Origin of the sequence: Cryptosporangium phraense, from assembly GCF_006912135.1 — a bacterium.
In the GTDB taxonomy this organism is placed as follows: domain Bacteria; phylum Actinomycetota; class Actinomycetes; order Mycobacteriales; family Cryptosporangiaceae; genus Cryptosporangium; species Cryptosporangium phraense.
Genome location: NZ_VIRS01000051.1, coordinates 1 through 41,759, shown reverse-complemented (window position 1 = coordinate 41,759; position 41,759 = coordinate 1). Strand labels below are relative to the sequence as shown.

Sequence of the window (41,759 nt, the reverse complement as noted above, 5' to 3'; positions counted from 1 at the left end):
CGGCCTGCTCGGTCAGGAAGTGCCCACGCGCTTTGACCGCCCGCCGGTAGCGGGCGTTCAAGCTCTCGATCGCGTGGTGGATTGATCCGCGAGTCTCTGGTCGGCCAACACCATGTCGGGCCGAGCGCAACCGGGCGCGAGACAGATACGCGGCGGGCGGACCCACGCCCGACAGGGCCGCGTCAACTCGCAAACTCCCGTTTCGTCCTGTAGAAGATTTTTATGGCATTGATCAGTATTTGCCGGAACCCGGAACCCGTCGAGTGACACCCGAACAGGCTCCATCAGACTCTGAATACCTGAAGTGACACGGATGAGGACGCTGGGCTTCGGAGCCCTGACGGGAGTATCTGCCGCCGTCGCTGCCCTTGGGGTAGCTGAGCCGGTGGCCGCCGGGATCGGGCGTGGTTCGTCGCCGGTGGTCGCCGTCGGTCTGGCGTTCATCGATCTGGTGCCGCGGCCAGTCAAGGACTTCGGTATCGAGACGTTCGGGCAGAACGACAAGGTCGCGCTGCTGTCCGGGGTGTTCGTCATCCTGGCGATCTTCGCGGTGGTGTGTGGCGTGGTCTCGCTGCGTCGCCGGTTGCTGGGCGCGGCCGGGGTCGCCCTGTTCGGTGTCGTGGGAGTCGTCGCGGCGGTCACCCGGCCCGATGCCGGCCCGTTGGCGTCACTGCCTGCGGTCGTTGGGGCCGCGGCCGGCGTCGGAGTGTTGCTGTTCCTCGCCCCTCGAGCGGCCGCGGCAGCCTCGGCCCGCCCGCCGATCAGATCGTCGAAACTCGAAAGTCCGACCGAGCCGACGCCGGTTGGAGAGAGCCGGCTGCGCGCCGAGTCAGCCACCGGCGGCGCCGACGCCATGCGGACCAAGACCCCGGACGGCGTTCGCCGGGGCACGACGGCGACTTCACGCCGCGGCTTTCTCCTGGTGTCGGGCTCGGTTTTGGCGGTCTCGGCCGGTCTCGGTGCCGCCGGACGCTACCTGACCAGCCTGCGCGATGTCACTGCTGAGCGGCTCAATCTGACGCTGCCAGCAGCCGCCGACCCGACCCCGCCGTTGCCGACCGACGTCGATTTGAAGCTGCCCGACCTCACGCCGTTCTTGACTCCGGATAAGGACTTTTACCGGGTCGACACCGCGCTGGCAGTGCCGCAGCTGTCTACCGACGACTACCGCCTGAAGATCCACGGGCGGGTGCGCAACCCGATGACGATCACTTACCAGGACCTTCTTGACCGGCCACTCGTCGAACGGGTGATCACGCTGTCCTGCGTCTCCAACGAGGTCGGTGGCACGTTGGCCGGCACGGCACGCTGGCTCGGCGTCCCCCTAAAAGCGCTTCTGGACGAGGTGCAGCCCGAGAACGGCGCCGACCAGATCGTCACCAAATCGGTCGACGGGTGGACCTGCGGCACCCCGACGTCCGTGGTCCGCGACGGGCGGGACGCGCTGATCGTCGTCGGGATGAACGGCAAACCGCTCCCGATCGAACGCGGCTACCCCGTCCGGATGCTCGTACCCGGCCTCTACGGGTACGTGTCGGCCACCAAATGGCTGGTCGATCTCGAGCTGACCTCCTTCGCTGACTTCGACCCGTACTGGGTCAAGCGCGGCTGGAAGGCCCAGGCCCCGATCAAGACCTTCTCCCGCATCGACACCCCCCGTCCGCTGGCCAGCTCGAAGGCCGGTCCGATCGCGGTGGCCGGGGTGGCCTGGGCGCAGCACCGAGGCATCGAGCGGGTAGAAGTCCGCGTCGACGGCGGCGCGTGGAACACCGCGACGCTGGCGCCGGTCCCCTCCGAGGACACCTGGCGGCAATGGCGGTGGGACTGGGACGCCACGAAGGCCACGCCCGGCCAGCACACCCTCGAAGTCCGCGCGACCGACCGAACCGCCGCCACCCAACCCGAACGACGCGCCAAACCATTCCCTGACGGCGCCACCGGCTGGCACTCGGTGGTCGTCACCGTCGAGTGACGACCCGCCCGAGGCTTTTTTCGCAAACCACTGTTGATCCAACGAAGGGCCTTAGTCATGACTCGCGTTCGTACTCGCCTGCTCGGTGTCACCACCGCGGCTCTCCTCGCCCTCTCGATGGCGGCCTGTAGCAGCGACGACTCCTCCGACACCGCCACCACATCCAGCGACAGCACCAGTGCCACCGCGATGGCCTCCCCGTCGGAGTCGGCGATGTCCGCTGACACGCCTTTCGGCTCCGCCTGTTCTGCCGTTCCTGCCTCCGGCTCCGGCTCCTTCTCCGGCATGGCCCAGGACCCGGTCGCCACCGCAGCCAGCAACAACCCCGTGCTCTCCACGCTCGTCAAAGCCGTGACCGCCGCCGGCCTGGTCGACACGCTCAACAGCGCGAAAGACATCACCGTATTCGCACCCACCAATGACGCGTTCGCCAAGATCCCCGCCGCAGATCTCCAGAAGGTGCTGGCCGACAAAGCCACCCTCACCAAGATCCTGACCTATCACGTGATCGGCCAGAAGATCACGCCCGATCAGCTCGGCACCGCCGGCCCGTTCAAGTCCTTGCAAGGCCAGGAAGTCACCGCCACCGGTAGCGGCGAAGACTTCACCGTCAACACGAACGCCAAGGTCGTCTGCGGCAATGTCCAGACCGCGAACGCCACCGTCTACCTAATCGACACGGTGCTAATGCCGAAGTAACTCGTCTACGGCCCTACGGTGGTGGCCCCCAATGGGCCACCACCGTTGGACATATGTCTGTGCGAGTCGCAGACGAATTCGATCACGAGCGCTTCCCCTCAGAGCGGGGCCCGTCTGAGGAACACTGCCCCACTCGTCACCGAACCGGCCCGCGTGCAACTCAACCGGGCGACACCCACACGTGGGTAAGAACGTTTTCTGCAATAGCGCGAAGACCGATTCGAAGGTGGCGTTGTCGACGCAGGCGCCGACCCGATTCATTGCGCCGCGCAACCCAGCAGCGCAGAGCTCTCGGACGTAGACGTGGAAGCGAAACACCCCCCAGTCCGAGTGCACCACACGGTGGCGACCGGCCCGCTCCGCATGTTGACCGCCAGCTGAAAGCCGTCAAACGCGGGGATCGATGCGGGCGGCCATACCGGCACCCGTTCCAAGGCCGCCGGGCATCCCGCCAATGTCTACGACCATGAAAGGCAAATCCCCGAATGGGTCGCGACGGACCCGGTGTCGCTGGCAGAACTGTCGGCCTACGCCTTCTTGACCGGCTCGGCCACACGGCAGACCTGCGGCCGGAGCCAGAGCTGATTTCACCTGCAGGGATACTACTTGTGGCGGCATAGTCCGAGGGCCGAGCCGAGCCCACGATGGATCCGGGACGTCATCGTCTTCCGCTGCCGTAACGCGCTTGAGCCGGAGGCATCGACCGCCACGGAGCGCGACACTCTCAAGGCTTCATCCCCGGCAAAGTACCGCCTTCGGGTAGCGATGCGTACCCCAGCGAGCGAGGTGGCTGAGCAACCAACGCCCGCGAGCGGGACGACGCGACCGGCCGTACCGGGGACGGTCGCGGAAAGTACCGACCGCGGCCGGGCAGGCGTAAGACCTCATTCCTTTCTCGGCGTGGGTTCGTCGTCGAGGATCGCTTTCTGGATGAGGTGACGCGGGTGCATCGACTTCAGGTCGAGCTCGGCCAGGTCGGGCCCGAGATCGGCTTTGACGTCGTTGATGGTCGAGGTGGCCATCGACCGCAGCTGCCGGATCACCCGGACGGCGTCGCCGGCGGCCTTGGGCAGCCTTTCCGGACCGAAGATGAGCAACGCGAGGAAGCCGATGACGAGGATCTCGCCGAGGCCGAAGTTGGAGAACATGACGCGCGTCCTAACTGAGCTGTTGGGCGAGGAGAAAGAGGTTGAGGCCGGTGAGCACGACCACGATCGCGGTCATGCACGACACCATGGGCCGAGAGTTGACCTGGTCGCCCATGAGGCTGCGCCGGCTGGTCAGGACGAGTAGCGCGACCAACGCGAACGGGATGCCGAAGGACAGGACGACCTGGCTCAGTACCAGCGCACGGGTGGGGTCGATGCCGGAACAGAGCAGCACGACGGCCGGCGCCATCGTGATCAGCCGCCGCACGACCAGCGGTAGCCGCGCGCCGAGGAAGCCGTCCATCACGACCTGACCGGCCGCCGTCCCGACACTGGACGACGAGATCCCCGACGCGAGCAGAGCCGCGGCGAAGGCCAGCGCGGCACCTCCGCCCACCAGCCGGCCGAGTCCGGCGTGGACGGTGCCGAGCGTGATCGCGTCGCTGGAGCCGTGGTGGAACAGTGTGGCCGCCACCGTCAGCATGCTGAGGTTCACCAGACCGGCCAAGGTCATCGCCAGGGCGATGTCTGCCCGTGCGAAGCGCAGCACGCGTCGCTGATCGCCGGGTGTGGAGCGGCCGCGCATCAGCCCCGAGTGCAGGTAGATGGCGTGTGGCATGACGGTGGCGCCGATGATGCCGACCGCCAGCAGGAGGGTGTCGCCGCCGCCGAAGCTCGGCACGAGCCCGGTGAGGGTCCCGGACGCCGATGGTGGGCTCTGCACGGTGAGGTAGAGGAAGCCGAGGCAGATCAGGGCCAGCAGCGAGCCGATGGCGATCTCGAACGGACGGTGTCCGCGGCGTTGCAGCGTGAGCACGGCGAACGCCAGGATCGCGGTCAGGCCCGCGGCGATCGGCATCGGTACGGCGAAGAGCAGGTTCAACCCGATCGCGGCACCGACGAACTCCGCCAGATCGGTCGCCATCGCCACGATCTCGGCTTGCGCCCACATCACCCGCGACGCGACGCCGGGGAAGACGTCTCGGAAAGCCTGCGGGAGGCTGCGCCCCGTGACCACGCCGAGTTTCGCGGACAGGTACTGGATCGGCATCGCGACGAGATTGGCCAGCACCACCACCCACACCAGCCGGTAGCCGGTGCTCGCCCCACCGGCGAAGTTGGTCGCGAAGTTGCCCGGGTCGACATAGGCGATCGCGGCCACGAACGCCGGGCCGAAGGCGGTGACCGCTCGCAACCGGGTGCGGCGAGGAACCCGGAGCGCGACCGGCTCAGCCGGGTAGGCGAGAGGAGTCTGGGTCATGGTTCGTCCTTCCCCGCGGGGTCCGGGCCCGCCGTGGGCGGGCCCGGACCGCCGTCCCTCAGGAACTGGTGTTGAGGGTTCCGTTCACGCCGGCCGGGTAGAAGCCGCCCTTGTTCACCTTCGCGGGGTTCAGGTAGACGATGTTCAGGACCTTGTCGTAGGACCGGCTGAACGTGATCCCGTTGCTGTCGGTCGGAACGATGTTGGCGACACCGCCGAGGGTGATGCCCTGGTCGTCGTCGCTCGCGCCGTCGAGGGAGTCACGGGCCGCGGACAGCTTCGCCACCGTGGACGACAGCCCCTTCTCGTAGAGCGCGGAGCGGATCGTCGCGGCGTGGTACGCCTCCACCGAGAGGATGCCGGCGGCCGCTTCGAGATACGTCTTGTTGGTGATCAGCGGGGCGGCGCCCTTGTACGCCGTCACGCCGACGTCCTCGAACAGGAACGCGGCGAGCAGGAAGTTGTTCTCGTTCGCGTACGGGTCGAACGTGTCGTGCGACCCGATCACCTTGGCCGCGCGGGCAGCGGCGGTGAAGCTGCTGCGGAGATCGATGGACGGCCGGGAGACAGCAGCCGAGCCGAGTGCCGTGCGCAGGAACTTCACGTGGTGAAGTTCGTCCCCGGCGATCTCCTGCGCGTACTGGCGGATGCGCCTGGTCTTGAACGGCACCTTCCGACCACCCGTGACGCCACCCTTACGCCCGGTGCCGCCGGTCAGACTGTCGGTCAGGCCGTACCCGTGTACGGCGTGCGAGTAGAACTCGGCTTCGAGGTACTCGAGGTTGAGGGCGAAATTGAGCACCGCCCCGTCGCTCGGGCCGCTGGTGGTCTCGGCGGACGCCACGCCGGCGGGTAGCACGCTGGCGCCGACGACGCCGAGCCCGAGAGCCCCGGCGCTCAGCAGGAAGCGACGCCGGTCCTCGGCGTTCTCCGCGCTGCGCTGGATCATGTTGGTGACGAGCTGCTTTCCGAACACTTCATACTCCCCTGCTAGTTCCTACGCCTGCGCTGCGCAGGCGTCGACGTGCGACCGCTCCTTCCTGATTTCGGGCATGGCGATGCCCGATGACCATTCGGGTCGGGTGGTCAGAGAACGGACGGTTGGTCGTCCGGGATTTCGGCGACGGCGTTCCGCGCTTTTCTCCGGTCGTGATAGATCGCGAAGATCAGCGATCCGCCGTAGAGCAGAGCAAGCGGTGCGGCCAGAGCGAGCATCGTGAGTGGATCGGGGCTCGGCGTAGCGCCGCCGGCGAAAACGACGATCCCGAAGAGAATGAATCGGCTCCATTTCCGCAGCCGTACCGCGGAAAGCACTCCGACCAAGTTGAGCGACACGATCAGCAATGGGAATTCGAAGGAGACGCCGAAGATCAGCACCATCGCGGTGACGAACGAGAGGTAGCTGTCAAAACTCAACAGCGAAGCCACGCCGCCGGTCGCGAATCCCAGCAGGAACTGGAGGCCGCGCGTCAGGGTTTCCCAGGCGAAAGCGACGCCCACGCCGAAGAGCAGCACCGAGATGCCGACGAACCAGCTGGCGTACCGGCGTTCGTGCTGGTGCAGTCCCGGCGTGATGAATCGCCACAACTGGTAGAGCCACACGGGCGACGACAGCAGGATCCCGGCGAAGAGGCACAGCTTGATCGTGAGCCGGAACGCGTCCAGAACGCCGGTGACGATCAGCGTGCACTGCCCCTGCAGAAGCCGGTCGTGGGAGGGGAGCGCGCAGTACGGCTGAGTCAGCGCGTGCAGAATCGTGGCGTGGAACAGGAACGCGACGATGGTTCCGGCCACCACCGCCAACGCGGAGATGATCGCTCGGCGGCGCAGTTCTTTCAGATGACGAACCCACATGTTCGGCCGGGTGGGCGGCGCGTCCGCCGGAGCGGGCGGCTCGGCGGGCCGGTCTGCCGGCGGAGCCTCAGCGCGTGCCATCAGCGCGGGCGGTGACGGGAACGTCCTCTGACACCACGACGCGCGGCTCGACTACGACGGCCTCGATCGGCTCCGCGGGAACGTCCGTCACGTGAGAGGCTTCAGCCTTCGGCTCGTCGTGCATTCCCTTCAATTCGGCTTTCATGATGCGCGCGGACCGGCCGAGCGACCGAGCCGCATCAGGCAGTCGCTTCGCGCCGAAGAGCATGACGAAACAGGCCGCGATGATCAGGAGATGCCACGGGCTGAGCGCATCCATAAGAGAACTCCAGTCGGCTAGCGGTGATCAACACCCGTGATTCGTTGCAGCCGGACCGAAGGATTGGTGCTCGGGGAAAAAAGTTTCGTGGAGAAACTTGTGCATGGATGGCGCGGTCGACGGTACTCCGCCCGGTTGGCACCGCATCGGTCCGTGATCGACTGGTCAAGGTCGCTTCGGGTTCCGCAGGATCGAGTGTGCGGCTGACTGTGGGTCGTGCCGCAACGACCGGATCGCCAGCCTGCAGACCCGGACAGTCCTCGTTGTACCCGGAGGGACGGCACCGTCCGGCGCGGCCGTAAGTGGCAAGCTGATCGGCTCGGCGCCCGCACCGCATGACAGCAACCGACCGGATCGGTGGCCTCCAACGTGTCCTCTACTGAATCGAATCCCACCCACCTTTCGCAGGCGCGCCGCCATCGACCGGCGGGCTGCCCGGCCGGACCCGGCGATTACAACCACCTGCCGCCCCGATCCGCACCTGCCCAGCGGCCTTCCGCACGTCCGCGGCCGTTGATGACCTCGTCGTCGAGATACATCGCCGTAGAAGGGTTTGATCAGGTGTTCCGTAGTCGTCACAGCGCACGAACGGAGCGCAGGCCGATGCGCGGGCAGGATCTCTCGCGGTAATCGCGGACGTTGCGCACCCAGGTCGTGGCGGCAGCGTGCACCGCCGACCGAGCGCTTGTGGCGTGGTGACCCTCCGGCCACCGCGACAGCACCCAGCGCCTCCTGGAAATGGGATCGATCCCATAGGGCGAGGACTGGGAAGCTCGGCCCGTGATGAGGCTGCTGGACGACAGCATCGAGTTCTCAGCGGAGCCGGGCCGCGGCCGCGTGCGTCTCCACATCCCCTGAAAGACCAGAAAGCGATGAGGTTCTCAACTTTCCCTGCGAGATCGACGACGTCGGAGCGAGTACGACCACGATGGTCGGCACGCTGGACGGCGACAGGCTCAACATCTGGGCAGCCGAGCTGGCCGAGTCCTACGTCGGCTGGGAAGGCGTCCGCAGCTGGAAGTCGCTCGACCACAACCTGCGCACCGACGCGACGCACGACTGGCGCGATCACGTATCGCTGCGTTTCATCCTGCGCGGGCCCCGCGGCTACGAGCCGGACGCCTGGGAAGCGTCGACCTACGTCGAAATCGATGCCAGCGAGGACACCCGACACCTCGCCGGGAAGATCGCCGCCTTCCTCGCCTAGCGAGCTCTCAAGATGGCCACCGACTCGGTCGGCAGCAGTGGCGACACCGGCCGCCACGAGTATCATCGCCCGAGCTCGGCTAGACGGCCGCCCAGGCCACCGGGCTACCGTGCAGACCATGGAAAGCGTCGAATTCCGCATTGTGGAACAGGAACTCGGTGTCGGTGTTCTCTCGACCGTCGTTCCTCACCTCAACGGGGTCCCGCTGCCAGACCTGATCCGCACGGTCGAGCTTCCCTCCGCGCGGCGCGAGGGGCAGCCCGACCTCGCCGGAAGCTACGCGGGCCTGCCGCAGGATGAGGTGCGGTGGCCCAGCCGGCATTACCTCGGCGATCCCGTCTTGAGCTGGTTCGGCGACGGCGACACCGTGCTCCTCGGCTGCAGATGCGGCGACTGGGGCTGCTGGCCCTTCACCGCTACGGTCACCGTCGTCCAAGACACCGTCGTCTGGTCCAACTACCGCACCGGACACCGCCCGTGGGACTACCGCGATCTCCGAGACTTCGCCTTCCAACGCGGCCAGTACGAACACGCCCTGCGGGTCACCGCACGCTAAACAAACCCGGCCGCGGGGATCAGCACAGAACGGGCCAGGGCGGCTCTACTACCGAACAATCGGCAAGGATGTGGGTAAGCCGGTCGAGTCCTTGGCCGACTGCTCGCGTCGCGCAAGCGGTATGTGGAGATATTCAAGCGTGAACAGTCGGCGTCGCGGCGTGCTCCAGGACAGGTTCGGAACGCTTGAGGCCGTATAGGTCCCGGGCAGAGATTCTCCTCACCTGCCAGCCGGCGAACCATCCGGAAATCGAAACCAGGATCTGTGCCACCCGGCGCAGCGACGGCCCCAACTAGCGGCCCACTGAGTGCCTAAGGCCGTCTGACGTTCAGCTCGGTCGATGAATCAAGTTTTATATCGATCGAATTCTTCACGAGGTTTCCGTAGAACCGAGGCGGCGTAAGGGAGCCGTCACGTAAGTGCCGGAGTCAGATACTCGGTGCAGCAGAGAAGTTAACCGTTCGTTGCCTGGGGCGCCCGCTGGGCAGCGGTTGAGGTGCGCTCGAAGGCATCGAGCGAGGGCCGCACCGACATGGTTAGCGGTAATTGCGTTGTTATTTAGGTAAACCTCGACCAGGTCGGCAACGGCGTCGGGGTGGACGGTGTCGTCTGCGGCTAGAGCCGCGATAGCGGCTTCCGCGAAGCGACGCGGATTGTCGTATCCGTGCTGAATTTGATAGATCGCGTTCACGATGTCCGCACAGATTTCATGGGCGGCATGCGGTTCCTCGGTCGGAGGGCGCGCACCGGGAAGCCACGCGCGAACGAGGGCATGGGCGGCTGTCGGCGCGGCCGTTTCCGAAAATCCGTAGAAATGGGTGAGCGCGGCGTCGTCTAGGGCTGTAGTCATCGGTTCCGCGAGGTGCAGGAGGATGTCGTCGTGCTGGCCGCATTGGAATTGAGTACGACGGCGGACTGATTCGGCGAGGGTGAAGTTCCAGGAAATGGCGCCGCGCCGATGGCTTTCGACGGCGTAGGTCCAGTAGGTATCGACGGGAGGCACCGCGTCATTGGTGGTCCGGAGAAAGAGACGCACGTCCCGCGGCATGTCCGACGGCCACAACCGGTCCAGGGCGACGATGTCGACGAGGCTGCTGTAGTCGTTGTGGCTGAGCTGCGAGTGCCACAACAGTGTGAGGTTGTGCCACTGGCTCACGACATCGTCGTCGGCCGGGTCGAACAAGTCGCTCGCGCGCACATCGCCGCCGATACAGATGGCAAGGAGGACGAGGTTGGCGCTGTAGGCAGCGTGCCGTGCCGTCTGGGTCAATCTCCGTGGCTGATAGACGGTGAGGTTCCCCTGCGCTCGGGGGTACCCAGCCACCCGGTGCAAGCGGACCAGAAGGTCGAGCAGTCGTGGGCGGGTCTCGGCAGGAATCTCGTCGGTGATGTCGTCGAGGAACTGGACCACCGGACCGCGCCCGGCCAGGGCGGCGTACGAGAGCAACGCATAGAGCAGGTCGTCGTCGGCGACCGGTGCGCCGAAGAGGCCCGGTGCAGCGCGGGCGGCGGTGTCCGCGAAGAGCTGCCACGTCAGGCGCGCGACCAGGTACTCGCCGAACGTCGCGTGGAGGAACTCATAGGTGCCTAGAGGTACGTCGTGGCGGAGAGCCCGCGCGCGGTGAATAAAGAAAAACCGTCCTAGTACGATCTCGGCGGGACGTCTCACTGCACGTATGCCGCCGCCCTCTGCGCCGTCCCCGCCACCGAGCACGGCGGTGAGGTCGCCTTCGAGGTCGGATTCGGTCACCCATTGGCTCGCGCGGTTGAACGCGGCAAAAGCGACTAGCGCGAGACGCCGAAGTTCGTCCTCGACGGCGTCGCTGACCTCGCTCGCGGAAAGATATGGCCGCTGTCTGACGACCTCGCGGCGGGCGAAGCTTCCGAGTAATCGCTCGTAGAGCTCGCGGGGGCGGAGCGCCGTGTCCCGCTGGCTCAGAGCGTTGGCGTCGGCGTCATGCAGTGCGAGCATCAGCAGCAGCAGGGGTTGCTCAGCCAGGTCAGGATAGGCCAGCACCGCGTCGGGATCTAACGGCCTTGTGCCGGACACCGCGAAATTCTCGCTGTTGACGTCATTCCAGATGCCCGCCCAGGCACGAACTCGTGACTCGTCGAACGGCTCAAGCCGCAAAAGCAAAGTACCCGCGGGCGTACGGGCCTGGTCTGCGACGCCGAGCCGCGACGTCACGATGATCGCGAGTGGCCTTCCCTGTTCGGCCTCGCGTAGCTGGAACGCGTTCACCCTGGCCAGGTAGTCAGTATGGCGCACACCCGTGGCCTGCAGCAATTCATCGAAACCGTCCATTAGGAGCACCGGCAGGACTCCGCTGGCGGAGCGAACCAGCGACGGCCAGCTCATGCGATCACCAGTGGCGCCGAGCAAAGCCTGTTCTACCTGCTCCTGAATGCCGGCCTCGGCCGCAACATCGCGCAGCACGACGCGTACTGGCAGATAGTCCGACGCGGGAAGCCGCGCAGCCAGAACCTTCGTCAGCACCGATTTCCCAGCGCCGGGCTGGCCGAGCAGCACGATCGGCGAGTCGATAGCTGTCGGAGACGTCAAATACCGCAGGAAGAATCCGCCTAGATCCTCATGGATCTCCTGTCGGATCCACCAGTCTTCGTCGTTTACGCTCACGTTCGGATCAGACGGCGCTACCCGAAAGCGTGGCGGCACATATCCGGCCTCCAAGGTCGGTACAGTCAGCCCGATCGGCAGTTCACCGGACTCGACGATCGAGCGGCCGAGCGCGCCTCGGTGTGCGCGGCTCAGCGCATCGCGGTGAATACTTGCGGCGTGGCTGCCGGACAGTTCTTCGAGCGCGGTTTGAAGCGATGCGAGCGCCGGCTCCAGCCGCCGCACCTCTTCCTGCGTCGTATGGTGCTCTCGCTGATCGGCCCAGAACCGTAACTCAGGAAAGTCCGCAGCGAGCTCCCCTAGCAGTGCGCGGTATTGGCGCAGCGCGGACGTCGGCAGATCCGCCAACCCTGCTGACCATCGCGCGCGGTCGGTCTCGGACAGTCGATCCCAAACCTCTAGGCCGGACATGAACGTCACCACGCGATTTGAGAGCTCTTGGTAGTAGTCGCCCAACCGCTTCTCGAATTGGGCACCTGTCGTGTGTGGACTGGGCAGAACCTCACCGACGGCGAGAACAGCCGTCACAAACCCATCGACCTGCTCGCCACCTGAGCTACCAGCCAAGGCGAGCTGCTCGCTGCGCGTCAATTCCAAATCGGAGAATCGCGCTGGCAATGGCGCGCCAGCCATCGCCTCGAAGTACGCGGCGACCACAATGACGGTGTGGGCTGCGCTCACGCGTTCGGTCCGACCGACCCGACCGATGCTTCCGCGCGTCTTGGCCGCGCTGCGCAGCAGCCGCCGCCCCAACCGCGCGAACTCCGCGCCCACGTCCAGCCAGCCGAGCAGCGCTGGCGCACCGCCGACCGCTCCTAACAACAACCCGCCGGTCAACGCGTCAATCGCCCGAGCCGCCGTGCTGTCACCGCCCAGCAACCGCACCGCATCGCCGACGGAGATCGTTCTGCCCATGACACCTCCCCCTCGGCATCCACTGTCGCGCGCGGCGTCCAATCGGCAACAGGCCCGCATCAGTCACGAGGGAGGCCGATCTGGACCATGAACCGGACCTCGCCCATAACTGACTGAAAGCTCACCTGCTAGCTCCGTACTGCCGAAGCGATGCCCGCGCGATACTGTTCGCCACAAGCCGGCATCTCGGATGCTGAGTCCGTGTCTCGCTATACCGCGTGGAGGTCGTCTGATGGCACGCAGAGTTGAAGTCCGTCTCGTTGACGATCTGGACGGCGGTGACGCGGAGGAGACCGTCGCATTCGCTGTCGACGGCACGGTGTACGAGATTGATCTTTCGAGCGCCAACGCCGGCCTGCTGCGTAACGGACTGGCGAAGTACGTCGCCGCCGCTCGGCGTACCGCCCGCACTACTGCCGCCGCCAAATCCTCCCGCAGGAACTCGAGCAGGAGTGCGCCGAAGACGGTTGCGGATCGCTTGCAGAACCAGGCGATCCGGGAGTGGGCCAAGGTCCGTGGCCTTCAGGTCAACGAGCGGGGACGCATCCCCACCGAGATCGCGGAGAAGTACCACGCAGCCCAGTAGAGGGCGGCGCAGCACCTGCAGACGGCCCGTCACTAACTACCCGGGAAGGACAACGCGCGGCGGAGCAGGACACGGGGGGCTCCTTCCATCATCTGTTTCGCGAACCCCGCCGCGCTCAGCGACGACCCGATCCCGGCGGCCAGGGCGCCAACGTCGATGACCTGGCGAGTCGAGCCCGCCCGCCAGCGGACCGGGACGCTACGGCCGGCCTTGTGGGTGCCGCCAGCGTCGCGGAGGAGCTTCGTGTAGCCGGTCGGGACGGTCGCGTCGCGGTCAACCCCGAGATGCAGGATCTCCGGCGGCAGGTGGATGTGGAATGTGCTGACGTCCCCGGCGAACAGCCACAACTGCACGGTGTCGCTGAGACGCGCCGTGCGTACGGATGTCAGTGGCGTGAGCCCGGTGAGATCACCATCGGCCGGTGGGACCGCGTCGTAGGCGTCGATTCGCATCCGCGGCCATCCCGGGATCAGCGCTGAGCGAAGCAGGCAACCGCTGATCACCGGGTACCGGGGGGTGCGCAGAAAGGCCAGGTGGGCCGACTCGTAGTCCTCGTCGCCCTGGGTGATCCGCCCGAGGCTGAGGGCGCCGTCGAGAAGGCACTGCGTCCACAGCCCGTCCAGCGTGAATGCCCGGAAGGACTCGGCCGGCAGCATCCGGTCGTCGGGAACCAGGTAGTTGAACGGGACGTCGACCAGCGAACCGAGATCGGTCAGCCAGTCCCGCACCACAGTGGGCACGTCGGGAGCGCTGGTGTCCATCGCGGTCTGCACCGGGACCGGCGTCTCCCGGAGAGGATCGACGAGCCGGCTTGCCCGCCGGTGGGCGCGCCGCCAGACGCCGTACGCAGTGGAGAAGCGCCGGCTCTGCAGCGCCAGCAGACGCCCGACCTGCCAGGCCGCAGCGTACGAGACGTCGAGCATTCCGGTAGCGCCGTCGATGCGGAGCAGCGCGTCGGCGGTCCGGACCGGAAGCATTCCGTCGCCGGTCGCGGCGGTGCGCTGCGGCCCGAGCGGACCGTGATACCAGGACACGGCCCGGTCTGCTTGCCGAAGCCGGTGCGGCAGGGCCACGAACCCACGGACGAGGTAGGGGTCGGCGGTGGGTTTCCCGACGGCCGGCAGGCTCACCGTGGCCGGCGTCCGGTTCAGCGCGGTGACCAGGGTCTCGAAGCTCGCTCCGGCCGGGATTGACGCGAAGCGCCAGCTCTTCAGCGAAACGACGTGGACCAGCCCGCCCGTCGTCACCGTGGTGTCGAACGCACCGCCCCGGTAGCGGCCGAAGACCGAAACGAGGTGCGCGGTACTGGCCCGACCGCCGCGGGGAAGCCGGTTGCCGACCACCACCGCGAGGTCCTCGTCGGCGGGTCTCCCGGTTTCCCCCTGCTGGCGGACGTGGGCCAGCAGGGCCAGCTCCGCGGCCGTCGGGAGCAGTTCGGTCAGCCGGTCGGGAGCGACGCCCAGCACGGTGTAACGGTCCTCGTCGGACTGTCCCGGCACCGGGGTGAGGTGAGCGAACTCGGCCAGCCCTTTGAGCTCGGTCAGCGACTTTACCGTCGACTCGGCCGTGTCCTCCTCGTCGAGAAGTAGTACGGCCAGCCAAGGCAGGCCGGAGTCGTCCTGTCCGCCGGCCCGCTCCCAGGGAAGCGTGCTGCGGCGCAGCACGATGTGCGGAAGCGTCGTGGCGTGGTCACCGAGGCTGCCCTCCGGTGGATAGACCGCGACGACGTCGGCCGGCGTAAGCGTCCGGTGCTCCCCAGCGATCGCGAAGCGCTTGGTCACCGGCCGCAGCGAAACCCGCTGCCCGGACAGGACGAGGCTCTGCGAGACGGTCACGGTATACACGCCGTCGGCCAGCTCGGGGTCTGGGCGGTGGGCGGAGAGAAAGCGGAGTTCCCTCATCCGGTGGCCTCCAGGTGTCCGAGGAGGTCGCCCACCTGCGGAGGGAGTGGAAATGCGGTGGCAGTGCCCGGCCCGGACGTGAGGCCGTCGGTCCCTAATCCGAGCTCGGCCAGGAGCGCGGCGCGGGCGGCCGTGGAACCGAGCGCGGCGGCCACGGCGGCGTCGCCCTGCCTGTTCGCGGCCGCGAACGTGCGCCCGGCCGTCCAGCCGAACGCGCCGGTGACCTGGCTCAGGCCGTACTGCGCGTCGGCCACGAGGAGGATTTCGGGTGTCTCGGCCGCCGGTATCACCGGGGCCAGCGGAGCGATCGCGAAACCAGCCAGCGTGTCGGCGATCAACGCGTCGCCGTCCGTGCGGGCCCGGACCGACTGACCCCACATCGCCGCCGGGACCTTCTTGCGGATCGGCGAGAAGGTGAACAGCCGGGTCACGTCGACGTTGTCACGGGTGATGCGTACGACGTGGGCCGAATCGACCTTCCCGGCCGCGAGGTCCATCGGCGCCACCCCGAACGCCGTGTTGAGCGTGGCCGCACCGACCGCACCGGCGGCGACATCGTAGTGCTTGGCCGGCACCGCCGAGTCCGACACCAGCGTGAACGACTTGGGATCGAGGACCCAGTCGATGGTCCCGTCACCGGAGCGGGTCAGGCCGGTGCGGACGGTCAGACTGCAGATCGGGGCCCGGTCGGTGTCGTCGGGCAGGAAAGCCTTCTGAAACTGGGCCCACCCGAGCGGCCCCGGGGTCGCGGAGACCCCGGCGCCGAAGCTGATCTCGAAGCTGACGATCGAGAGCTTCACCTTGGCGCGGCCGGAGAAGTCCGGCCCCCAGATCGAGAGATTCGCGCCGACGTCGACCGAGAGGGTGTGGGTTCCGAAGAAGTGATAGGTGTACCGGACTCCGATTCCGATGTGGAAGTTCGCCTCGTAGTGGTAGGGCTGCCAGGCGACGAGGACGTCGAATCCGGCCGTGAACCAGGCGCTGAGGTTGCCGCTGTTCCAGGTGGCCTGCAGCTGTCCGCCCGCCATCAGGGCGGTGGGCAGCAGCGCGAAGTAGACCTCGCCCTTCACCATGAGCTGCGAGGTGACCTGCCAGTTGAATCCGACCCGCGGAACGCGCGGATAGTGGGCGGGCGGGTTGTACCCGGACCGGTAGCCACCGACCGTCACCACGAAGTCGCCGCCGTGCGGCCCGCTGAACCAGCTGAAGAACGCGAACCCGCCGGTCAGATGGCAGTCCCGGGAGAACAGATAGGACGCCGAGGTGAGCTGCGCCTGGACGCCCAGGAAGCCTTCGTCGGGGATGACGCTCGCCTTGACCGCCATCTGCACCTCGGCCAGCGGGGTGGCGCCGGGCGCGGTCGGTAGCTTCATCGTCGACAGGCCGAGTACGTCGACCTCGAAACGCGCCCCGAACAGGACCGTGAGCAGGGCGAACGAGTCGATCTGGCGGAACGAGGTGAACCGGATCCCGACGGCGAGAAAATCCTCACCGGCGGCGGGCACGATCGTGGACCGGAGCTTCTTCAACTCGTCCAGCGGGGGCGCCGGCGGCCCGGTCGGCGGGTTGACCGCCTCGCTGACGAGGGGAAACTGGGCTACCCCGTCGATCGCCGGAATCCGGAGCCGCCGGTTGTACCCGAACCCGGCCGCGAGCCCGGTCACGAAGAAGAACGACGGGCCCCCGAGCGGGTAGTCGAGCACCGCGTAGACGAACAGCGAAGGGTAGCCGCCGGCGTACGCGTATGAGCCGATCGCGCGGATCGTCAGCTCACGCACCGTGAGCTGCGCCGCACCCTCGTACTCGTCGTAGGGCTGACCGTCATCGCCGACGAGGCGTTCCCGCAGCAGCGCGCCGCTGAGCGCCAACGGCCCGCTCGTGAAGGCCAGGCCCAGGCCGCGCAGGTCGAACTCCGGGGAGAACCCGACGATCGACGAACCGACGGCCAGGCCGTCGAGCGAGAAGGTGAGCCCGCCCAGCGAGATCCCGGCGTCCAGCAGGAACCAGATCTTCTGCTGGGCGTATTGGAAGCCGACCCGGTTGAGTTGCAGCGGCCCGAAGGTCTTCTGCAGCGTGATCCACTTGGTCGAGTCGGCCTGGACGACCGGCTGGCCCCCGACGGTCTGGCCGGTGGGCGCGGGCGTCCCGCTCGGCGTCGCGGGCAGGGTGAGCGGGGCCGGGACGCCACCGAGCACCAGTTTCGCGCCGAACGTCACGCCCTGCGGCAGGTCGGCAGCGGGCAGGCGGGTCACACCGGCGGGCATCAAGCTGTTCACGGTGCCCACGTCCGTGACCCCGAACGCCTGTGAGGCGACGAGGATCTGCAAGTCCTCCACCGAGGCGCTCTGCGCGGCCGGCAACTCCTTCCCGACCAGCGGCAACTGGGCGAGGTCGATCGACGCCCCCAGATCGAGGCCGAACAGGAACCGCGTCGGACCGGTGCCGGCTGGCCGTTGGACGTAGAGCAGGACGTCCTTGAGCTCGATCCGGAGGCTGTCGGGGACGAGCGCGGCCAACCCGGGCTTGGCGTTGAGCACCGGCGCGAGCAGATCGCTGACCTTCCGCGCCGTGGCGCCCGGCTTGGCCGCATAGGCGGCGAGCAGGCTCAGGCCGGTCTGCGTCCGGGCGAAGTCGATCTCGAAGTGCAGATCACCGACCATCATCTTCGCGCTCAGCACAACGTCGGACGGGCTGTTGTCCCGCAGCACGACGTCGACCGAGACGGTCAGGTCGACGGAGGTCGTCGCGTTGAGCGGGAACCGCGTGCCGAGTTCGACGGAGACGTTGCCCGCGGTGTCGAAGCCGACGCGTACGGCGGTGATCACCAGGTCCTCGATGACCGTCGGCAGCGCGAAGGCACCGAACTGCGCGGACAGCGCCGCGTGCATGTCCTTGATCGCGATCGTCTGCTCGGAGCTGGTCGCGCCGGCGAATACCCAGGGTCCGTCCTCCTCCGGGTGCGAGGCCTCGATCACCAGATCCACGCCGCCGATCACGACGTCGGCGGCGACGGCTCCGGTCACCCCGGCCGAGCTCTTCTCGACCACGATGCTGACGCTGCGCAGGCCGATCGGGCCGATCGCCAGGTCATCGTCGTCCGCGACGATCTCGAGCCCGTAGCTGCCGGTCGACGGTTGTCCGTGGAACGCGAACTCGGTCACCACGACGTCGGGGAACCCGGACGCGGTGCCGAAGAAGTGCTCGAACAGCGCCTTGAGGTGAATGGTCTCGCCGAACGCCAGGCCACCGGCGAGCGCGAAGTCGGGCAGCGCGGTGACCAGGTCGACGCGGACATCGGCCAGCACGACGTGGCCGGCAATCAGGATCCGCTGGAGCGTCCCGCCGAACGGGTCGAAGCTGATCCGGACATCGTCGATCCCGATCTCGCCCAGGCCGACCGCGGTCGTCCCTGATTGCACGGAGCTCTGCAGCGATGCCCCACCAATCAGCCCGGCGAGGTCGGCGAGGCTCGGCAGGACGCCGCTGGCCGGCTTGAGGTCCAGTGTCCAGACCGGGCCACCGAGTTGCAGCGACAGGTCGAACTGGCGGCCGATGACGACTGAAGCATCGAGCTCGGCGCCGACGGAGAGGGTGCTGGTAGCCGCCCGGTGCGCCGCCGTCAGCGTCGCTCTGATGGACTTCAACACAAAATCCGGGTCGACGATCGGCCAGTCCAGGCTCGCGTCCAGTCCGACGAGCAGCGACGTCTGCGTGGCAGTGCCGAATCCGACTAGCAGGTCCAGCTCGCGCAGCTTCAGGCTCTGGAGGAACGGCAGCCCGGACGGGAGCGTGATCGGGAGCGCCCCGTTGCTCACCAGATTGACCAGCTCGGGCAGACCGGGGAGGGCGTGGGTCCCGGTGCCGAGTGAGCAGCGCAGTAATGCGTCCGCGCCCAGTACGCCGGTGACGCTCAGCCGGAGCGTGTCCACCTGCACCGTGCCGTCGACCGAGAACGCCACGGTCGCGGCGGCACCGACGTGGTCCCGGGTGATCGTCACGGTGCTCGTCTGCACGGTGAGCGCGTCCGGGGCGAGCGCGCTGACCGGCCAGACGGCGGTGACCGGGCCGGTCACGGTCAGCGTCTGGGGCCAGCTCGTCGCAGCGACGTCGAACCGCGGTTGCCGCAGCACGATCTGCCCGCCGGGGACGGTCGGGAGGAACTGGTTGAGCGGGCCGCCGGTGCCGAGCACGCCGGCCGTGAGCGGGAGGTCGCCGCTGCCGTTCAGCTGGGCTTTGAGCTGGGTCGCGACGTCGGCGAGTGAACGGCTGTCGAGGTCCATCGGGTGTCCCCCGTCAGCGGTAGATGTTGGTTCGGGGCCCACCCGGCGCGGGGAGCATTTCGTGGTACGTGACCGAGAACAGTCCGGTGGCGTGGACCGCTTGGTTCACCAGCGGTTGCACCCCGAACGGAAGTACCGCGGCGGCGTCCACCACCGCCCGGTCTGCCGCCAACGCCCGGTCGGTCACGAGGGCCATGCCGTGCGCCTCGACGACATACTTGCCCGCCGCGGCCACGACCGAGGCCGGCGCGTGGGGCACGCCGGCGTTGGTGGCCGCCTGACGCACCAGCTGGACGAGCGTGCCCAGCGGGCCGCCCGCGGTCACCGCTGCGACGGTGACCGCAATCGCGCCCGCGTATCCCAGCTGGGTCAGCAGGAATCTGACGACCGCGTCCGCCGCGGCGGCCCGGTCGGGGGCCGTGTCCAGGGCTAGCACGGCGCCGTCGAGCAGGGCCGGGGCCGGGGCCCCGAGTCCCAGCGGGGTGGCCGTACCCCGGATCGTCTCGACCAGCCCGACGCCCAGGCTCCCCAGGGGGTTGCTGACCGATTGGTCGGCGGTGACTCGGATCGTGACGTCGTGTGGCAGCAGAATGTTCAACGGATCGCCGGAGTTGAGGCCACCGATGGTGCCGGTAGCCATGGAGGTGGACGTCGCCGGGTCCTGGAACCCGGTCAGGTAGTGCGCGACCGACCGGCGGGCCCGAGCGGCCGGAAGTGCCGGCGGCGGAGCGAGGGTCCAGGCCAGCTTCTGCGCCGCAGTCGTCCCCCGGCCGGGCTTGGGCGGCGTCGCTGGGGGCAGTGCGGCCACGGCCACGCCGTCCAGCGACCAGACGGTCTCAGGACGCGGATGCCGGAACTGATTGCGCGCACCGCAGGAGCTGACCGCGACCAGCGGACGCATCCGGTCGACGAACGCGCGGGAGGTCGCCGTCTCCGCGCCGTGGTGGCTGGTCTTGGTGACGTGCACGCGCCCGGCCACCGAGTCATTCGGGTTGAGGTAGACCGGGATCGTGTTTTCCTGCGGCGACTCGATGTCGCCGCCGATGTAGTAGCGGAAGTTCCCGAACCGGACTTCGAAGGCCAGGCTCTTCTCGTTCTTGACCTGATCGCCCTGCGCCAGCAGCGTGGCCGGCAGGTAGGTCGCCCGGGCCGGGCCGCCGACCGCGTCGTTGCGCACGTACCGGTTCGCGGCGACGCAGGTAATGGTCGGCGCCAGCGCGGCGGCGGCGAGGGCACCGGCGGGGGCGATCGGGTCGCCGGCCGCGTCCGTCCATAGGATCTCGCGCCCTACCAGCCAGTACGCGTGCCACCACTGGTTCGCGGCCACGAGCGGGCCGGCCGGGACGGCCAGCGGGGCCGGTAACGCACCGAGCAGCGGGTTGTTCGGGATCCCCGCGACCCCCACCAACGGCCACATCGCCGGGACGGTTCGGACCTGGATGTTCGACGGCTGCAGGGGCAGGCCGTAGCGACCCTTGTTCACCCGCGCCTGGTCGGCGGCGACGTTGCGCGTGACGCGGGTGCAGCCGGGCCGGCCCCGGATCGCGTTCACCCAGCCGAGATAGGTGTTCTCGTCGAATCCCAGCGCGGACGGCTCGCCCTGGTCGTAGATCAGCGTTGTGCCGTAAAACGGAGCGTTGGCGGTCTTCGACAGCAGGTCCCGGAGGCCGGTCATGTGGTCGGCGTCGTAGTGGGTCAGCACCATGACGTCGAGCTGAGTGATGTTGCCGCCGCCACCGCCCCGAGGGAGGCCCCTCAGCACGCCGTCGATCTGGCCCTTGGCCGGGCCCTTGCCGCCGTCGATCAGGCAGGTTCGCGTCTGGGCCACGTGACCGGCCCCGACACCGTCGTCCCGCGCCACGATCACGGTCGAGTCGCCGGTGCCAGCGATCGCGATGTGACGAATTTCCAGGCTCCAAGCCATCTCTGCGCTCCCGACGCCAAATCAGGATGGTCCGAGCAGGTACTGCCCGAGGACCTTGTAGACGGTGTTGGTGGCGAACCCGGACTGCGAGACCCGGACCTGGACGTCGTTGCCACCGGCGATCAGATCCGCGGCGTACACGGTCTGTCCGTAGGCCTTGCGGTAGACCTGCGCGAGCTGGTCGATCTTCGGCGCGTTGGTCCACTCCCGGTACACCACGTACTCGGCCTTGAAAAGCAGCCGGTTCGTATTCGAGTTCAGGTCGTGCATCAGCACCGTGACCACCACCTGCGCGCTCGCGTGGTCAGCCAGCGTGAACAGCGTGTGGGTCTTGCTCTGGCCGGTGTCGATCCGGCCGTGGAACAGCAGGGTCATCAGGCCGACCGGCGCGCCGTCCGTGCTGAGGTTCGTCGTGCGGTGGACGGTCAGTTGCGACCGCGGGTCGGTGTTGCCGACGCTCACCGAGCCCGACGGCGCCAGGTGCACCGAGTCGGTCACCGCCCCCGCGTTCTGGGTGCGCAGCCGCAGGCCCAGGGACGTGCTCCCCGACATGTCGCGGGCCTGCACGTACGCGGTGCCGATGGCCCCGTCGCCCTCGTAGGCGTGCAGCCAGACATGGCCGCGTCCGTAGTAGTCCCCGGCGACGTGCAGCTTCCCCTTCGGGGCCGAGGTGCCTACGCCGACGTTCCCGGCCGGTTGCAGCACCACGTGGTCGTCCGGGTCGTTGCTGGTGCCGATGATCAGGCGAGCGCTCTCCCCGGTGCCGGCCACGGCCGCGGTGTCCTGGTACTGGATGTACCCGTAGTCGCTCCCCCGGTTCACCGCGCTGCGGAAGACGATGCTGCTGGCTCCGCCGCCGTCGTCGTGGTCGATAAGCAGCGAGCCGGCGTTGGCGTCCGCCGCCGTGCCGGTCGTCTCTCGGACGTGGAGCGCCGCGCCCGGATCACTGATTCCGACGCCGACGCGTGCGCCGGTTGTCACCAGCGGGCCCTTCACGACCGTGCAGATGAACTGGCCGTCCTGGTAGCCGGGGATGTTCTCGTAGCGCAGGTAGAGGTTCGCCGGCCCAGACGGGAGCGACGACCGGATCCGGGCCAGCGGAATCGCGACCAGCTCGCGCAGGTCCAGGCTGGTCTTGCTGATCGGGGTCAGGACCAGCTCGGTCGATTCGCCCTCCACCGAGGTGCGCGCGACCCGCCAGTCGGCCCGGACTGCGGCGTTCGCCGGGACGTCGACGTCCTTGAGATCACTCGCGGTGCCCAGCGCCCACGGACGTTCGAGCGAATCCCGGGTCGTGGGCTCGTGGTCGAACGTGATCCGCAGTCGGCTCGGGGCCGAGCTGACGTTCGCCGGCGTGAGCGGGATCGGCCCGTCGACGTCGAGGTTGGCCACGTGCAGGGTCAGCATCGACTCCGACCGGCCGTTGTCGTTCAGGATCGTGTCCCCGCCGGTGAAGCCGGCGTGCAGCGGGATGTTGGGGCGCCCCCGCTGGTTGACGATCGTCAGCATGCTGGTGCGGCTGCCGACCAGCGGAGTGGTCTGGCCGAGATACGTCAGGCCGCGGTAGTGCAGCTTGACCCGCACGGCCCGGGTGCCCGCGGCGGCGTCGGCGATCGCGTGTTCCACGGTCAGGTGCCACGTGCGGCCGGGCTCCAGGGTGCGGGCCTTGCTGCTGGCGAGGTAGAAGACGACGCTCTGGTCGTCGACGACGGGCGCGCTGATCCGCCAGGAGTCCGCGGCGATCCGCACTAGCTTCTCCGGTTTGCCGGTGTCCAGGCAGGCCGCGGCCAGCGTGCCGGCCCGGAACCGGAGCGCGAGGTGATGGTCGTTCGCGGAAGGAGCGGCGATCGCGGCGAGCGACACCGTCGTGTCGGCGCTGTTGGTTACCTCGAGGAACAGCTGCCGGCCGGTCGGGTCGTCGTCGATGGGAAGGACCGGTTCGTCGTCGGCGTCGAGGAGCTCGAACTCGAGCGGGTGGCCTGCCCGCACCGCCGCGACCGCGGCCTGGTCCTGGGCCATCTCGGCGGCTACTACGTCGGCAGGCAACGCACCGCGGTAGACCCGGACGTTGGCCAGGCTGCCCCTGAAGCGCTGCTGGTTCTGCCCGTCGAGATCGGTGGCCAGCAGCAGCGCGGTGGGGTTTGCGACCGGGGTGCCACCGGTGGGTCCGGTCGCCGCGAGGACGCCGTTGACGTACGTCGTCGCGGTCCGGCCGTCGTTGGTGATCGCGACGTGGTTCCACGCGTCCCAGGTGATGCTGCCGTCGGGGGTGTCCGGCGCGCCGCTATTGGTGTTGCCGGCGACGCTGAAGCGGTGGTGGATGTAGCCGTCCCGGTTCAGCCAGATGTGGTAATCCCGGCCCGGCTTGCCGACTATTCCGGACCAGGCGTTCACCGGCCGGCCGTCCGGCTTCAACCAGACCGAGACGGTGTACGTCGTGAGCCGCAGGGACGGGTCGTCCGGCACGGTCATCGACTCGGCGCTGCCGTCGAATCGCGTCGACTGGCCGAACAACTCGTCGAGGACGATGTCCGGGGCGCCGGTCGCGCGGGCGGTCAGAGCTGATCCGGCGGCGTCCGGGCTGAGACCGTCCTTCAGCTCGGCCAGCGGCAAGTGCAGGACGAGCCGCGCCAGGTCGATCTGGATGTTCTGCCGGGCTTCCCCGGCGCTCAGCACCCGGCGGTAGATCCGCAGGCTTCCGAGACGGAACAGGGCGGCCGGCTGACCGGTCGAGTTGCCGATCCGGCAGGCCCCCAGCTCGACCTCGGACGTCGTGTTCAGGGTGCGGACCTGCGGCGGGGCGCCGTCGACGGACAGGGCCAGCTGCCGGTCGCGCTGGCTGTAGGTGACCGTCAGGTGGTACCAGCGGCCGGCGGCGAACACGACGTCGAAGGCCGATTGCGCCCGATCCGCGTCGGGGAGGGTCACCTGGAGCCGCCCGCCGTCCACGATCAGACGCGGCGTCTGCGCGTCCGACCCGCCGCCATAGAGCGTCAGCTGCCCGGTGACGGCGGTCGCGTTGAACCAGATCTGGACGGTGAACGCGTCGGCCGGCCCGAGCGACGGCACCGCGACCACGTTGTCGCCGCCGACCAGGACACAGCCACCGAGGGTGGGATCGGCCGCCGGGGCGGCCTTTCCTTCCAGGGACGCGTCGTTGCCGTTTCCGGAGCTGTCGGTCAGCAGCCCGTTCTCGGCCCGGGTGAGTTCGAGGTGGAGCGCCAGTCCGCGGTCCAGAGCGGTCATCATGTCCTCGATTCGTCCGACGATCGGCGCACCGGCCGCAGCATCAGCCAGCCCTCCCGTACTTCCTGTGGTCCGGTGGAGTGGGCGTCGGCGCGCATCGGCGCGATCCCGGTCTGACAGTCATCGAAGAGCAGGCCAAGACGGCCCTCCAGCCCGGCAAGTGCTCCACTCAGGACCGGCCCGGTGAGCTGATCGGCCGTCTCCGCGCCGGGCCGCTGATCGACCGGCACGATCGCGGCCCGGTCCGGCTGACCGTCCAGTGGGGTCAGCCAGCCGGTGGCCGGATCGACGAGCGCGGTCCAGACCGCCTCCGCGGTGGGCAGCGCACCGAGATCGGCAACGGTGACGAGGGCCGCCGGCGCCGCGCCGGTGGCCGCGTTGAGGCCCAGCGCCCGGTCGGTCCAGGCCTCCAACCCGGCGAAGTCGCCGAGCAGCACGGCGCTACGGCGCTCAGGCGCCGACAGCACGGTGGCGCTCAACCCGACCGGTACCAGCCAGCGGATCTCCGGGTCGAGGAGGTGCGCCCAGAGGGCGTCGGCCGCCGGGAAGTGCGCCTCGAACACGGACCGGCTCAGCGTGGCGTCCGCGTGCGTCTCGATCCAGGTCGGTCCGGGGGCGGGAGCGAGCCACGACCAGCGATAGCCGGGCTCGGTCGGCAGCGCGACGCGCAGTTGGTCCCGCGCGGTGAGCAGTGGTGCGGTCAAGAAGCTCACCTCCATCGCGGCCAGCGCGTCGGTGAACTGCTCCGCCGGGACCGTGATCACCTTCGTCGGCAGCACGCCGCTGGTCGCGTGCACGCTGCCCCGCGCGTCGAGCAGCATCGTGAGCTCCTGCGGCGGGTCGGACACAGCCTGCTGGACGCAGGCCTCGGCGCGGTCCAGCGACACGATCCGCGGATGGTCCGACGGTTCGGCCGCGTAGAACGTCCCGGCGAGGCCGCCGTCGCTCTCCTTCCAGTAGCCGACGACGCCGTCGTCGAACTGCTCCGGTGCGCCGATCCGGATCGGAAACCGGACCTGGGGAAAACCGCGGGTGTCGCGGGTGGCGCGGCGCAGATCCAGGCCGAACGCCGGCCAGCTCTGATTGACCGCGGGCGACTCCTTCAGTTCGACGTCGACCAGCGCACGGACGACGGCCATCGGCCGCCCGAAGAGAAATGCGAGCTCGTGCTGGGCATCGGCGCCGTCCGGCTCGATCGCGTCGAGGGTCGCCTCGATCGTCTCCAGAAAAGACGCCAGGAACACGGACTCACCGGAATCCGGGACGCCCGGCGCGCGGGTCAGGCGGGCGACGAGCCGGCGCAGGTGAGCGTTTATCCCGGTGAACGCTGGGTCGTGGAGTTGCGCGAGCGTGACCGGGGCGAGGGCACCCGGCGACGGTTTCCACCCCGCGAACTGGTCGATCTCCCCCAGCGCGACGCCGTCTCGGTCGTAAACCGCCAGGCTGTCGTCGAGGTGGTTCGGGAGGATCCAGCCGCAGATCGGGGTAGTGGCCGCGTGCGCCCCGGCCTCGGTGTGCGCCGCGTCGGCGGCGAGCCAGCGCAGGTTGACCCGGGCCGGCTGCACGATCCGGGGTGGTAGACCGACCCACCGGCTGTTGCCCGGCTCGCGCAGGGAGTCCGCGATGACCAGCCGGTCCCAGGCCAGGTCGCGGATCTGCCCGAAGCTGTCGATCAGCCGGAGCCGGCTGACCTCCAGCGCGCCCGCCCGGATCGGGTTGAAGTCGGCCAGCGGCATCGGCGCGGTGTCGTTGCCGCGCCCGACCGCCTCGCGGACCGCCGCGATGAAACCTTGGTCGTCCGCGAATCCGAACGGGTCGGCGATCGGCATCTGTGTGGTCTGTTTCCGGGACAGCAGGGCTGCATTGAAACCGCTCAGCGCCTGGGCCAGCGCGGGAAACGAGTCGCCCAGGCGCCGGTAGGCCTCGACGACCGTACGGACCGGGTCACCGGCGGGTGCGGTGGCGTACCAGTCGATCACCAGGCCGGCGTTCTGGGTCAGGTACTCGGTCGTCCGATCGGCAACGGCGACCGGCACCGCCGCGAAGAACGCCTTGTTGTCCCGGCCGAGGGCCAGTCCCACCAGATAGCGGACGAGCAGCGATCGGAGCCGGTCGACCGCCGACGGGGTGAGGATGCTGCTCCCGCTGTAGAACTCGGTGCCGGGCTCGACCGCGCCCCGGCCTGCCCGCAGCGCCAGATCTCCGGCGCCCGCGTCGAGCAGGTAGGAGCCGGTGAGGAAGTCGCGGTCGTACGTGCCGGGAACGCCGCGATCATCCACCCGGGGGGAGTAGCTCACCTCCCACTCCAACAGGACCGGGTGCCAAGGCGCGCGACGCCAGACCTTGAACCCGAGTTGCTCCCGCCCGGCGTCAGCGGCCTGCGCCAGCTCGGCCCAGACCGGCTCGGCCGCCGTCCACATCGCGACCGGGTCGGACAGGTCCACGTCGATGATGCGCGTGTCCAGGACGGCGTCCGGACGGAACGTGTGGTCCTGTCCGTAGCGCGGCGACGGGCGGACGAGATCGCCGACGAGCAGCACCACCGGCTCGGTCGGCTCGTAGTAACGGGGTGCGCCGACCTCGCGCAGACTGTAGGCCCCGCCGTCGGGGAGACCGCGTTCGATCCGCGCGGCGAGCGCGTTGCGGCGCTCGTCGAGCCGCCCCGCCGCGACGACCGCTTCGTTCACCGGCGTCAGCCCGCGCTCGACAAAAGCCTTCACCGTGTCGACGTCCGGGTAGTCGCGCAACTCGTCGTAGGGCGGGTAGGCGCACAACAGGTACCGGTACCAGTCGGCGAACAACTCGCGGCGCGCCGCGGCCAGCTGTTGTCGCGTGCGCTCGCCGGCCTGCTGGACGCGGTTCAACTCGCCCAGCGCCGCCGAGACGTCCGGCGGCAGGTCGGGCAAATCGTCGGAGGCCTCCGCGTCCGGGGCGGTGCCGGGCTTCTGCTGGGAGCTGATCGTCCAGCGGGTGCCGCCGTCGACCGGGCGGAACGTCCGTTCGTGCCGGGCCTCGGCCAGTTGCGCGTTGACGTCCGGCGACGGCGTGCCGGCCCCGGTCAGCTCCAGGACCGCGCCCAGCAGCCGCTCGACCTCAGGTGCGCGGTCCGGGGCGATCTCGGCCGCGAGATACCCGGCCACCGCCTCCAGCCCGGTGTTGCCGACGGCCAGGGTCAGCCGGGTGTCGTCCGCGGCGGGCTGGGGCGCGAACCGCAGCCGGCCAAAACACATCATTTTCTCCGGCGAGCCGAGCGTCACCGTGGCCGCCTGGTCGAGCACCGCACCGGCCTGCTCGGCCACCGCCTGAAAGGCGTCGCTCAGCGGACGCTGCGCCCGGTACGCCGCGGTCATCACCAGCGATCGCTGGTCATCTACGACTGTCAGCCAGCCACGGTCGTGCAGCTCCCTCCAGAGCGCGTCGGGGTCGGCACCGGTGATCCGGAGTTCCGAGCGGGTGACGATCGTCCGGGGCGCCCAGCCCAGATCGGCCGCGAGCCGGTCGAGCGGATCGCCGGCGCCTGCGCGCAGCCAGGTGCCGAGAAAATCGTCCGCCGACCGTCCGTACCAGCCGATGACGTCATACAACAATCCGCCGCTCGGATCGACCTGGACCGCATCATGAAAGCCGAAGACGCTGTGACAGTTCGGGTAAATGGCGGCGAAGGACGGATGGCCGTATCCGGCCGACGTGAGGCGGTCGAGATAATCCCGCGGCCGACCACCATCTTTGCCCGGATCGAGCCATTGTGCCAGCGTCATGGATCGGCCGACGTAGCGGAACGGCGGGCCGGCCGAATCGTCGATAAGGCCGGTGAAAGGAAAGGCGACGCCGCTGGATCCGGTGACGCCGAGGGGTGCGAGATAGTCGCTCTCCACCACCCAGCGCTGCTCGGGTGTGGTCGTTCCGTCCGCCGCGAGCCGACTGCGGGTCACCAGCCAACGGGTCGGCACGGCCGGGAACTCCGTCCCGTCCGGAGTGTGGACTCCCTGCGTGAGCGCGTCGGGTAACGCCCAGTGCAGGTGAACGCCGGTCTTGAGTAGGCCGGGCTCGTCGTGGAACGGGGGGTCGACGATCGACTCGCTCAGATAGGCGGACGCGACGTTCTGGTCACCGGCGCCATCGACGTAGGGCAGCCGGGAATAGTCGATCGCGGCACCGATGGTCGGGCATTCACTGCTGAGCGGCAGTGCATCAAGGTGAATAGGGACCAACAGTGCAGAGGTCACACGTCCCCTCCGGCGAGTTACATACCTTTGTTACAGAGCAATCGCGGCGAGGTAACGGCCGCAAGTGACGGTAGAGAGCCGCCGGACGGTTGGCAATAGCCCGATCCCGGATTCCGCTACGGCCGTATCAGATGATTTTCCGGATGTAAAGTCGCAGTTCGCCGTCCGGTCGCGCGACTGGAAATTCAAGCCGTTTGTCAGGGCCTGGAGGTGGCACAATCGGCTGAGCCCCCACAGGAACAGGCGATGACTGTAGAGGTCGAGACACACGGGGTCGAGGCGGGCTGGGGAAGTTGCTGACCGGGCCGCCCTCCTGGCCAAAGGCCAGCGCGGCGCCCCATCGGCGCAGCCGGGCACCAGGACCAGCAATGTCGGTCAACGCGGACCGGTGGCCAGCCAACGTCAGTCGGCGATCCGCCGCGGCGGCTGATCCGGCGAAGTGGATCGGATGAAAGGCGCAGCGCGGGATGAACTCGGCCCTGCGGTGCCGGCACGGATCGGCCGCCTTGCACTGGCCGATCGTTAGCTCGGAGGCGCAAACACCCCTCAGCGCGGCAGGCTCTCCGTCTGATCGGGCTGGCCACTTCGAAGTCCGTCGCTGATACGAGGATACGTGGCTAAACTCGCTCCGATCGACTCAACAAGGGTCGTCTGCTTTAGGGCCGTACAGCGTGCCATCACTTCTAATGCGGCATTAGCTCGCGGCCACACGGGAGTGACAGCCCTGTCCTCCAAAATCGATATGAGGTAGATGCGACGCCACTTGCCCGCGGAGGCGCTACGCGGGCCGCCTCCTAGCACGACGGGAAATCATGGTCGGAAGTATCAGTAAGGGCAATTTAGTCGCAGCATCTGCGGAACAGAGCGTCTTGATGAGCTTCGCTACACTCTCTTCGAGATCGTGCTCGGAGTTCGATCTATAGCGGCCGACGTCGAGCGGCCAGCGGGCCAAATGATTGAGCTTGGGTCTGCTAGCGCCACCAACCAAAGTATTCCTGCCGCTGGCGCAACGGGCCGCCAAGGGAGTTTTCGCTCACTCGCGGAGACGCTGGGTCAGAAAAAGATTGAAAAAGACTTCATCGACCAGGTTGGCCGAGGAGAGGGCGGTACACCGCCCGCACTCCCCGAGTCGATTGTCGCGTATCTAGGATCGCCAATCTGTTTATCAAATGTCGAATACCTTGCTCAGTCAAGAATAGCTGAACCTGAGCACAAACCGCGGATTGTGGGCGCCGTCCCGAAAAAGCAAAGTACCGGCCCGGAATCAGCCCGGCCTAAAGCTCCGCTTAAAGTGCAGCTTACTCCGAAAGAAAGGCGAGACTCTACCCAACAGGAGCGGGAGGCTTTTCTGAACAGGATTCGACGGGTGTTCGAAAAGACATCGCTCACGTTCTTGGACTGTCGGAGGATAGATCTCAGGCGCAAATGCAGTATCTGTGGGGCCACCTTCTCCGCGCAGTCGATCTAGAGGTCGGCGCCCGAGAGGGTGGAATGTCCCAGAGGGATAAATATATCGCAGACGAAGTGTTTGCTAGCAATCGAAAGCTTTGAGTCAAGGGATGGGGATTCGCGAGGCCGATTTTACCCGTCAGTTCGGCGAGTTGGGCCTACACCCGCTTGTATGGCAAGCCCTATCTATGTGAGCGAATGGGTTCGCTACGTTTCGTTAGCCGTCCATCTGGCGGTAGATCCGTTCGCTGGCTCCCAAGGGGGACACGCACTCTCGTCAGCATAAGCGAGCGGAGCCGCTGGAAAGTAGGCGTGGGGTGGGCCCGGATCAGCTACGGGCTGGTCCGGACTGACTCCACCCAGGTTGGGGGAGTCATGGCATAGGTCCAATGAGGCCCACGATGATGCGTGCGCCGTTGGCCGTGATGTCCGAGCCCCCTCGAACGCCCGACTCCCCGTTAGCAATGAAGATCAAGGCCATCAGAGCCCTTCCTACATCAGAACAGGCATCCCCCTTCAAAGCAGGGCGTCGACGCAATCGATTCGGCGATCACGAGACCGCGCCGCCCTACTCGTTTCGGCGGCTGCCGGTTGCTGTTCTATGCCTAGTGTCCTGAGTCTTGGTTTCGGTTCGTAAGTGGTGCTTCGGGTACTCGCCGGTAATGGCCAGGACAGGACGACCGAAAGCGGAGTTGATTCTCAGCGAGGACGAGCGGGAGACGTTGGCGCGGTGGGCGCGGCGGCCGAGGTCGTCACAGGCGTTGGCGTTGCGGTGCCGGATCGTGCTGGCGTGTGCGACCGGAGCGACGAACAAGGACGTCGCGGCGCAGGTCGGGGTCGAGCCTCACATGGTTGCGCGGTGGCGGGCCCGGTTCGTGGCCAACCGGCTCGACGGACTCGCCGACGATCCCCGTCCGGGTGGACCCCGAACCGTGACCGACGCGCAGGTCGAAGACGTCGTGGTCTGCACACTGGAGACGACCCCGGCGAACGCGACGCACTGGTCGAGCAGGGCGATGGCGGCCCGGACCGGTCTGTCACAGTCGACAATCTCCCGGATCTGGCGGACCTTCGGACTCAAACCGCATCTGACCGAGACGTTCAAACTCTCGGCCGATCCGTTGTTTGTGGACAAGGTCCGCGACATCGTCGGTCTGTATCTGGCCCCGCCGGAGAAGGCCTTGGTGCTCTGTGTGGACGAGAAGTCCCAGATCCAGGCCCTCGATCGATCCGCGCCGGTCTTGCCGATGATGCCCGGCATGCCCGAGCGCCGCAGCCACGACTACGTCCGCGGCGGAGTCACCACCCTGTTCGCCGCACTCGACATCAGCACCGGACACGTCATCGGGGCACTACGCCGCCGGCACCGAGCCGTGGAGTTCAAAAAGTTCCTCAACCGCCTGGACACCGAGGTCCCCGCAGACCTGGACGTTCACTTGATCTGCGACAACTACGCCACCCACAAAACCCCCGCGATCCGGGACTGGCTGACCGCCCACCCCCGATTCCATATGCATTTCACCCCCACCAGCTCCTCCTGGCTCAACCAGGTCGAACGCTGGTTCGGACTCCTCACCGAACAACGACTACGCCGCGGAGTACACACCAACGTCCAAGCACTCGAAATCGGCTCTCGAGTCTGGAACGCCGGTGGAGGTTCGCGATGTGGCGACGACGATGCGTTGGCCCGGCTTCCGGGAGACTGCTCACCGGATCGGGTTGCACTCCAGCCTGTCGATCCCCTTGTTCGCCGGTAGCGGTGACGCTGTGGCCTCGATGAACCTTTACAGCCGCGACCGGGCGGAGCTGGTGGACCTGGCCGAGGAGGTACGAGCGGCATTCCGAGCGTCCGGGTCCGCGCCGGCTTCGACATCATTGTGCGGTCCCGCGACGAGCGTGGCCGATCTGGCCACCGGCGTGGCGGAGGCGCTCGCCGTCCGAGATCAGATTCAGCAGGCCATCGGCATGATCGTCGGCCGTGAGCGCTGTAGCACTGAGGAGGCGTACCTAGCGTTGAGGATACGTGCCGCCGAAGTTGGATTGCTGTTGCCCGAGGTAGCGACCGAGATTCTGCGCCGCACCCGCTGACTACGGTCCGATCGGCTCGCTCCGCGCGTGATAGCGGTCGACGCAGCAGGTGCTGAGCCGGGAGCGGCACCATCGGCCGCATCGGGTCGGCATGTCCAAAGATCGGGGCCGAACGTCCTGCGCGAGGGTGATGCGCTCGTCGAAGGTTAGTTACGGCTCGCCGACTTGGCCTGTTGGAGCGGTTGGTGCGCCGGGCGGGTAATGTGGCGCTGCCCCGGACGCTGTCGCTACCGGGCAGCGTCAAGGAGTGGCGTACAGGCGGACTCCGCGCGAGTTCCGTCGCCTCTGTCGGGTCGCGGCGGAGGACGTGGTGAAACGCCGCTCGGCCGCGTCACTGGTCGGCGTTTCCGGCATCGGAAAGCTAACTCACACGTGGAAGCTGGTAACCGCCCGCTGGGCGGGGAGGTCGCGTTGCCGTCTGCGGCCACATCGAGCTTTGCCGAATTGAGCCGGATCGTCCTGGCCGATCTCACCCTCGAGCAAGTGCTGGAACGGGTGGCAACGTTGGCGCGTGCGGCGATCACGGGCACCCAGGATGTCTCGGTCACGCTGATCAAAGACGATCGGCCCAGTACCGCGGCGTCGACCGGTGGTGTCGCACTCGACCTGGATGAGCGGCAATACGCCTCTGGTTACGGACCGTGTCTAGATGCCGCACGCGGTGGCGAAGTGCTGGTGATAGCCGACATGGCCGCCGAGACCCGCTGGCCGCAGTACCGTCCGAAGGCGCTGGAGCTGGACGTTCGCAGCGGGCTGTCGGTGCCGTTGCCGGTCCAGGATCAGGTCATCGGTGCATTGAACCTCTATGGCCGGGTTCCCGACGCCTTCGATGCGCAGGCGGTGGAACTCACGGTGGCATTCGCCAGCTACGCGGCTGTGGCGGTCGCCAATGCCCAGTTGTACTCCAGCACCGCCGATCTGGCCGAAGGGATGCGCCAGGCGATGGCTTCGCGGGCGTTGATCGAGCAGGCCAAAGGCATACTGATGGCTGAGTACGGCTGTTCGGCCGACGAGGCATTCGATCATCTGTCGCGGATGTCCCAGAACGCCAATCGCAAGCTGCGGGAGGTCGCCGCAGGGATCGTGGCGCGCACGCAACGATCCGCACCGTCTCGGCCGGCCATGCGTTCGCGGCTGTCTAAGCCACCCGTGCCGCCCTCGCCGCGCGGTGGCTCAGAAGCGGAGGGCTGACCGGGTGCCGAAGGAAGCGCGGCCGTAAGCGCGATGGGTCTGTGCAGCTCAGGGCGTGCGAAGAGCCAGGATGGCTACGTCGTCATGGTGCGTATCCGGAAGATGACGGGTAAGCAGCGCGTCGAGCAGATTGTCCAAAGGCAGGTGCCCGTAGAGGGCAAGGAATTGCCGGAGGCGGGCGATGCCCTCATCCAGCGGGGCGGTACGTGACTCGACCAAGCCGTCGGTGTAGAGCAGCAGCGTACCCTCCGTGGGCAGCGGAAGGCTGTGGGCGGCGCGCCGCGTCTTCGGGCGTACGCCGAGTATGAGACCGGTCGCGGTCAACAGTCGAGTGCTGCCATCGGTGTTAAGGAGGATCGGAGGCGGGTGACCGGCCGTGGACCAGCGCACGACGTGCGATAGACCAGACGTTCGATCCCTGTCGCCCTTCCAGCCATGTTCACCGTCCGATTCGATGACGCTCCTGGGTTCGACGACGGCGACGAGTGCGGTGGCCAATGTGCGGTCACCAACAGTGTGATTGGCAGCATCGAGACGCTGTAACACGTCGGCGGGGTCGGCCTCACGGTCGACGAGGTAGGCACGCAGCATGCTGCGCAACTGTCCCATCTGAGCGGCGGCGCCGATATCGTGTCCGGTGACGTCTCCGATGACCAAGGCGATCCGGTTTGCGGGCAGCGCGACCGCGTCGTACCAGTCACCGCCGACCTTCTCGACCCGGCTGGCAGGCTGGTAGCGGGCCGCAAGCTGGTAGGGCGGCGCCGCAGGCAGTTCGGTGAGCATGGCGCGTTGCAGGGTCTCGGCCACGGTGGTGCGATCATGGAGGTGCTGGGCTCGTTCGAGGGCTTGAGTGACGTAGCCGGCCAGCGACAGGACGACCGCCCGTTCCCCGACATCCAGGCGCTGCGGATGCCCCCAGGCAATCCGCAGGGTACCGAGGGGGCCGTCGCTGCCAAGCAGCGGCGCGCACACTAGTGCCTGCCATCCGATTCGATCCAGGTCGCCGATCTGGCCGGGGAAGCTCGCTTCGAAGTCGTCACGGTCCCGGAAGAACAGCGGTCGCCGCTCCCGGACCGCCCGCGCCGCGGACTGGTCACTGTCGGCGGGCACGGTCGTCCACCGCTCGGCCTGATCTGCCGGTAGCGGCATGGCAGTCACCAGATTGAGCTGGCCACCGACTGTGTCCAGGAGCATGATGCCGACGTGGGTCGGCGCGAGATCGCCGCGGACCAGGTCGGCGACTGCGTGCACGACGTCGTCGACGGTCCGTGCACCCTGCAGCGTTTCGCTGGCTCCGAGCAGGACTCGGCTGTGCCGCAGCGCTGTGTCGACATCACCGGCGAGGCGGTCGGCCTGAGCTTGGGCGTCCCGTCGGGCCGCGGACGCGTCGGCGCTCCGCTGACTGTCGAGTTCCGCGCGACGAGCGGTGATCCTCAGTTGCAGTTCTGAGGAGCAGGATGCGGCGAGGTCGGCAAGGAGATCGAGGTCCCGGGCACTCCACGCCCGCGGCTGATTGTCGATCGCGCACAGCGCACCCAACACCTGTCCGCGATCGTCGGTCAAGGGCATGCCTGCGAAGGCGACGACCGTGAGGTTGTGTGCTTTCGGGTTGACTGCCGAGCCTGGGCGGTGACGCGCGTCGGAGATGACCAGCGGCCGGCCGGAGACCGTGACCTGCCGACCGAACGAGTGACTTCCGGGTTCTTGACGTTCGGCGGCTTGCGCCCAGGAGAGGCCTGCGGCGCCGGGGAAGATCTGGCGCTCGCCGTCGATCAGCGACACCAACACGAGTGGGATGCCGAGGATCTTGCGCACGAGGCCGGCGAAACGGTCGAGGGCCGCGTCCGGCGCGGCAGCCAACCCGGTATCGCGCAGGGCAGCCAGATGCGCGGCGGTGCTCAGTCCGCCCACAGCAGGGTCATTGCTGGCGTAGTCATCGGTCACGGCCGGCGCACCAACGGGTGCGCAGCAGCCACCGGTGTGGCACCCAACCCGATCAGCGGAACGCAGGAAATGGCGTGGGACGGTGGAACAGGCACGGCACGTCTCGTCATCGGTCGCAGAGGCGTACGGCCGCAAGGGCCGAACGGCACTCGGGGTCGTCGGGGTCCAGCAGGGATCTGAGGCCCCGCGACGCCGTTTGCTTGACGTCGTCGACTTCGGCCCAGGTGGGTCGAAGCGCCGAAGACCCCACCATACCGTCCGCGGGTCGCTGATTTGGGCTCGATACCGGCGCCTGTACATCGAGACTGTTGAGAGGTGTTGCTTGGTCCGTCGAGTCATGTCGCGGCAGTGATGACTACGCCGATATGACGGACCGGCGCGCCGGCGAGTACGGCCCGTTGCGGAATGCTGGTGCGCTGGGCGGCCGCCGGTTCGGTTAGACGTGATCGAGAGGCGCGGATCACTCGGTTCCGGCCAGTCGCTTTGGCGTGGTAGAGGGCTTGGTCAGCGGTTGCAACGAGGGTAGGACCGTCCAGGACGTCGGCCGCAATGCCGATCGATGCGGTGATGTGGACGAACTCGTGGCCCGGTAGTTCGACGGGGTGAGCCGCGAGTGTGGTGCGCAGCCGCTCGGCCATAGTGGCCGCGCCGTTCTCGGTGGTGTCAGGTAGTAGCCAGGTGAACTCCTCGCCGCCGTAGCGGGCGATGACGTCGCCGCTACGCGTGACGTGTTGGAGTAGCGCGGCGACCTGGACGAGGACCGCGTCTCCGGCGGGATGGCCGTAGGTGTCGTTGACCGACTTGAAGTGATCAAGGTCGAGGACGACCAGGCTCAACGGCCGGCCATTGCGGCGTGCGCGGACAATCTCCGTGGTCAGGGAGTGCTCGAAGTGGCGACGGTTGGGAAGTCCGGTCAACGCGTCGGTGACGGCCAGTTGCTGTTGTTCGGCGAGGGCTGCGGCGAGCCGATCGGCCAGGCGCGTGCGGTCACGCACCACCAGGTGCAGGCGCGCGAGGAGACCAACGAGTACAAGAGTGGCTATGGCCTGCGGGAGGCCTCGCCAGGATAGGTCGAGGCCGTTCAAGGCAAGTCCGCAGGCGGCCGCGCTGGCCGCCGCGACGGACAGCGGCACGGTCCAATCGCGGTTGGCCGAGCGATCGACATGAGTCAGCCGATCGTCGCGACGTGCAGCCGTCAACGCGCCGAGGGTGAGCAGTACGAGTCCGAACTGATAGCCGACGCTTAGCCAGCTGCCGTCGTTGTAGGGGTGTCCGGTGAGAGCAGAGCGGAGCATGCCGCCATCGAGGATCGCCGCGACCAGGTGGGCGGCGCCGACGAATATCAGGGCGCGGGGCAGTCGTCGGCCGGCCCGGACCGCGAGAGGGACGAGGAAGATGACCGTGGAGATCCCGCTGATCGCGTACACGAGCATGGTGGTGCGGACCCCAGCGGCCATTGCAGGCAACCCAGACGTCAGCGTCAGACAGCCAAGCAAAGCAGTGACGCCAGCAACGGTCAGGAGCAGATCGAAACCCATCCAGAACCGAACCGAGCGGGTTCCTGCCTCCAGGACGGCGAAGAATCCGGCGGCCGCCGCAAGGAACGCCGCGATCAGCAGGGCATCACCGAACAGAAGCGCCCAAGCGGGAGATGCCGTGATTCCCCGAGTCCCGCTCACCAACGCGGACCCTACGGCGGTGAGCAGCGTCGAGGTGGCGAACCAGAGCCAGGCCCTCCCGGCGCGACCCTGACGCCGGTGGCGGATCGCAGCCACGATCAGCGCAATCGCCGGCATGGCGAGCGCGGCCACAGACAGCACAGCCAACAGGGGACGCATGGTAGCCGACCCGTGAGTGCTATACGCGTAGAGCGCCGTGTAGGCGGTCAGATAGAGGGCGCCGAGCGTGCCGACGCGCCTCATGAGCGGGTCGCCGGTCGCCGGTGGACGAGGAGGGGAGGCGACACCCTCCACGGCGTCCGCCCTTGCATCTGTCCGCATGACCGCCACCTCGCTGCAACTAAACACCGGACATTCCGGCGCGTATTAGCTCATCGGTTGCAGCGCAAGACGACCAAGATCGCTATAGGTGCCGCTCGGTTGCGACCCGGTTGGCGGTGACGTGCGCCCGGATCCGGACTCACCTCACGGTACGGCCGCGTTTAGCACGGTTCGGCATGTTTAAGGTGCCGCGATAGTTAGACGGCCACCGCTGGATCCGAGTACGTCGCATTTAGCCGGGCGTTGGCAAGAGTGCTGGCGCCACTGGCGGAAGCAGCCGTTCGGGTAGCTGGAGGGCTCTTTGGACCTGTTGGTGCTAGCGGTGTCACCCTCCGGATCTGCGGCTGACGCCGCTGGCGGCGTTACTGCACCCCGGGAGCGGTCCCGGTCGAGTAACACCGCTCACCGTGCGGCGCTCGACACCGTGCGTCTGATGAAGCGCTACGCTCCGAGAATTGGACCTGTGGTCTGCCGAGAGCGGTCAGGCAGGTGCCCGCCATTACCCGCCTGACCGTGAGCTTTTTGAAGGATTAGCGCCGGTACCAGCGGGTGTGGGCGGTTCGTCGTCGTCGGCGGACACCGACGACCACGAGCAGTAGTACAGCGGCGGCCCCCGCCCCGAACAGTGCACGGGTGCGCCGGTTGCTATCGGACGCGGTCTTTTTAGCCGAGACGGCGTAGCCGCGAGCCCGTTCAACCGCGGGGCCTGTCTTAGCGCGGACACTGACGTTGGCCCTCGCGGCGGCCTGCCGGGCCCAGGTCCGAGTGTCGGCCACATGGGCCTGCGCGCGGCCGCGGACATCGACTTTCGCGGCGAGCGCGTCGACGATGTCACCGAGTTCGGCGCGGGTTTCGGCAATCTCGGCCCGGAGTTCGTCGGGGTTACTCGACGGGTCGGGTTTTGAAGGAGGGGAGGTGGTCATCGGTGCGTGCTCCTTGATGGTCCGGGCGTCAGTTTTGATGCCTTCGCGGGAGCGCGAGGGCGGCGGTCACGGTGGTCAACATAGCGCCGACTCCGCACAAGGCGGCGATGCCGGCGCCGCCCAACAGCCGCGCGCCGACGCCAGCCTTCTTGCCCGTCTGGGTCACTTTCACCCGCGCGAGCGCGAGCTCGTCTCGGATTAGTGTGGAGACCTGGGTGGTGACTCGGGTGATCAGTTCGCCTGTGGTGAGATCGTCGGGGTCAGCCGGGGTCGCGGCGGTTGGGCCATAAGGCCTCCCCACTTCGTGGACTAGAGGTGCTCGGAGCTGCGCTGATCGGCCAGACCACACCGTGAGCGAGGAATACGAATTCAGATGCAAATACCCGATGCGCGTCGGACTCAATCGATCCGGCGACTCGGGAGTCGCACCGGCGTTTCTGCGACTAGGGGCCGAGTCCACAGTGATGCCGTAGGAGCAGCGGTCGGTGAGGGCGTCGGGTGGACAGCTTCTTCTGGAGGCGATCCAGGTCCTCCGCCCGGTTCGACTCGCGACTGTCATTCCGCCGGGTGGGTCGATCCTCAACGCGGCGGCGGTCAGGCCGCCTGGGTTCAGTCACGGATTCCGAGGTCGCTATCCAGCCGACATCAAGCGAGCAGCTTCGGCGCGGTGACGCTCCGCTGAGCGACGATGAGCCAGGGCGTCCTGCCCGTCCTGCTCGGCCTTCAGGTTGTGCAGGCGCGAAACGGCAAGGTGTTCAGCGGCCGCATGATCAGCCGCCAATTGTGCGTGCGGGCTGGCGTCGTGTATCGACCGGTCGAAGCTGCCGGGGCGCGATTCGGTGTCATCGAGAGACCGTGCGATCTCGCGGCGGTGTCGGCGTAGTTCGTTGATGCGGGTGCCGATCTCGCCGATCCGCTTTTGAGTCTGCTCTTGGCGTTCCTCGAGTTCTTGGCGTCGGATTGTGACGTAAGGGTCGATCTTGTCAGGCTTCATTTCAGAGGACTGCCCGGTGTTCTGGCTCGCTATGCGATGGAGCCGCGCCACTTGCTGGGCGCGAGGGCGCGGGTTCGACGTACGGCCGACCGCCGAACCGATCGGCCGCATGCCTCGTCATCCCGGGCCGAAGCGCTAGCCGTCGGCGCAGGAGACCAAGCGTCGGGGGCGCCGCCGGCTCGAACAAAGCAGACGGGTCGGAGTGCATCTGGTGCCGGATAATCGGCCGGGAGCACTCGCCGGGTTGTCCACCACTGAACCTCAGAGCGGCAGCATCGCTGCCGATAGAGCTCGGGGTCTCGAATCGGGCGGGGTGGAGCCAATGCGGGTGTTGGTGGTCGATGACGACCAAGACGTATGTGACCTGGTGGTTCGGTGTGTGAGCACGGTCGGTTGTGAGGTCCTCGCCGCACACAGCGGTCCGGCCGCACTGACGGTGGTCGAGATTCATGGCATGCCCGATGTCGCGGTTCTGGACGTCGCGATGCCGGAGATGGACGGGATAACCCTGCTAGGGCGGTTGCGGAAGCGGCGTGCAGACCTGCCTGCGGTGTTCTTGAGCGTGCTGTGGTCGGGGCATGATTTGGCTCGGATGCGGGACGCGGGTGGCGTCCCGATGCAGAAGCCATTCGCTGCTGATCGGCTGCGGGCGGTATTGCGCGAGCTAGTCGTGCCTCGGGGACGGCAGGCGCCCGCCCAGCCGAGGACATCGCGGTGAAATTTCTCGGGTCGCTCGTGACGACGCTGATGTTCACGGCGATCTATGTCGCCGCGACGGTAGCCGGCCGGGTGACAGTGATGGACGGCACGAATCTGAGCATGGTTTGGCCGGCGGCAGGCGTGGCGGCCGCCTGGTTTTGCGCGCGCAGGTCCACACGGTGGGTATGGATGGACGTCTTGGCGCTAGTCGCGGTCACTGTCGTAGTCAACCTGGCCACCGGCGCGAGCCCAGCGATGGCAGTGGTGTTCGTCGTGGCAAATCTGACTCAGATCGCAGTGTTCGTGTCGCTGCTGGCCCGGTGGCGCCCCCGGCTGTGGGGAGCCGGAGGGACCGAGCCGCTGTCTCGGCTCGGTGACCTATGGGCGCTGCTAGCAGCCGCGGTAGTCAGCACTGGCTGCGGCGCCGGGCTTGGCAGCCTCGGAATGTGGCTACTGACCGACGCGTACGCGGCGTCGACGACCGCGGTGTGGCTGGCTCGCAACACCGCCAGCGTGCTGCTTATCGGCGTCGCCGGTCTGCGGCTGGGTTACCTCATAAGCCAACGGTCGCGGCGGCCTGGGAGGCGGGACACGGACACCGGTGGGTCGGCGGCGCGGGTCACCGCAAGGCTGTCGTGGCGACGGGCAGGTGAATATGCCGCGTTGATCGCCTGCTCCGTGGCCGCGTACGCAGCGGGCTTCGGCTACACGAAAGGGCTACCGCTCGCTTTCGCGTTGATCGCCGTCACCGTCTGGGCTGGCGTACGGCTCTCGACCAGCTTCGTCATCGTCCACGACTTGCTGCTCGGTACGGCTGCGGTGCTGTTCACGCTGCACGGCACCGGTCCATTCGCCGCGATCGACTCCCATCCGATCCGGGCGCTGATCGCGCAGCTGTTCGTCGCGGTCGTCGCGGTCGTGGGTCTGGCGCTGGCGCTGGGTCGCGACGAGCGTGCCGAGCTGATCGCCGAATTGGCCGCAGGCAAGGAAGCCGCGTCGCGCCACGCAGCGCTGATGACCACGGTCATCGACGCCATGGCCGACGGCTTGGCCGTCGTGGACAAGTCAGGGCACGTAGTGTTGCGAAACCCGGCGGCGAGTGCGCTACTGGGCGGCATCACCAGCCCGGAAGATCGGGTCACCGGCAGCGATCACTACGGGCTGTTCCACCTCGACGGGACACCGATCGCCGACGCAGACCTGCCGTACGCGCAGGCGATGGACGGAAGGCAGACGCACGGCGGGGACATCCTGGTCCGCAATGTCGGCGTGCCCGACGGTCGCGTCTTGCGGTTCACCGCGACAGCGCTGCCTGACGAGGGCGGCACCCGCCAAGCGGTCGTGCTCTTCCATGACGTCACCGCCGAACGACGCCATCGCGACGAGCTGGCGAGCTTCGCCGGGGTTGTCGCTCATGACCTGCTCAATCCACTGACGACCGTTGACGGGTGGAGCGAAGCTGCCGCCGATGCCCTCCAGGCCAGCCCGCCGCACGAGACAGTCACCGAGGCGACCGAGTGCCTGACCCGGGTGCGTCGCGCCGCGGCACGCATGCGCGGGCTAATTAATGACTTGCTCGCCTACACCACTGCCCGGGACGCCACGGTCGCTGCCGCACCGGTCGATCTTGGCAGCGTGGTCGCCGACATCGCCATCGCCCGCACCGACGCCGCCACCGCCGCCGGACGTCGGCCGCCACTATTCTCCATACAAGACCT

General features: G+C 67.8%; 25 protein-coding genes and 2 pseudogenes. 11 read left to right on the top strand and 16 right to left on the bottom strand.

Annotated features, from left to right (window positions below; all coding sequences use genetic code 11):
- The first annotated feature begins 313 nt into the window (after positions 1-313).
- Both FL583_RS37405 and FL583_RS37400 read left to right on the top strand, forming a co-directional pair.
- A complete protein-coding gene (locus tag FL583_RS37405) occupies positions 314-1,972 on the top strand; it encodes a molybdopterin-dependent oxidoreductase (protein ID WP_142709655.1) in 1,659 nt (552 codons plus the stop codon).
- A gap of 57 nt (positions 1,973-2,029) precedes the next feature.
- Entirely contained in the window at positions 2,030-2,671 is a 642-nt protein-coding gene (locus tag FL583_RS37400; protein ID WP_142709654.1) for a fasciclin domain-containing protein, read from the top strand.
- A gap of 884 nt (positions 2,672-3,555) precedes the next feature.
- Here FL583_RS37400 and FL583_RS37395 read toward each other — a convergent pair.
- From FL583_RS37395 to tatA, 5 genes are all read right to left on the bottom strand, one after another.
- Positions 3,556-3,819 carry a twin-arginine translocase TatA/TatE family subunit gene (locus FL583_RS37395; protein WP_142709653.1) on the bottom strand — a complete coding sequence of 88 codons (264 nt, stop codon included), beginning with the start codon at positions 3,817-3,819 and terminating at the stop codon, positions 3,556-3,558.
- Between the two features lie 10 nt (positions 3,820-3,829).
- Positions 3,830-5,080, bottom strand: a complete 1,251-nt coding sequence (locus FL583_RS37390) for an Nramp family divalent metal transporter (RefSeq protein WP_142709652.1) — start codon at positions 5,078-5,080, stop codon at positions 3,830-3,832.
- Positions 5,081-5,138: 58 nt separating this feature from the next.
- Entirely contained in the window at positions 5,139-6,056 is a 918-nt protein-coding gene (locus FL583_RS37385; RefSeq protein ID WP_142709651.1) for a ferritin-like domain-containing protein, read from the bottom strand.
- Between the two features lie 110 nt (positions 6,057-6,166).
- The gene (gene tatC / locus FL583_RS37380) at positions 6,167-7,015 is read right to left on the bottom strand and encodes a twin-arginine translocase subunit TatC (RefSeq protein WP_142709650.1); all 849 of its coding nucleotides are present in this window, start codon (positions 7,013-7,015) and stop codon (positions 6,167-6,169) included.
- The gene (gene tatA, locus FL583_RS37375) at positions 7,002-7,274 is read right to left on the bottom strand and encodes a Sec-independent protein translocase subunit TatA (protein WP_142709649.1); all 273 of its coding nucleotides are present in this window, start codon (positions 7,272-7,274) and stop codon (positions 7,002-7,004) included. Before tatA ends, tatC begins: the two co-directional genes overlap by 14 nt.
- A gap of 853 nt (positions 7,275-8,127) precedes the next feature.
- Between tatA and FL583_RS37370 the strand changes: the two are divergent.
- Both FL583_RS37370 and FL583_RS37365 read left to right on the top strand, forming a co-directional pair.
- A pseudogene (locus FL583_RS37370) lies at positions 8,128-8,481 on the top strand (DUF6228 family protein); the annotation flags it as partial.
- A 118-nt stretch (positions 8,482-8,599) separates the two neighbouring features.
- Positions 8,600-9,037 carry a hypothetical protein gene (locus tag FL583_RS37365; RefSeq protein ID WP_142709647.1) on the top strand — a complete coding sequence of 146 codons (438 nt, stop codon included), beginning with the start codon at positions 8,600-8,602 and terminating at the stop codon, positions 9,035-9,037.
- Positions 9,038-9,407: 370 nt separating this feature from the next.
- On the opposite strand, the gene FL583_RS37360 is transcribed toward FL583_RS37365, so the two are convergent.
- Positions 9,408-12,590 (bottom strand): NACHT domain-containing protein, encoded by a 3,183-nt coding sequence (locus FL583_RS37360; protein ID WP_142709646.1) that lies wholly within the window; start codon positions 12,588-12,590, stop codon positions 9,408-9,410.
- Between the two features lie 232 nt (positions 12,591-12,822).
- On the opposite strand from FL583_RS37360, the gene FL583_RS37355 reads away from it, so the two are divergent.
- Positions 12,823-13,176, top strand: a complete 354-nt coding sequence (locus FL583_RS37355; RefSeq protein WP_142709645.1) for a histone-like nucleoid-structuring protein Lsr2 — start codon at positions 12,823-12,825, stop codon at positions 13,174-13,176.
- Between the two features lie 32 nt (positions 13,177-13,208).
- On the opposite strand, the gene FL583_RS37350 is transcribed toward FL583_RS37355, so the two are convergent.
- Genes FL583_RS37350 through FL583_RS37330 form a run of 5 tightly spaced genes read right to left on the bottom strand, consistent with a single transcriptional unit; the run spans position 13,209 to position 28,753 of the window.
- Positions 13,209-15,077 (bottom strand): hypothetical protein, encoded by a 1,869-nt coding sequence (locus FL583_RS37350; RefSeq protein WP_142709644.1) that lies wholly within the window; start codon positions 15,075-15,077, stop codon positions 13,209-13,211.
- Positions 15,074-19,357, bottom strand: a complete 4,284-nt coding sequence (locus FL583_RS37345) for a DUF6603 domain-containing protein (protein WP_142709643.1) — start codon at positions 19,355-19,357, stop codon at positions 15,074-15,076. Before FL583_RS37345 ends, FL583_RS37350 begins: the two co-directional genes overlap by 4 nt.
- Positions 19,358-19,370: 13 nt before the next feature.
- Complete coding sequence (locus FL583_RS37340; protein WP_142709642.1) at positions 19,371-21,281, bottom strand: ComEC/Rec2 family competence protein; 1,911 nt, start codon at positions 21,279-21,281, stop codon at positions 19,371-19,373.
- Positions 21,282-21,302: 21 nt separating this feature from the next.
- On the bottom strand, positions 21,303-24,527 hold the full coding sequence (locus FL583_RS37335) for a LamG domain-containing protein (protein ID WP_205752797.1): 3,225 nt from the start codon (positions 24,525-24,527) through the stop codon (positions 21,303-21,305).
- Positions 24,527-28,753, bottom strand: a complete 4,227-nt coding sequence (locus FL583_RS37330; RefSeq protein ID WP_142709640.1) for a hypothetical protein — start codon at positions 28,751-28,753, stop codon at positions 24,527-24,529. Before FL583_RS37330 ends, FL583_RS37335 begins: the two co-directional genes overlap by 1 nt.
- A gap of 2,111 nt (positions 28,754-30,864) precedes the next feature.
- On the opposite strand from FL583_RS37330, the pseudogene FL583_RS37325 reads away from it, so the two are divergent.
- The 3 genes and pseudogenes from FL583_RS37325 to FL583_RS37315 form a co-directional block, all read left to right on the top strand.
- Positions 30,865-31,845: pseudogene (locus tag FL583_RS37325) on the top strand (IS630 family transposase); the annotation flags it as partial.
- A gap of 133 nt (positions 31,846-31,978) precedes the next feature.
- Entirely contained in the window at positions 31,979-32,290 is a 312-nt protein-coding gene (locus FL583_RS37320) for an ANTAR domain-containing protein (protein ID WP_240746947.1), read from the top strand.
- A gap of 372 nt (positions 32,291-32,662) precedes the next feature.
- The gene (locus FL583_RS37315; protein WP_205752795.1) at positions 32,663-33,481 is read left to right on the top strand and encodes a GAF and ANTAR domain-containing protein; all 819 of its coding nucleotides are present in this window, start codon (positions 32,663-32,665) and stop codon (positions 33,479-33,481) included.
- Positions 33,482-33,529: 48 nt separating this feature from the next.
- Here the strand turns inward: FL583_RS37315 and FL583_RS37310 are convergent, their stop codons facing one another.
- The 3 genes from FL583_RS37310 to FL583_RS43285 all read right to left on the bottom strand — a co-directional run bounded on the left by FL583_RS37310 (position 33,530) and on the right by FL583_RS43285 (position 38,255).
- On the bottom strand, positions 33,530-35,425 hold the full coding sequence (locus FL583_RS37310; RefSeq protein ID WP_170324074.1) for a SpoIIE family protein phosphatase: 1,896 nt from the start codon (positions 35,423-35,425) through the stop codon (positions 33,530-33,532).
- Positions 35,426-35,760: 335 nt separating this feature from the next.
- Positions 35,761-37,347, bottom strand: a complete 1,587-nt coding sequence (locus tag FL583_RS37305) for a GGDEF domain-containing protein (protein WP_170324073.1) — start codon at positions 37,345-37,347, stop codon at positions 35,761-35,763.
- A gap of 608 nt (positions 37,348-37,955) precedes the next feature.
- Entirely contained in the window at positions 37,956-38,255 is a 300-nt protein-coding gene (locus FL583_RS43285; RefSeq protein ID WP_420843236.1) for a hypothetical protein, read from the bottom strand.
- Here FL583_RS43285 and FL583_RS42680 point away from each other — a divergent pair.
- Positions 38,202-38,330, top strand: a complete 129-nt coding sequence (locus FL583_RS42680) for a hypothetical protein (protein WP_276611676.1) — start codon at positions 38,202-38,204, stop codon at positions 38,328-38,330. The two genes, FL583_RS43285 and FL583_RS42680, sit on opposite strands and share 54 nt — an antisense overlap.
- A 46-nt stretch (positions 38,331-38,376) precedes the next feature.
- On the opposite strand, the gene FL583_RS43280 is transcribed toward FL583_RS42680, so the two are convergent.
- Together FL583_RS43280 and FL583_RS37290 are read right to left on the bottom strand one after the other, a co-directional pair.
- On the bottom strand, positions 38,377-38,907 hold the full coding sequence (locus FL583_RS43280) for a phage holin family protein (RefSeq protein WP_420843235.1): 531 nt from the start codon (positions 38,905-38,907) through the stop codon (positions 38,377-38,379).
- Between the two features lie 72 nt (positions 38,908-38,979).
- Positions 38,980-39,453: a hypothetical protein gene (locus FL583_RS37290; protein WP_170324071.1), complete on the bottom strand. Its 474-nt coding sequence runs from the start codon at positions 39,451-39,453 to the stop codon at positions 38,980-38,982.
- A 211-nt stretch (positions 39,454-39,664) separates the two neighbouring features.
- On the opposite strand from FL583_RS37290, the gene FL583_RS37285 reads away from it, so the two are divergent.
- Positions 39,665-40,060 carry a response regulator transcription factor gene (locus FL583_RS37285; RefSeq protein ID WP_142709632.1) on the top strand — a complete coding sequence of 132 codons (396 nt, stop codon included), beginning with the start codon at positions 39,665-39,667 and terminating at the stop codon, positions 40,058-40,060.
- Positions 40,057-41,759: MASE1 domain-containing protein (locus tag FL583_RS37280; protein WP_142709631.1), on the top strand; the 1,703-nt coding region annotated here is incomplete at its 3' end. The genes FL583_RS37285 and FL583_RS37280, both read left to right, overlap by 4 nt.

What these genes read in the sequence shown, in the direction of transcription:
- FL583_RS43280 (WP_420843235.1), bottom strand. Translation starts at nt 38,907, where the DNA reads ATGACAGTCGCGAGTCGAACCGGGCGGAGGACCTGGATCGCCTCCAGA.
- FL583_RS37355 (WP_142709645.1), top strand. Translation starts at nt 12,823, where the DNA reads ATGGCACGCAGAGTTGAAGTCCGTCTCGTTGACGATCTGGACGGCGGT.
- FL583_RS37405 (WP_142709655.1), top strand. Translation starts at nt 314, where the DNA reads ATGAGGACGCTGGGCTTCGGAGCCCTGACGGGAGTATCTGCCGCCGTC.
- FL583_RS37365 (WP_142709647.1), top strand. Translation starts at nt 8,600, where the DNA reads ATGGAAAGCGTCGAATTCCGCATTGTGGAACAGGAACTCGGTGTCGGT.
- tatA (WP_142709649.1), bottom strand. Translation starts at nt 7,274, where the DNA reads ATGGATGCGCTCAGCCCGTGGCATCTCCTGATCATCGCGGCCTGTTTC.
- FL583_RS37400 (WP_142709654.1), top strand. Translation starts at nt 2,030, where the DNA reads ATGACTCGCGTTCGTACTCGCCTGCTCGGTGTCACCACCGCGGCTCTC.
- FL583_RS37345 (WP_142709643.1), bottom strand. Translation starts at nt 19,357, where the DNA reads ATGGACCTCGACAGCCGTTCACTCGCCGACGTCGCGACCCAGCTCAAA.
- FL583_RS37305 (WP_170324073.1), bottom strand. Translation starts at nt 37,347, where the DNA reads ATGAGGCGCGTCGGCACGCTCGGCGCCCTCTATCTGACCGCCTACACG.
- FL583_RS37395 (WP_142709653.1), bottom strand. Translation starts at nt 3,819, where the DNA reads ATGTTCTCCAACTTCGGCCTCGGCGAGATCCTCGTCATCGGCTTCCTC.
- FL583_RS37340 (WP_142709642.1), bottom strand. Translation starts at nt 21,281, where the DNA reads ATGGCTTGGAGCCTGGAAATTCGTCACATCGCGATCGCTGGCACCGGC.
- FL583_RS37290 (WP_170324071.1), bottom strand. Translation starts at nt 39,453, where the DNA reads ATGCGGCCGATCGGTTCGGCGGTCGGCCGTACGTCGAACCCGCGCCCT.
- tatC (WP_142709650.1), bottom strand. Translation starts at nt 7,015, where the DNA reads ATGGCACGCGCTGAGGCTCCGCCGGCAGACCGGCCCGCCGAGCCGCCC.
- FL583_RS42680 (WP_276611676.1), top strand. Translation starts at nt 38,202, where the DNA reads ATGGGCCTGCGCGCGGCCGCGGACATCGACTTTCGCGGCGAGCGCGTC.
- FL583_RS37350 (WP_142709644.1), bottom strand. Translation starts at nt 15,077, where the DNA reads ATGAGGGAACTCCGCTTTCTCTCCGCCCACCGCCCAGACCCCGAGCTG.
- FL583_RS37335 (WP_205752797.1), bottom strand. Translation starts at nt 24,527, where the DNA reads ATGACCGCTCTGGACCGCGGACTGGCGCTCCACCTCGAACTCACCCGG.
- FL583_RS37320 (WP_240746947.1), top strand. Translation starts at nt 31,979, where the DNA reads ATGAACCTTTACAGCCGCGACCGGGCGGAGCTGGTGGACCTGGCCGAG.
- FL583_RS37285 (WP_142709632.1), top strand. Translation starts at nt 39,665, where the DNA reads ATGCGGGTGTTGGTGGTCGATGACGACCAAGACGTATGTGACCTGGTG.
- FL583_RS37390 (WP_142709652.1), bottom strand. Translation starts at nt 5,080, where the DNA reads ATGACCCAGACTCCTCTCGCCTACCCGGCTGAGCCGGTCGCGCTCCGG.
- FL583_RS37360 (WP_142709646.1), bottom strand. Translation starts at nt 12,590, where the DNA reads ATGGGCAGAACGATCTCCGTCGGCGATGCGGTGCGGTTGCTGGGCGGT.